General features: G+C 71.1%; 53 protein-coding genes and 2 riboswitches. Of the genes, 31 read left to right on the plus strand and 22 right to left on the minus strand.

Features of this window, described 5'->3' with window-relative positions; translation table 11 throughout:
* The first annotated feature begins 400 nt into the window (after positions 1–400).
* Complete coding sequence (locus tag AB0C19_RS26095) at positions 401–937, plus strand: hypothetical protein (RefSeq protein ID WP_357189483.1); 537 nt, start codon at positions 401–403, stop codon at positions 935–937.
* Here the strand turns inward: AB0C19_RS26095 and AB0C19_RS26100 are convergent, their stop codons facing one another.
* The gene (locus AB0C19_RS26100; protein ID WP_357189485.1) at positions 938–1,453 is read right to left on the minus strand and encodes a hypothetical protein; all 516 of its coding nucleotides are present in this window, start codon (positions 1,451–1,453) and stop codon (positions 938–940) included.
* 226 nt (positions 1,454–1,679) lie between these two features.
* Between AB0C19_RS26100 and AB0C19_RS26105 the strand changes: the two genes are divergently transcribed.
* A complete protein-coding gene (locus tag AB0C19_RS26105) occupies positions 1,680–2,063 on the plus strand; it encodes a hypothetical protein (RefSeq protein WP_357189487.1) in 384 nt (127 codons plus the stop codon).
* Between the two features lie 440 nt (positions 2,064–2,503).
* Here the strand turns inward: AB0C19_RS26105 and AB0C19_RS26110 are convergent, their stop codons facing one another.
* The 5 genes from AB0C19_RS26110 to AB0C19_RS26130 are packed head-to-tail and all read right to left on the minus strand — an operon-like array spanning position 2,504 to position 4,872.
* Entirely contained in the window at positions 2,504–2,761 is a 258-nt protein-coding gene (locus AB0C19_RS26110) for a hypothetical protein (protein ID WP_357189489.1), read from the minus strand.
* A 22-nt stretch (positions 2,762–2,783) separates the two neighbouring features.
* Complete coding sequence (locus AB0C19_RS26115) at positions 2,784–3,410, minus strand: hypothetical protein (RefSeq protein ID WP_357189491.1); 627 nt, start codon at positions 3,408–3,410, stop codon at positions 2,784–2,786.
* Between the two features lie 10 nt (positions 3,411–3,420).
* The gene (locus tag AB0C19_RS26120) at positions 3,421–4,146 is read right to left on the minus strand and encodes a hypothetical protein (protein WP_357189493.1); all 726 of its coding nucleotides are present in this window, start codon (positions 4,144–4,146) and stop codon (positions 3,421–3,423) included.
* Between the two features lie 19 nt (positions 4,147–4,165).
* The gene (locus tag AB0C19_RS26125) at positions 4,166–4,480 is read right to left on the minus strand and encodes a type VII secretion target (RefSeq protein ID WP_357189495.1); all 315 of its coding nucleotides are present in this window, start codon (positions 4,478–4,480) and stop codon (positions 4,166–4,168) included.
* A complete protein-coding gene (locus AB0C19_RS26130) occupies positions 4,480–4,872 on the minus strand; it encodes a YbaB/EbfC family nucleoid-associated protein (RefSeq protein ID WP_357189497.1) in 393 nt (130 codons plus the stop codon). The genes AB0C19_RS26125 and AB0C19_RS26130 overlap by 1 nt, the downstream gene beginning before the upstream one ends.
* Positions 4,873–5,240: 368 nt before the next feature.
* On the opposite strand from AB0C19_RS26130, the gene AB0C19_RS26135 reads away from it, so the two are divergent.
* Positions 5,241–6,164 carry a sigma-70 family RNA polymerase sigma factor gene (locus tag AB0C19_RS26135; protein ID WP_357189499.1) on the plus strand — a complete coding sequence of 308 codons (924 nt, stop codon included), beginning with the start codon at positions 5,241–5,243 and terminating at the stop codon, positions 6,162–6,164.
* A 60-nt stretch (positions 6,165–6,224) separates the two neighbouring features.
* Here the strand turns inward: AB0C19_RS26135 and AB0C19_RS26140 are convergent, their stop codons facing one another.
* Positions 6,225–6,584 (minus strand): ankyrin repeat domain-containing protein, encoded by a 360-nt coding sequence (locus tag AB0C19_RS26140; protein WP_357189501.1) that lies wholly within the window; start codon positions 6,582–6,584, stop codon positions 6,225–6,227.
* A 176-nt stretch (positions 6,585–6,760) separates the two neighbouring features.
* Here AB0C19_RS26140 and AB0C19_RS26145 point away from each other — a divergent pair, with 176 nt between their 5' ends.
* The gene (locus AB0C19_RS26145) at positions 6,761–7,660 is read left to right on the plus strand and encodes an ABC transporter substrate-binding protein (protein ID WP_357189502.1); all 900 of its coding nucleotides are present in this window, start codon (positions 6,761–6,763) and stop codon (positions 7,658–7,660) included.
* An 85-nt stretch (positions 7,661–7,745) separates the two neighbouring features.
* On the opposite strand, the gene AB0C19_RS26150 is transcribed toward AB0C19_RS26145, so the two are convergent.
* From AB0C19_RS26150 to AB0C19_RS26175, 6 genes are all read right to left on the minus strand, one after another.
* The gene (locus AB0C19_RS26150; RefSeq protein WP_357189504.1) at positions 7,746–8,426 is read right to left on the minus strand and encodes an ATP-binding cassette domain-containing protein; all 681 of its coding nucleotides are present in this window, start codon (positions 8,424–8,426) and stop codon (positions 7,746–7,748) included.
* The gene (locus AB0C19_RS26155; protein WP_357189506.1) at positions 8,423–9,427 is read right to left on the minus strand and encodes an ABC transporter ATP-binding protein; all 1,005 of its coding nucleotides are present in this window, start codon (positions 9,425–9,427) and stop codon (positions 8,423–8,425) included. Before AB0C19_RS26155 ends, AB0C19_RS26150 begins: the two co-directional genes overlap by 4 nt.
* Complete coding sequence (locus AB0C19_RS26160; protein WP_357189508.1) at positions 9,424–10,308, minus strand: ABC transporter permease; 885 nt, start codon at positions 10,306–10,308, stop codon at positions 9,424–9,426. Before AB0C19_RS26160 ends, AB0C19_RS26155 begins: the two co-directional genes overlap by 4 nt.
* Positions 10,301–11,320: an ABC transporter permease gene (locus AB0C19_RS26165; RefSeq protein WP_357189510.1), complete on the minus strand. Its 1,020-nt coding sequence runs from the start codon at positions 11,318–11,320 to the stop codon at positions 10,301–10,303. Before AB0C19_RS26165 ends, AB0C19_RS26160 begins: the two co-directional genes overlap by 8 nt.
* Complete coding sequence (locus AB0C19_RS26170) at positions 11,290–12,879, minus strand: ABC transporter substrate-binding protein (protein WP_357189654.1); 1,590 nt, start codon at positions 12,877–12,879, stop codon at positions 11,290–11,292. The genes AB0C19_RS26165 and AB0C19_RS26170 overlap by 31 nt, the downstream gene beginning before the upstream one ends.
* A 214-nt stretch (positions 12,880–13,093) precedes the next feature.
* Positions 13,094–14,527 (minus strand): prenyltransferase/squalene oxidase repeat-containing protein, encoded by a 1,434-nt coding sequence (locus AB0C19_RS26175; RefSeq protein WP_357189512.1) that lies wholly within the window; start codon positions 14,525–14,527, stop codon positions 13,094–13,096.
* Positions 14,528–14,631: 104 nt separating this feature from the next.
* Positions 14,632–14,754: riboswitch (cobalamin riboswitch) on the minus strand.
* A 52-nt stretch (positions 14,755–14,806) separates the two neighbouring features.
* Positions 14,807–14,936: riboswitch (cobalamin riboswitch) on the plus strand.
* Positions 14,937–15,028: 92 nt separating this feature from the next.
* Between AB0C19_RS26175 and AB0C19_RS26180 the strand changes: the two genes are divergently transcribed.
* From AB0C19_RS26180 to AB0C19_RS26205, 6 genes are read left to right on the plus strand one after another with little or no spacing between them, the layout of a single operon-like run.
* Positions 15,029–17,755, plus strand: a complete 2,727-nt coding sequence (locus tag AB0C19_RS26180) for a prenyltransferase/squalene oxidase repeat-containing protein (RefSeq protein ID WP_357189514.1) — start codon at positions 15,029–15,031, stop codon at positions 17,753–17,755.
* Positions 17,752–18,687, plus strand: coding sequence for an LPXTG cell wall anchor domain-containing protein (locus tag AB0C19_RS26185; protein ID WP_357189516.1), 936 nt, complete (start codon positions 17,752–17,754; stop codon positions 18,685–18,687). Before AB0C19_RS26180 ends, AB0C19_RS26185 begins: the two co-directional genes overlap by 4 nt.
* A 4-nt stretch (positions 18,688–18,691) precedes the next feature.
* On the plus strand, positions 18,692–19,873 hold the full coding sequence (locus tag AB0C19_RS26190) for a CbiQ family ECF transporter T component (RefSeq protein WP_357189518.1): 1,182 nt from the start codon (positions 18,692–18,694) through the stop codon (positions 19,871–19,873).
* Entirely contained in the window at positions 19,870–21,504 is a 1,635-nt protein-coding gene (locus tag AB0C19_RS26195; RefSeq protein ID WP_357189520.1) for an ATP-binding cassette domain-containing protein, read from the plus strand. Before AB0C19_RS26190 ends, AB0C19_RS26195 begins: the two co-directional genes overlap by 4 nt.
* Positions 21,501–22,313 carry an ECF transporter S component gene (locus tag AB0C19_RS26200; protein WP_357189522.1) on the plus strand — a complete coding sequence of 271 codons (813 nt, stop codon included), beginning with the start codon at positions 21,501–21,503 and terminating at the stop codon, positions 22,311–22,313. The genes AB0C19_RS26195 and AB0C19_RS26200 overlap by 4 nt, the downstream gene beginning before the upstream one ends.
* Before the next feature lie 17 nt (positions 22,314–22,330).
* A complete protein-coding gene (locus tag AB0C19_RS26205; protein WP_357189524.1) occupies positions 22,331–22,840 on the plus strand; it encodes a signal peptidase II in 510 nt (169 codons plus the stop codon).
* Here AB0C19_RS26205 and AB0C19_RS26210 read toward each other — a convergent pair.
* The 4 genes from AB0C19_RS26210 to AB0C19_RS26225 are packed head-to-tail and all read right to left on the minus strand — an operon-like array spanning position 22,829 to position 26,340.
* Positions 22,829–23,443, minus strand: a complete 615-nt coding sequence (locus AB0C19_RS26210) for an LUD domain-containing protein (RefSeq protein WP_357189526.1) — start codon at positions 23,441–23,443, stop codon at positions 22,829–22,831. The two genes, AB0C19_RS26205 and AB0C19_RS26210, sit on opposite strands and share 12 nt — an antisense overlap.
* Positions 23,440–24,885 carry a LutB/LldF family L-lactate oxidation iron-sulfur protein gene (locus AB0C19_RS26215; protein ID WP_357189528.1) on the minus strand — a complete coding sequence of 482 codons (1,446 nt, stop codon included), beginning with the start codon at positions 24,883–24,885 and terminating at the stop codon, positions 23,440–23,442. Before AB0C19_RS26215 ends, AB0C19_RS26210 begins: the two co-directional genes overlap by 4 nt.
* The gene (locus AB0C19_RS26220) at positions 24,882–25,592 is read right to left on the minus strand and encodes a (Fe-S)-binding protein (RefSeq protein WP_357189530.1); all 711 of its coding nucleotides are present in this window, start codon (positions 25,590–25,592) and stop codon (positions 24,882–24,884) included. Before AB0C19_RS26220 ends, AB0C19_RS26215 begins: the two co-directional genes overlap by 4 nt.
* Positions 25,593–25,620: 28 nt before the next feature.
* Complete coding sequence (locus AB0C19_RS26225) at positions 25,621–26,340, minus strand: GntR family transcriptional regulator (RefSeq protein WP_357189532.1); 720 nt, start codon at positions 26,338–26,340, stop codon at positions 25,621–25,623.
* Positions 26,341–26,452: 112 nt separating this feature from the next.
* Between AB0C19_RS26225 and AB0C19_RS26230 the strand changes: the two genes are divergently transcribed.
* The 6 genes from AB0C19_RS26230 to AB0C19_RS26255 all read left to right on the plus strand — a co-directional run bounded on the left by AB0C19_RS26230 (position 26,453) and on the right by AB0C19_RS26255 (position 32,093).
* Positions 26,453–27,292 carry a fumarylacetoacetate hydrolase family protein gene (locus tag AB0C19_RS26230; RefSeq protein ID WP_357189534.1) on the plus strand — a complete coding sequence of 280 codons (840 nt, stop codon included), beginning with the start codon at positions 26,453–26,455 and terminating at the stop codon, positions 27,290–27,292.
* 26 nt (positions 27,293–27,318) lie between these two features.
* Positions 27,319–28,080 (plus strand): SDR family oxidoreductase, encoded by a 762-nt coding sequence (locus AB0C19_RS26235; protein WP_357189536.1) that lies wholly within the window; start codon positions 27,319–27,321, stop codon positions 28,078–28,080.
* 12 nt (positions 28,081–28,092) lie between these two features.
* Entirely contained in the window at positions 28,093–29,004 is a 912-nt protein-coding gene (locus AB0C19_RS26240; RefSeq protein ID WP_357189538.1) for a hypothetical protein, read from the plus strand.
* 271 nt (positions 29,005–29,275) lie between these two features.
* Positions 29,276–30,274, plus strand: a complete 999-nt coding sequence (locus AB0C19_RS26245) for an RNA polymerase subunit sigma-70 (RefSeq protein ID WP_357189540.1) — start codon at positions 29,276–29,278, stop codon at positions 30,272–30,274.
* Between the two features lie 26 nt (positions 30,275–30,300).
* Positions 30,301–30,615, plus strand: a complete 315-nt coding sequence (locus tag AB0C19_RS26250) for a DUF6069 family protein (protein WP_357189542.1) — start codon at positions 30,301–30,303, stop codon at positions 30,613–30,615.
* Positions 30,616–30,767: 152 nt separating this feature from the next.
* Positions 30,768–32,093: a carbohydrate-binding domain-containing protein gene (locus AB0C19_RS26255; RefSeq protein WP_357189656.1), complete on the plus strand. Its 1,326-nt coding sequence runs from the start codon at positions 30,768–30,770 to the stop codon at positions 32,091–32,093.
* Positions 32,094–32,111: 18 nt separating this feature from the next.
* On the opposite strand, the gene AB0C19_RS26260 is transcribed toward AB0C19_RS26255, so the two are convergent.
* Complete coding sequence (locus AB0C19_RS26260; protein ID WP_357189544.1) at positions 32,112–32,885, minus strand: FCD domain-containing protein; 774 nt, start codon at positions 32,883–32,885, stop codon at positions 32,112–32,114.
* Positions 32,886–33,068: 183 nt separating this feature from the next.
* Here AB0C19_RS26260 and AB0C19_RS26265 point away from each other — a divergent pair, with 183 nt between their 5' ends.
* From AB0C19_RS26265 to AB0C19_RS26310, 10 genes are all read left to right on the plus strand, one after another.
* On the plus strand, positions 33,069–34,307 hold the full coding sequence (locus tag AB0C19_RS26265) for a sugar ABC transporter substrate-binding protein (protein ID WP_357189546.1): 1,239 nt from the start codon (positions 33,069–33,071) through the stop codon (positions 34,305–34,307).
* 75 nt (positions 34,308–34,382) lie between these two features.
* The gene (locus AB0C19_RS26270) at positions 34,383–35,336 is read left to right on the plus strand and encodes a sugar ABC transporter permease (protein ID WP_208646462.1); all 954 of its coding nucleotides are present in this window, start codon (positions 34,383–34,385) and stop codon (positions 35,334–35,336) included.
* Positions 35,333–36,148, plus strand: coding sequence for a carbohydrate ABC transporter permease (locus AB0C19_RS26275; protein WP_238683956.1), 816 nt, complete (start codon positions 35,333–35,335; stop codon positions 36,146–36,148). The genes AB0C19_RS26270 and AB0C19_RS26275 overlap by 4 nt, the downstream gene beginning before the upstream one ends.
* A gap of 7 nt (positions 36,149–36,155) precedes the next feature.
* Complete coding sequence (gene dgoD / locus AB0C19_RS26280) at positions 36,156–37,304, plus strand: galactonate dehydratase (protein WP_357189548.1); 1,149 nt, start codon at positions 36,156–36,158, stop codon at positions 37,302–37,304.
* A gap of 31 nt (positions 37,305–37,335) precedes the next feature.
* A complete protein-coding gene (manD, locus tag AB0C19_RS26285) occupies positions 37,336–38,565 on the plus strand; it encodes a D-mannonate dehydratase ManD (RefSeq protein WP_357189550.1) in 1,230 nt (409 codons plus the stop codon).
* Complete coding sequence (locus AB0C19_RS26290; protein ID WP_357189552.1) at positions 38,555–39,145, plus strand: gluconokinase; 591 nt, start codon at positions 38,555–38,557, stop codon at positions 39,143–39,145. The genes manD and AB0C19_RS26290 overlap by 11 nt, the downstream gene beginning before the upstream one ends.
* 55 nt (positions 39,146–39,200) lie before the next feature.
* Positions 39,201–40,907 (plus strand): ABC transporter ATP-binding protein, encoded by a 1,707-nt coding sequence (locus AB0C19_RS26295; RefSeq protein ID WP_357189554.1) that lies wholly within the window; start codon positions 39,201–39,203, stop codon positions 40,905–40,907.
* On the plus strand, positions 40,904–42,730 hold the full coding sequence (locus AB0C19_RS26300) for an ABC transporter ATP-binding protein (protein WP_357189556.1): 1,827 nt from the start codon (positions 40,904–40,906) through the stop codon (positions 42,728–42,730). The genes AB0C19_RS26295 and AB0C19_RS26300 overlap by 4 nt, the downstream gene beginning before the upstream one ends.
* 169 nt (positions 42,731–42,899) lie before the next feature.
* A complete protein-coding gene (locus tag AB0C19_RS26305; RefSeq protein ID WP_357189558.1) occupies positions 42,900–43,478 on the plus strand; it encodes a sigma-70 family RNA polymerase sigma factor in 579 nt (192 codons plus the stop codon).
* A gap of 107 nt (positions 43,479–43,585) precedes the next feature.
* Positions 43,586–44,047 carry a hypothetical protein gene (locus tag AB0C19_RS26310; protein WP_357189560.1) on the plus strand — a complete coding sequence of 154 codons (462 nt, stop codon included), beginning with the start codon at positions 43,586–43,588 and terminating at the stop codon, positions 44,045–44,047.
* An 84-nt stretch (positions 44,048–44,131) separates the two neighbouring features.
* On the opposite strand, the gene AB0C19_RS26315 is transcribed toward AB0C19_RS26310, so the two are convergent.
* Positions 44,132–44,980, minus strand: coding sequence for a hypothetical protein (locus tag AB0C19_RS26315; protein WP_357189562.1), 849 nt, complete (start codon positions 44,978–44,980; stop codon positions 44,132–44,134).
* A complete protein-coding gene (locus AB0C19_RS26320; protein WP_357189564.1) occupies positions 44,977–45,492 on the minus strand; it encodes a SigE family RNA polymerase sigma factor in 516 nt (171 codons plus the stop codon). Before AB0C19_RS26320 ends, AB0C19_RS26315 begins: the two co-directional genes overlap by 4 nt.
* Before the next feature lie 201 nt (positions 45,493–45,693).
* On the opposite strand from AB0C19_RS26320, the gene AB0C19_RS26325 reads away from it, so the two are divergent.
* Positions 45,694–46,245, plus strand: a complete 552-nt coding sequence (locus AB0C19_RS26325; protein ID WP_357189566.1) for a hypothetical protein — start codon at positions 45,694–45,696, stop codon at positions 46,243–46,245.
* A gap of 33 nt (positions 46,246–46,278) precedes the next feature.
* Here the strand turns inward: AB0C19_RS26325 and AB0C19_RS26330 are convergent, their stop codons facing one another.
* Positions 46,279–51,741 carry a carboxyl transferase domain-containing protein gene (locus AB0C19_RS26330; RefSeq protein WP_357189568.1) on the minus strand — a complete coding sequence of 1,821 codons (5,463 nt, stop codon included), beginning with the start codon at positions 51,739–51,741 and terminating at the stop codon, positions 46,279–46,281.
* Positions 51,742–52,090: 349 nt separating this feature from the next.
* Here AB0C19_RS26330 and AB0C19_RS26335 point away from each other — a divergent pair, with 349 nt between their 5' ends.
* From AB0C19_RS26335 to AB0C19_RS26350, 4 genes are all read left to right on the plus strand, one after another.
* Positions 52,091–52,816 carry a hypothetical protein gene (locus AB0C19_RS26335; protein WP_357189570.1) on the plus strand — a complete coding sequence of 242 codons (726 nt, stop codon included), beginning with the start codon at positions 52,091–52,093 and terminating at the stop codon, positions 52,814–52,816.
* Positions 52,813–53,346: a phosphodiester glycosidase family protein gene (locus tag AB0C19_RS26340; RefSeq protein ID WP_357189572.1), complete on the plus strand. Its 534-nt coding sequence runs from the start codon at positions 52,813–52,815 to the stop codon at positions 53,344–53,346. Before AB0C19_RS26335 ends, AB0C19_RS26340 begins: the two co-directional genes overlap by 4 nt.
* Before the next feature lie 126 nt (positions 53,347–53,472).
* Positions 53,473–54,570, plus strand: coding sequence for a winged helix DNA-binding domain-containing protein (locus AB0C19_RS26345; protein ID WP_357189574.1), 1,098 nt, complete (start codon positions 53,473–53,475; stop codon positions 54,568–54,570).
* 222 nt (positions 54,571–54,792) lie between these two features.
* Complete coding sequence (locus AB0C19_RS26350) at positions 54,793–55,515, plus strand: cellulose binding domain-containing protein (RefSeq protein WP_357189576.1); 723 nt, start codon at positions 54,793–54,795, stop codon at positions 55,513–55,515.
* A gap of 55 nt (positions 55,516–55,570) precedes the next feature.
* Here the strand turns inward: AB0C19_RS26350 and AB0C19_RS26355 are convergent, their stop codons facing one another.
* Positions 55,571–56,368 (minus strand): SAM-dependent methyltransferase, encoded by a 798-nt coding sequence (locus AB0C19_RS26355; RefSeq protein ID WP_357189578.1) that lies wholly within the window; start codon positions 56,366–56,368, stop codon positions 55,571–55,573.
* Positions 56,369–56,409: the final 41 nt, after the last annotated feature.

Consider the following 56,409-nt stretch of genomic DNA (forward strand, 5'->3'; position numbering starts at 1 on the left):
ACACCCCCCGGATCATCCGAACGACAGGGGCAGGAAGTCATACCGGGCCGGGCGACCGAGGGTCCCCGGCTGGGGACGATCAAAAAGGTAACGGGGGGGGGGGCTGCTCCGATGGCCGTACCTCGGGCCAGCGTCCGCGATCTGGCGAGGAACGACCTGCTGGACTATCCACCGCCGGTGGGCCGCGCAGCCCAATTGCGAGCCGGGGATTGGGGGAGCAGGTGGGGAGCATCAGGGTGCACTGAACGGCCTTCAACTGCACCAAACTGCACCCGACGGCCCGCAACTGCACCCACCCCTGCCTGCGGCTCCACGTTTTCGCAGGGCAGATTCGGTTAGGCGTCCTCTTTCCCGCGGGCCCGACTGTGCCGCTGATGAGGTGATACGCGACGATCATCCGATGCAGCGTTTCGACAGCGTCGGTGGTGACCTGGTGGCGGGCACCGCTGTCCGGGCGACGATCATCAGCCACCAGCCCTGGGGGGTCATGGCCCAGGTCCTCGGACATGAAACGGTGGGTGCGTCGGCCGACGCCGGCGTCATCGACAGCCCTTCGGGTGCACCTCGCGCACTGCCTGAGGAATACCCGTCGGTCGGAGTGCAGGTCGAGGCGGTCGTCCAAGAGATCCGCAGGTACCACCCGCCCGCCTGGATACGCCTTACGATGCGCGCCGCGGACCTGCGCGAGCTCAGCTGGCCGTGCGGATGCTGCGGCCAGCCCACGATCCTCAGTCCTGGCGGCGACGGCGTCACCGTCGACGTGCGCAGCAGCGACGGACCGGGCTGTGCTTCATTTGCCGCGCACCGCTCGTGTTTGGCCGACCGCCTCGACCCGGACTTCAACGGCGACCGCGCACGGGTTGTCGCTGTGGGACGCAACCCACCGCCGCTTGCCAGAGACGGCATCCAATCGGGTGCGGTTGGCGCGTTCGGGTGATTAGTCTGCGCGGTCCAGCGTGACGGCGCTGTGCACGGGGGTGCTCGCCCACAGTGCTTGCAATGTCGGGTGGTGCTGCACCGTCCACTCCGCTTTACCGATCGCATGGTTTCGCGCCGGGCCGGGTGGACTGAAGTTGAACCCGGTGTCCTGGACGTCGAGCTTGTCGAGGTCGGCGAGCGCGGGTGCGTCTGCGAATACCAGATCCAGGCTGACCTGCCACATTTCTGGTTGGTACCGGTCGGTCTCGGTCCAAGTTTCCTGCGCGTCGACGGCGAACTGTCGGGTGAAGCTCAGGCTGGGAAGCCGGTCGTGCCAGCTGTACCGGCCCCACTGAACAATGAAGCTATCGGCGTCGCTGTCCAGCCCTGGCTCCAGGCCGTCGACCGGCTGGGCAAGAAACTCGCGGAACGCCTTCCACGCGATCTCGACGTTGTCCACCCGGTCCGGAGTCAGGCCGTGTAGGCGTAGCAGCCCGACCAGATCTTCCGGCGCCTCGCGCCACGCGATACCCACGATCCAGCCCTTCCCACCCGGAACCCATACACCCGCCCGATCAGGTGGACATCCACCCGCGCGTTCAGGCCGCCGAATCTGTGCTGCCCGCGTCGATCACAATCCGCGAGGTTCACGTCGGACACGATAACTGCGCCGTTTGGCCGGCGGCCGCCTGTGAGCCATGGGACATCGTTGCCTGCCCCGCACCCAGGCAGCGCCGCCATTGGAGCGTTGGACCTGCATCTTGGCGTACGCCCGGATGTGGGGGCATCCGCTGTCGTATCCCTGTGGTGAAGTGCGTGCCACGGGTGTGCTGTACGACTACTTCCGGGCCAACGACGACGCTGCGGCTGTCGGGTTGATGAAGGATTTCGAGGGCGGACCGTTCGCTGCCATCCGCGGCGGCATCGCTGTGGATGCGGTTGATCTGAAGGGAATCGAGCCGACGGTGACCCTCGGGAAGCTTGTGAGCTTCGTTCGACAGGTGGACTGGGATGTGAGCCTGGTCGACCTTGAGTTGTTGTGGAGCGGGGACGACGAGATGCTGCCTGTGATCGAAAAGGTTGCCGCCCTTGCTCAGCGCGCCCGAGACGCGGGCGAGGACCTGTATTGCTGGTGCTGCCTGTGACTAACAAGGAGGCGGTGCCGGGCCCGGATAGGGGGAGCAGACTGGGAGCAACAGGGTGCCGTGAACAGCCTTGAACCGCGTCCAACGGCCCCGAACGGCGCTCAACTGCACCCACCCCTACCTGCGTCTCCACGTTCCCGCAGGTCCGAGTCGGTGCGGCGTCCTGTTTCCCACCGAAGAGGGCGCTGGTTCGATACCAGCATCGCCCACTCTCAGTTCGCGCAGGTCAGAGGCCGCTTCCCGATTTCGGGAGGTGGCCTTTCTGCGAGCCACTCGCGGCGCCGCACACGAGCAACGACAACCCGTACAGCGCAGCGCACTTCAAGACACTGGAGTACCGGCCCGGCTTCCCCGACCGCTTCGACAACATCGAACAGGCCCGAACCTTCTGCTGGTCGACACGGTGCAGGGTTCGAGGGGCCCGATCTACGCTTCAGTCGTCAGTCCGAGGTCCGGATCTGCTCCAGGTAGGTCAGAGGCTCCCGGCGGAACTCCATGAGCTCCCGCAGCGCGTCCTTCTCCGCCGTGGTGATCACGACGTCCTCCTCCGACAGGGCGCCGACGAGCGTCGGGATCGCCAGGGCCCAGGCCCCGGCGCCTCCGGAGGCCAAGACGATCGGCCGGTACTTCGGGCTGATCTTGGGTGCGAGCTGGTCGGTGATCCGGCGGCTGAGCCGGTAGAAATCGATGACTTCCATGGGTCTCCCGTGGGTGCGGTGGCTAGGCCGGCGGGTTGGTGGTCACGCCCTCGCCGCTGAGGGGGTGGCCGCCGGAGATGCTGCCGTCCTTGTCCAGGGTAACGAGGCAGGTGATGCCGTCGCGGGTGCCGGTGACGACCCAGCCGTCGCCGTGAGGACGTGGCTGAGGGCGGCTGTCGGGGTTGGCGGCGATGCTCTTGAACCAGCCCTCGACCTGTGCCTTGGTGGTGCCGGGTGGGAAGAGCGTCTTGCCGGGCTCGGTGGACGAGGGCTTGTGGTCGCCATCGCCCCTGCCGTCGCCGTCCCAGATCTTGTTCATCGCCCCGTCGCCCATCTCACCGAAGCGGCGCATGTCGTACCTGGCGTCGGCGAAGTCGGGGTCGTCCCAGGGGTTGGTCCTCTTGGGTACCTCGGGCTCGGATGTGTCGGCGTCCTTCGGGCGGCCCTCCTCGGCGCGCTTGATGCCGTGCTGCTGGGCTGCTCCCACGCGCTTGGGCATCATTGCGGGGTTGAACTTGGGACGCTTGGGGCCATCGCCGCCACCGCCGTGCGGTGGGGTGGGGCCTGAGGGGAGCTTGTGGAGACCCGCCACAGCGAACAGGACCACCAGGACGGCGGTGGTCCGCAGAGCCGCCATGAGTTGTCGCATCGAGGGCCGCCTAGACGTCGAGGAGTGCGCGAAGGGCGGACAGGCTGGCGATCAGGCCCATCAGCCAGCCGAAGATGCGGCCGGTCCAGCGGACGACGGCGACCGCGAGCTGGGAGGCGACAAGCGGTGTGGCGAAGCCGAGAGAGAACACCACCTCGGCCAGCCACACCACGACCTTGGCGATGCAGTCGGCGATGAAGGCGCGCACGACCTCCCGCACTATCTGCACCACGGTTCCCGCGCCACGGGTCGCGGCACCCATGCCGGCGGCCGTGCCCGCGAAGATCCCGGCGACGTCGATGTTGATGGTGAGGATGTCGCGGTAGGCGTCGGCCGCGGCGCCCTGCCATCCGTCGAGGTCGCCGACCAGCCGCGCCTTGAGGTCCTCGGCGATGGAGAACAGCTCACTGGCCATGTTGTCCCAGGTCATGGCGTGCGTCTCGATGGTCTCGGGATCACCGGCGAGCCAGTCGAGCGCCTGCTTCAGTGGCTCGACCTGCTCGATGGCCCACTCGATGCCCATCGACAGGAGCGTGCTGAACGGGTCGATGGCGATGGCCGCCCCGTCGAGAGCGGCGCCCAAGCCCGCGATTGAGCCGTCGATCCAGCTGCCGGAGTCGATGGCGTCCTTGATGCCCATGTAGTCGTTGGCAAGCGGCAGGCCGGTCCAGCCGTCGCGGTGCGCGGCGCTGGTCGAAGGGATGTCGGAGGTCGTGGCGACCAGTGGGTTGCTCATGAGAGGACGCCGGGCCGGCTCAGGTCGCGGAGTGGAAGGAGTTGAAGCCGTCGGTGGTCGACTCCTCGGCCCGCTCGTAGGCGTCGGCTGTTTTCTTGATTCCCGCGGCGAGCAGCGCGATGTTCTCGGCGAGCATCCCCACGCCCTTATCCTGGTCCCGGTGGCGTCCCTCCAGGACGGGCGGTAAGAACTGGCAGAGCTGCCCGTACGCCTCGTCGGCCTGGAAGATGGTGCCGCTCGCGGCCTTGACGGCGGCGAAGCGGTCGTGAATGGCCAACATGGCCGTGGCGTGTGCGCGCAGGGCCTCGATGTCGACCTCGAACCCACCGTGCATCAGTAACGCCCCTCTTCGTCCTCGGTGTCGCCGGTCCGGAATCCGGCCAGCAGGGCCCGGCCGGTCGCCGAGTCGGCGCCGACCGTCTCCCGCACGACCTCGGCGGCGGCCTCGGCGAGCTTGACCCGCGCGTTGCGATAGGCGCCCATGATCGCCTGCTGCGTCTGCTCAAGGCCCACGCGCTGCACCCGCGCGGAGAGCCGGACGTCGGCCATCGCCCCCGTGGAGTCGACGGTGACGTCGACGATCCCTTGGGCGTCGGCGGCCGTGACCCGCAGCGCGCGCAACCCGGCACTGGCGGCCTGCGTGTCGGCGGCCCGGCGCGAGGCATTGGCCTGCCATGCCTCAAGGCGTTCCCGCGCATCCTCGGCGTCCAACAGCGGATTACCCATCGCGCCTCCGTTTCGGTTGCCGAGCAGGGGATTCGGAGGCGTCAGTGTAGCCGCGGCCCGCCACCAAGATTGCCGAGCGAAGGTCCGCATCCAACGCCTCGTCCGACGCCAGCAGCACAGCAGTAAGTACAGCAACCCGGTCAGCCGAACCGAGCCGAGCAGCGCGCCAGCAGGCCGTGCGACCTCGCATCAAGCCCGATCCAACCGGCTCGCCGAGAGTCCACACCGAAGAGGTCACTGGTTCGATGCCAGCATCGCTCACTCTCAGTTTGCGCAAGTCAGAGGCCGCTTCCCGGGTTCGGCGGTGTCACGTTCGCCGTGCCTGAGGGTTCATCTCTGTGAGCCTTGGCGATGGGATGGTGTGACCGATGGACGAGAATGAGTGGTTGGCCGCGCGCTTCGAGCAGCACCGACCCCGGCTGCGGGCGGTGGCTTATCGAATGCTCGGTTCGCTGGCTGACGCGGACGACGCTGTTCAGGACGCCTGGCTACGGCTGAGCCGGTCCGACGCGGATCAGATCGACAACCTCGGCGGATGGTTGACCACTGTCGTCGCCCGGGAGTGCCTGCACATGCTGCGCTCCCGCCGACGGCGCCGGGAGGATCCGTTCGCCACGCACCTGCCCGACCTGGTTGTCATCCCGGACGGGGACCTCGACCCCGAGCAGGAGGCGTTGCTGGCCGACTCGGTGAGCTTGGCCCTGCTCGTCGTGCTCGACCAGCTCACTCCTGCTGAGCGGTTGGCGTTCGTGCTGCACGACATGTTCGACCTGCCCTTCGAGGAGATCGCCGGCATCGCGGGCCGCACCCCGGCCGCCGCGCGACAACTCGCCAGCCGGGCACGGCGCCGGGTGCACGGTGCCGAGATCCCTTCACCCGATCCGGATCTAGCGCGCCAGCGGCAGGTCGTCCGTGCCTTCTACGCGGCTGCGTGGACCGGTGACTTCGACGCCCTCGTGCAGGCTCTCGACCCCGACGTCGTCCTGCGCACCGACTTCGGCACCGCCAGGCCGGCGACCGTCGTCCGCGGCGCGGAGGCCGTGGCCAAGCAGGCCCGCGCCCCACGCGGTGGCCAACTGCGCCCCGCCCTGGTCAACGGCGCGATCGGAACGTTGATCACCCGCGACGGGCAGCCGTTCTCTGTCATGGCCTTCACTGTCGCGGGCGACAAGATCGTCAGGATCGACGTTGTCCGCGACCCCGACCGCGTCCACCGCCTCGCGTCCGCCCTCCTGAACTCCGCCCTCCTGAACTCCGCCCTCCTGAACCAGGCGGAGCGAACAATGGGGTGAATGCCGAGCCCCACTTCCACGGGCTGTGGGTCTGATGCCGCGTGACCGGACGGCGCGGCATCAGGCCAGGGACTCGAGATATTGCTGGGTTTCCCGCTTCTTGAAGTACTGCGCCCAGCCCGCCGGCTGCGCGTTGAACCCAGGTTCGCGGGCGGTGTGGTCGGCACCGTGCTCGACCAGCAGGCGCGCGATCGACAGCTCACCCGCTGCCGCCGCATGGTGCAAGGCGGTGGCGCCGGCGGCGGTGACACCGTTGACGCCGAAGCCAAGCTCGATGAGCAGCCGGACCGTTGACCAGTTGCGCGCCTCGGCCATCCGCGTAACCAGGTCTGCATGCCGATCGCGCAGCCCAGGGTCGGCGGACAGCATCGACCGCATCGTCGCTTCGTCGGCGGCCTCGGCGGCTTCCTCAAACTGCACTGTGTCCTCCTCGCGTGTTTGCACTCGTGCTTGTGAGCCCAGACGACGAGCCGATGTGACAGGGCGAGGTACCCGAACGCATCGTCGTGGACACGACTGGCCTAACGAGGACCGCCTGGCCTGTGGGGTCATCCATGAGTGGACGTGGCTCGGTCGCGCCTGGTAGGCAGGCGGACGTGCGAATCGTCTCCCTGCTGCCGGCGGCCACGGACATCGTGGCCATGCTCGGCCTGACCGGGCAACTGGTCGGGCGTACCCACGAGTGTGACTGGCCGCCGGGGGCTCTGGCCGACATCCCGGCGGTGACCGCGACGTCCCTGCCGGAGACCTTGACGAGCCGGGAGATCTCGGCGGCGATCGCCGGTGACCCGCACCGGGGATCGTCGTTGTACCAGCTCGACGTCGCCATGCTGGAGGGGTTGAAGCCGGATCTGATCCTGACCCAGGATCTGTGTGACGTGTGTGCGGTCTCCTACGAGCGGGTCAATGACGCGGTTGGTCTGATCGATCTCGACACCAGTGTGATGTCCCTGGAGGCGAGGACCATCGACGGGATCCTGGACACTGTCGATGCCGTGGCCGCGCTGACCGGCACCGAAGGTAGGGCGGCGGAGATCCGAGCCGACGCCGAGCGTCGCCTGGCAGCGTTGCCAGGGGCGGTGCCCGGCGCGCCGACGGTGCTGTTCGTCGAGTGGCTCGATCCGTTGATGCCTGGCGGGCACTGGGTTCCGGAGCAGATCACCTACGCGGGCGGGCGGTCGCTGCTGCTCGGGCCGGGTGCGCACAGCACCCCGCACCTGTGGTCGGTGGTAGCGGACCTGGCTCCCGAGGTGGTGGTGTTCGGGCCGTGCGGGTTCACGCCGGAGCGAACCGTCGACGAGCTGTCAGTGGCGACCGCGCAACCCGGTTGGGCGGACCTGCCCGCGGTCCGTCAGGGGCAGGTATGGGTGGTCGACGGGCCTGCCTACTTCAACCGCCCCGGCCCGAGGGTCGTCGACGGCGCGGAGATCCTCGCCGCCATCCTGGGCGGCCGTCCGGACCCCCGCGCTCGGCGGGTGCCAGTCGACGTCGGCTGACGCTGCCGCGCCCGAGTGGCGGAGGCGGACCTCCGAGGCCGATCGCCACTTGCCCCCCGGGATTCGCAACAGACCGCGCCGAGGGTCAGGCGCGTACCCCCGCTGTGGCGGCCAGGTCGACGATGCGGTCGCTCCAGCGGTCCAGCAGGGTCTGGTCGTGGGTGATGACCAGGACCCCGGCCTGCTGGGTCCGCTGGTAATCGCGGATGACGGCGGCGACGTGCGCCTGGGTCGAGGCGTCGAGCATCGCGGTGGCCTCGTCGCAGAGCAGGTAGTCGGGGCGGTGTACGAGGGCCCGCGCGAGGCAGGCGCGTTGCAGTTGCCCGTCGGATACCGCGTGGGGACGCCGGCTGCGTAGATCCGCTGTGAGGCCGACGAGGTCGGCGAGTTCGGCCACCCGTTCCCGGACCGCCGACTCGGGCGTCCGGGTGGCGCGCAGCGGTTCGGCGATCAGATCGGTGAGGCTCAGTCGAGGATCGGCGGCGGCGCGCGGGCTCTGGAAGAGGGCGGCGACGCGGGTCCGTAGGGCGACCGGAACGGCGTACCGGACGGCGTCCACAGCGGTGCCGTCGATGCTGACCCGGCCCTGATCGGGGCGGTGCAGCAGGGCCAGGATCCGGACCAGTGTCGACTTTCCGCAGCCGGACGGCCCACGCAGTCCGACCGTCTCTCCCCGGCCGATGCGCACTGTGACGCCGTCGAGGACGACCTGGCGGCCGTAGGAGACGCTCACCTCGTCGGCGAGCAGGTGGTGCGCGCTGGTCACGTGGTGGCTCCGGTGGGGATCGGGTGGTGGCAGGCCACAGTGCCGCCGCCGGTGACCGGTGTCGACTGTGGTCGGTCGGCGCAGGTGTCGGTGCGGCGTGGGCAGCGGGGCGCGAACGCGCACCCGGGGGGCAGCGCGGTGAGCATCGGCGGGTCGCCCGGCACCGGCCGGAAGGCCCGGTCCGGCAGGGCGTCGAGCAGCGCCGAGGCGTACGGGTGGGCCGGCGCGGTGAAGAGTTGGTCGGTGTCGCGGTGTTCCACGATGCGACTGGCGTACATCACGGCGACGGTGTCGGCGACCCGGCGTGCGGCGGCCAGGTCGTGCGTGATGAGCACGACGGCCGCGCCGTTCTCACAACGGCGGCGCAGCAGGTCGAGGGTGTGGTCCACAAGCGGCCGGTCCAGCCCGGTGGTGGGCTCGTCGGCGATGAGCAGCGACGGGTCGGGCGCCAGCGCGAGCGCGGTGACCAGACGCTGTGCCATGCCACCGGACAGCTCGTGGGGGTAGCGGTCCAGGTCCGCCGGGTCGAGCCCGACATCGACAGCGAGTTGGTCGGCGTCGGCGCGGTCGCGGCCGTGCGCCCGCAGCGTCTCGGCGAGCAGTCGCCGCCCGGTGCGGACCGGGTTCAGGGCGGTGGCCGGACTCTGCGGGACCAACCCGACCCGGCGTCCGCGTACCCTCCGGGCCAGCTCGCGTTGGCCGCAGGTGACCAGGTCGACCGGGTCGGCGCCGGGGTGGTGCAGCACGGCGTGACCGGTGGTCGTGGCGTTGCCCGGCAGGAGGCCGAGCAGGGCGTGGGCCAGGACGGATTTGCCGCAGCCGGACTCGCCCACGATGGCCAGCAGTTCGCCGGGCCGGACGGTGAGGCTGAGATCGCTGACGGCGCGCACGCGCGCGTCGCGGAGCCGGAACTCGACGCCGAGGCCGTCCACGGCGAGTAGCGGCTGGCTCGAGGCGGCACGGGGCGACGCCGGGGCGGAAACGGATTCGGTGGTGGTCACAGGTGCAGCTCCGCTCGGACCCGGGGATCGAGACGGTCGCGCCAGCGGCCGGCGAGGACCGCGATGGCGAGGGTGACGACGACGATCACCGCGCCCGGTGCCAGGCTGGCCCACCAGGCGCCGGTCAACAGCGACCCCTGACCGTCGTTGATCATGTTGCCCAGTGAGGCGAGGTGTGGCGGCAGGCCGAGGCCGAGGAACGACAGGGCGGTCTCGTGCCACACCGCGTGCGGGATCATCAGTGTGGTCGCCAGGGCCAGCCGGGGCAGGACGTGCGGCAGCAGGTGCCGGGTGAGGACCCGGAGCCGGCCGGCTCCGCCGCTGATGGCGGCGTCGATGAACGGTCGGGTCCGAAGGCTCAACAACTCGGATCGGACGATGCGGGCGGTGGAGAGCCAGTGGGTGAGCCCCACCGAGGCGATCACGGCACCGAGGCTGGGACGCAGCATGGCGACGATGAAGATGCCCAGCAGCAGGTGTGGCATCGCGGCGATGGTGTCCACGATCCGCATCAGGATCCGGTCCACCCGGCCGCCGAGCGTGCCGGCGATCCCGCCCACCACGCCCCCGAGGACTGTGGCGACGAGCGCGGCGACCGCGCCGACGAGCAGCGAGACCCGCAGCCCGTAGACCGCGCGGTGGGCCACGTCGCGGCCCAGGTCGTCGGTGCCGGCGAGGTGGGTCCAGGACGGCGCCAACCGGGTCTGGTCCAGTGCGACAGCGCTCTGGTCCAGCGGCCAGACCAGCGGAGCGAGCAGGGAGCCGGCGATGGCCACCAGGAGGACCAGGCCGGCCACCATGACACCAGCCCGGCCGGGGCGCAGCCGCAGCCGCGACCGGGTCACCCGCAGCAGCGACGGTCGGGCAGCGAGGTCAGCCATCGAGTCGTACCCTCGGGTCGGCGGCGGCGTAGGCGAGGTCGGTAGCGAGGTTCGCGGCCAGCACCACCGCCGTGGTGACCAGCGTGATCGCCGCCAGCAGTGGGAAGTCGCTGCCCAGCGCGGCGGCGACAGTGACGGCGCCGAGGCCCGGCAGCGAGAAGACCGTCTCGACCAGCACCGCCCCGCCGACCAGCTCGGGCAGGTGGGTGCCGACCAGGGTGAGGAACGGCAGCAGCGCGGTCCGCAGTGCGTGCCCGAACAGCACAGTCCGACCGGGCAACCCGCGTGCCCGCGCCGCGAGCACGTGGTCGTCGCGCATGCTCTCCGCCACCGCGTCCCGAACGAACAGCACGAACCACGGGGCCTGGGACACGGCCAACACCGCGACCGGCAGGATCAGGTGGTGCGCCACATCGGACCAGGACGTGCTGGTCGCTGTGACGTCGGTGAGCCCGCCCGCCGGCAACCAGCCCAGGGCCAGCGCGAACACGGCGATCGCGGCCAGGCCCAGCCAGAAGACCGGCATCGACTGCACCGCGTACGCGGCCGCCCGTAACGCGCGGTCGAACAACCCACCCCGCCGGTACGCCGCCAGCGCGCCCAGCAGCAGGCTCGCGACCAGGACCAGGGCGAGGGACACACCGATCAGGAGCAGCGTCCAGCCGGCCCGGGCGGCGAGCACCGAGGCGACCGGCTCGTGGCGGCTGGTCGACCACCCCAGGTCGCCCTGGACCAGGTTGCTGATCCACCGCAGGTACTGCACCGGCAGGGGGTCGTCGACGCCCCAGTTCGCGCGCAGCTGGGCCAGGTTCTCCTCACTGGCGGTGAAGGCCGCCGCGCCCGCGTACTGCTTCGCGGGGTCGACAGGCGAGGCGGCACCGAGGGCGAACATCCCGACGCTGGTCGCGGCGAGCACCGGCACGGCGACGAGGAGCCGACGCCGGACCACCGCACCGGCCCCGGCCAGTCGACCGGAACGGGTCACGACCGCGTCCAGGTCTCGATGTTCCACCAGAGGCTGTTCGCCACCCCGTGCTCGTGCGCCTCGACCCGCGGCGCCACGCCCCGAACCGAGGACTTCAGCACGTAGGTGTGCCGCAGGTAGGTGAGGAACAGCCACGGCACGTCGGCGGCCAGCTGCTTCTGGAACTGCGCGTACGCGGCAGTGCGGAGGGCGGGGTCGATCTGGTCGCGGCCCTCCTGCAGGGCCCGGTCGGTCACCTCGGAGCGGTACGAGCCGGGGTTGAAGTAGCCCTGCCCCGCGAACGTCGAGCCGAACAACTTGTACGAGACGAAGTCCGGGTCGTACGGGGTGCCGTAGCCCATCAGCAGGGCGTCGGACTTCATCCGGGGGTCGATGGCGTCCCAGGTCAGCCCCGCCGGGGTGACAGCGATGCCGACCTTCTTCGCGTCGGCGGTGACGGCGAGGGCCAGGTCCTTGCGCAGCGTGTCGCTCGCCGGGTACATCAGCGTGAACCGGGCCGGTCGGCCGTCCTTGACGCGTACCCCGCCGGGGCCGGGAGTCCAGCCGGCCGCATCGAGCAGCGCTCCCGCCGCCGTCGGGTCGGCGGTGGGCTTGCCGATGATCGACGGGTCGGCGAACTCGGAGGTCGGCGGGATCGGCCCGAACGCCGGTTCGCCGGCGCCGCCGAGGAGCCCGGTCACCATCGCGGCCCGGTCGACGGCCAGGTTGAGCGCCCGGCGGATCGCCGGGTCGGCGAGGACCGCGTTGCCCGTCGGCAGCATCACGCCGCGGTAGTCGGCGGTCGGCACCCGCTGCACGCTGTACGTGGCGTCGGCGTCGAAACCGGAGGCCAGCTTCGGCGGCAACTCGGCGGCGTCGAACTCGCCGGCGCGCATCCGCTGGGCGCGGACGTTGTCGTCGGCGACGAACGCGACCACCACCCGGTTGTTCTTCGGCCGGCCACCGAAGTAGCGCTCGTTGGCGGTGAGCACCAGGCGGTCACCCGGCGTCCAGGAGTCGACCCGGTACGGCCCGGTCCCGATCGGCTTGCGGTTGAACCCGGCGGTGTTGATGTCCTGCCCGCTGAGCAGCTTCGCCGGCACGATGCCGAGGGTGAGCCGCTGTAGGAACGGCGCGTACGGGTAGCGCAGCCGGAACACCACAGTTGCCGCGTCGGGCGCGGTCACCGACTCGACCATGTCCAGGTCGGAGCGGAGCGTCGAGTCGACGGTCGGATCCAGCACGGCCTGGTACGTGAAGACGACGTCCTGGGCGGTCAGCGCGCTTCCGTCGTGGAACTGCACGCCGTCGCGGAGCTTCGCGGTCACTGTGCGGCCGTCGGGTGACAGCTCCGGCAACGCCGTGGCCAGACCGGCGACGAGGCGGTTGTCGGCGTCCCGGCTGACGAGGCCGTCGAAGATCAGCGAGGCGCCGTCGACGCCGTAGTTGAGCACCGGGTTCAACGCGTCCGGCTCGTCGGAGGTGGCGACGACAAGCGTCGCGCCGCCGGCTGAGCCGTCGGGGTTGGCAGGGGCCGAGCACCCGGCGAGGACGAGCATCCCCGCCGCCGCGGTCGACGCCACGAGGCGTCGGAAGGTCGGACGCATCCGGGTCACAGAGGGCTCCTGTGGTGTGGGGAGGATCGTTTGTCGGGTGGGCGCGGCGCCGCAACCGTTGATCATCACGGTGACACAGTTGCAAGTCTTTGGCAATTACCAGAGACATGCAGCATGTCGCTGATCAACAACCGACCATCAGTCGGGCGGGTGGCCAGCGGCGGCGGGTGAGCCGCCGCCGGCCACGTCAGCGCCCGGACGACAATCAGACCCCGTAGCGCAGGTAGATGGTGTCGCCCACTGTCACTGTCGTGCCACGGGTCGCGGTGGCCGGGGTCCCCCCGTCCCTGGACACCTTCCAGGTGGAGGAGCCGCTGTTGGCCAGGCCGTTGATCGAGGTGATGGTGCCGGTGCCGCTGGTCGGGTTGAGGGCGGTGACGCAGCCGCTGGGGGCGGCTGCGCTGATGGCGGCGTCCAGCACGGTGCCGAGGGTGGTGGTGGCGGCGGTCGGCGTCAGCGTGACCGCGCACGGCTTGATGCTGCCGCTGCCATTGTCAATGATCACGGCGAGCCGGGTGGCGGTGCCGGCGGTGAATCCGCTCGCCGCGACCCAGGTGGGCGCGCCGGCGGTGACCGGGGTCGGGGGAGCGGCGGTGTAGCCCGCGCCGGCCAGGGCCCGCACCGCGTCGATGGAGGCGTACGCCGACGGCGTGGTGTTTGTGGTCAGGTACTTGAAACCGCCGCCGGTCAGCTGCTGGGCCCGCAGGAAGTCGATAGGGGTCTTGCCGGCGGTGGTGGTGAAATCGGAGCCCTGGCTGGGAATGCCGCAGGCGTTGAGCCCGGAGACGGCCCACGCGTTGGAGTCGGTGTTGACACCGAACATCGAGGTGAAGGCGCCCGAGGCGTTGACGAGCTTGCCCTTGAGGAAGTTCTTCGCCTGCACGACGTCGGTGTCGGTGTTGGGGACACCGGCGACGCAGAGGGCGGCCATCGCGGCGCCGGTCATGTCGATGTCGCTGGCGGCGGCGAGTTGGCTGGGGTTGCCCTCGGCCTGGGTGAAGGTCCAGCCGCCGTCGTTGTGCTGGTTGTTGCGGATCCGGGTGACCGACAGGTTGAGGAGCGCCTGCGGTACGCGGGCGGCACCGGCCTGGGTCTTCGCGCCGGCCAGGGCGAGGGTGGCGAATACGGTGCCGTTGACGTTGGCCGGCGGGCCGTAGTAGCCGGCCGAGCCGGTCTGCCAGTAGGCGATGGTGTCGGCGATCAGGTTGCGGGCGGGGGAGACGCGAGCGGGGTCGATGCCGGCGGCATAGGCGTTCAGGACACCGCGCTCGTAGTCGGTGACGACAGGGGAGGTGCTCGGCCAGGACGCGGCGGAGAGTTGGTTGCGGTACACGGTGCGGGCGTTCTTTGTCGTGTCGCCGGAGGGGTAGACGTCCACCGCCGCGACACCGGCGGGGGCGAACGCGCTGAATACCCACTCGTTCGACAGCCCGCCGCTGGCGTAGCTGCCGTCGGCTGCCTGGAGGGTGCGCAGGTAGGCGACGCCGTTGGTCTTGGCGGTGGCGATCTGCGCCGCCGTCGAGGTCGCGGCGGCCGGTGCGGCACCGGTCGCGACAGCGACGACAGTGGCGATCAACGCGGCGGCGGGAACCGTCGCGAGACGTCTCCGGCGACTGCCGGAGGAAAGGCGCGAGGACATCGGGTCTCCTTGGGGGTACGGGGCACGACTGCCTCGACCCGGGGCCCAACGGGAGAGCCGGCGGAGCGGGGCGGGCCGGCCGCAGGACGCGTGGGACGGATACCGCAGGTGCTGCGTCACCACGTGGGTAGTCGGGCTCGGGACGGCCAACCGTCCTCACCGTTGCGCGTCAGCCCCGGATTTCCACCGGGTTCCCCCACGCGATGACGCGGTCACCGTATGGGAGGAAGTCCCTACCGCGCGCTGTTAGGTACATGACACGTTCTCGCGTTGACGGGGTGGTTGCTGCTGTGGTCCGATGACCGCGATCCAGCAGTCAGGGGAAGCCGGTCAAAGTCCGGCGCTGGCCCGCAGCCGTAGGTCCCAATCGGGACGAGTCGGATTACCTGGCTGGATAGAGCACCGCAGCGCCGTCGAGGTACACGGCGCGGAGCCAGATTTCCGGGACTTGTCCTCGGGGTCCGCGTCCGCGCCTGCGCCGCTACCCCTGAGAGAGTCGCCATGTCCCCACTGGTCAGTCGAACGTCGCGGACTCCCGCGCCGTGGTTGGCGCTCGTCGCCGCGGTGCTGCTCGGCGCGTTGGCGCTCGTGGTGCCGACCCGTGCGGCGCTCGCCGATCCGCTGGAGGCGTGCACCCCCACCCAGGGCGCGATCGTGGTGGTCGACTTCGGGGCGTGGGGTGGGCCGCTGCTGCGGGGCTGCGACGCCGCCCCGACCACCGGTCTGGACCTGCTGCACGAGGCGGGCTTCACCACGACCGGCACCGCCCATGACGGGCCCGGGTTCATCTGCCGGATCGGCTCACCCGCCTTCGACGCCGGCGCCGAACGCCCGACGCCGGCCGACGAGGCGTGCCAGTTGACCCCGCCAGCGACGGCCTACTGGTCCTACTGGATCGCCCCGGCCGGGCAGGACCACTGGACCTACAGTCCACTCGGGGCGATGGCGCAGCGACCGGGGCCGGGCGAGGTCGAGGCGTGGGTCTTCGGCGGCACCGACATCGGCGGCTCCACCGGGGCGCCGAGCTTCACCCCCGCGTCGGTGCGCGCGAGCGGCCCGACCCCGAGCGCGACAGCGACCCCGACAGCGACCCCGACGGGGACACCCGAACCGGCGCGGCCGACGGAAGCCCAGGTCAAGGCCGTCGCGAGCTACCTGGTGGGGCAGTTGACCGATGGCGACCACGTCGACAACTGGGGTGTCGACTACCACCGGACCATCGCCGTCGCCACAGCGCTGGCCGGGACCGGCGGTCAGGCTCAGACCCTGACGAAGGTCGTCGACTACCTCCGGACGCACGTCGACGCCGCGATCTTCCCCAACGGTGACACCGCCGCGCCGCACGCCGGTAACGTCGCCGACCTCGCGCTCCTCGCCACGATCATCGGCGGCGACCCCCGTGCGTTCGGCGGCCGGGATCTGATCGCCACGCTCACCGACCACGTCTGCGCCGCGACCGACATCGCCGCTGGCTGTGCCGCTGCCGGTGACTTCGCCGGATCCGCCGGCCCGATGAGCCACGCGAGCGCGCTGCTCGCGCTCAAGCGGGCCGGCGTCACCCCGCCCGCCGCGACCGTCTCCCGGCTGACAGCGCAGCAGTGTGCGACCGGCGCCTTCGCCGGCGGATGGCTCAGCCCGACCGATGCCTGTGATCCGGACCTCGCCGCCACGGCCCTGGCCGTCCTGGCGCTGCACACACTCGGCGGGCACGACGCGGCGCTGAATTCGGCAAAGGCGTTCCTGTCCGGCGCGCAGGAGCCCGACGGCGGCTACCAGCCGTACGCCGGCGCGGGGGTCACCGACACCTACTCCACCGGGTACGCCGCGCAGGCCCTCGCCGTGCTGGGCCTCGCCGACCGGGCCGCTACCGCCACCGGCCTGCTGGTCGGCCGGATCACCACCGGCGGTGGGCTCAGCCCCGACCCGAGCAACCCGGACGCCGACCTGGCCGCCACGACCGGTGCCGCGCTCGCGCTGGCCGGCAAGAACCTGGCCAGCCTGGGTGCGCCGCCACCGCCGGCCGGGCCGCGACCCGACCTGGTCAAGGGGGTGTCCTACCTCGTCGCGTCGACCAACCTGATCGACGGCAGGTACTACGAGTCGTTCCCCGGCTTCCCCGACTTCGGGTTGAGCATCGACGGCGCCTACGCCCTGGCCGCCACCGGCGGGGACGACGCCAAGCTGCGGGCGATCGTCGAGTTCCTGCGCGGCGGCGGCGCGGTCGGCGACAGCGGATTCACAGTCGACACGTGGCTCGGCATCGGTACCGACTACGCCGCTGGCGGCGCGATCGGCAAGGTGGCCCTCCTCGCCCAGGTCACCGGGTACGACCCGCGTGCCTTCGGCGGACACGACCTGATCGCCGCGCTCGGTGACGTCACCTGCGCCAAGCTCGACATGCAGGCCGGCTGCGCCGGGGCCGGCAACTACCGGTACGCCACATCGGTGTTCGGGCAGTCGCTCGGCATCATCGCGCAGCGCCGCGCCGGACAGGGCGAGGCCGCCGCCAAGCCGATCGCCTTCCTGAAGGGCCTCCAGCGCGCCGACGGATCGTTCCCCAGCCTCATCCCGGCGGCGGACGCCGACCGGGACGTCGACAGCACCGCGATGGCAGCGATGGCTCTCGCGTCGTCAACCGACGACCCGGCCGCGGTCAGCGCCGTCGACAAGGCGTTGAGCTGGATCGCGTCGACACAGAAGGCACACGGCGGTTTCCCCGGCGCGGCCGGCGACTCCACCAACTCCACAGCGCTCGCGATCCAGGGCCTCACCCTGCGCGGCGACACCTACGCCCGACAGGCCGACAAGGCACTGTCGTTCCTGGCCGGTCAGCAGAACGACGACGGCGGGTTCACCGTCGCCGCCGGGGGGCAGGCCGGCTCGGACGTACGCGCGTCCACCCAGGTCGTCGGCGGCGCGACAGGCATCTCGTTCGCCACCCTGACCCGGGACGTGCACGAACTGCCGGGCCCGGACCCGTCCGCCACCCCGACCCCGACGCCCACGCCCACCGCGAGCCCGTCGTCGGCGTCGCCGTCTCCGTCCGTGGCTCCCAGCGTGACCCCCTCGTCGCCCGGCACCGGCGGGCACTCGTCGGGCAACCTGCCCCGTACTGGCTGGTCGATCGTCACGATCACCCTGCTGGCGCTGGTGCTCGTCGTCGCGGGCATCCTGCTGCGGGTCTCCGCACGCCGTCGCGCTGTCGCCGACCAGGGCGGCCTGTCGTGACGGCCCGCAGGTGGCGCCGCTCGACAGTGGCGCTGACGATCGTCGGCGCGCTGGCGGTGACGCCCACGCCGGCGCTGGCCGACCCGCTGCCGATCGGGCAGTGCACCACCTCGTCCGGGGTGATCCTCGCTGTCGACTTCAGCCGCTGGGGTGGGCCGCTCCTGCGGTCCTGCGGCACCACCCCGACCACCGGTTACCAACTGCTCAACCAGGGCGGCTGGCGCACCACCGGAACACAGCACGACGGGCCGGCGTTCATCTGCCGGATCGGCTACGCGGGCCACCAGGGCGGCACCCAGTACCCCACCCCGGCGGACGAGGGGTGTGCCCTCACCCCGCCGGCCAGCGCGTACTGGTCGTACTGGCACGCCGACCCGGGGCAGAACAGCTGGGTCTACAGCCAACTCGGCGCGATGAGCTACAAACCCAAGCCCGGCAGCGTCGACCTGTGGATCTTCGGGGCGACCGACATCGGGGGGACCGAGGGGCGGCCCCGGTTCAGCCCGGACAGCGTCCGAGCCCGCAACAGCAAGCCGACCGGCGCCACCACCTCCCCTCCGGCCCCCGCCGCGCCCACCCCGGCTCAGCCAGGTGGCGAAAACGCACCGGGCGCTGGCAACCCGCCGGCGCCGGGCAACCCCGCAGGCGGCAACCCTCCACCCGCCCTCCCGCCGGCGGGAGCGCCAGCGTCGGTCCCGGTCAGTGGCGCGCCGACGCCGTCGTCCACAGTGGCGACATCCGCGGGTCCGGTGGTGCCGTCCGGATCGCCGAGCGCCACCACCGACGGACCCCACATCCTCGACGCGGCACCCACCGCGACTGCTGCCCGCCAGGACACCGGTTCGGCGCTGCCGGCACTGATCACGGTCGGGCTGCTGGCGCTGCTCGCCCTCGCCGGCGGTGTCGTCGGCTGGCGACGCCGCCGCACCTGACCCGATGCGCCCGATCCGTACCAGCCTTGTCCATCGCCTCGCGGTAGCCCGGCTGCCGCGCTCCCTGCACCCGGTGGCCTGGTGGCTGTGGGCGCTCGCGCTGGCCACCGCCGCGAGCCGCACCAGCAACCCCCTCCTCCTGCTGCTCATCTTCGCGGTGCTCGGATTCGTGGTCAGCGCCCGCCGCACTGACGCGCCCTGGGCACGGGCGTTCCGCTACTACCTCTACCTCGCGCTGATCATCATCGCGATCCGGGTGGTGTTCCGGACGGTCTTCGCCTCCGGCATCACCCCCGACGACCACATCCTGTTCCGGCTCCCGCAGCTGCCCACGCCCGAGTGGTACGCGGGAATCCAGATCGGCGGTCCGGTCTCCCTGGAGGCGACACTGTCCGCCGCCGTCGACGGGCTCCGGCTGGCCTGCCTGCTGTGCTGCATCGGCGCCGCCAACAGCCTCGCCAACCCCAAACGTGCCCTGCGGGTCCTCCCCGGCGCGCTGTACGAACTCGGTGTCGCCGTCACCGTCTCGCTGAGCGTCGCACCGCAACTCGTGGAGAGCGTCCAACGGGTCGCCCGTGCCCGCCGGCTGCGTGCCGGACGGGCCAGGGGCCTCGGTGCCGTGCGGGCCATCGTGATGCCGGTCCTGCACGACGCGTTGGACCGGTCGCTGCGGCTGGCCGCCGCCATGGACTCCCGCGGTTACGGCCGGGTCGGCACCGCCACGCCTGGCTCGCGGCGGCTCACCGGTGTCCTCATGCTCACCGGCATGGCCGGCCTGTGCGTCGGCGTGTACGGCCTGCTCGACCCGCGCGTGCCCCGCCCGGTCGGGCTCGGCGGCCTCGGCGGTGGTGTGCTGCTCTGCGTCGCCGGGATGGCGCTCGGTGGGCGTCGGGTCTCCCGCAGCCGCTACCGGCCCGACCCGTGGCAGTGGCCGGAGTGGACGGTCGCCGGCTGCGGCGTCGTCACGGCCGTCGTGCTCGGTGCCGGCACCGGCTACGACCCCGCCGCGCTCAACCCGAGCCTCTACCCGCTGCACTGGCCCACCCTGCCCGCGCTACCGGCCGCCGCGATCCTCGTCGCCGCCATCGCGGCGATCGCCGCACCGACACCGCCACGCCCGCACCGACCGCAGCCCGCCGCCGCCGCGCGAGGCCGCGCCGCCGACACCGCAGGAGCACCGTCATGATCCGCTTCGAGCGCGTCAGCATCACGTACGACGGCGCGCCCCGCCCCACAGTCCGCGACGTCGACCTCGACATCGACGAGGGGGAGCTGTGCCTTGTCGTCGGCCACACCGGCGCGGGGAAGTCGACACTGCTCGCCGCGATCAACGGGCTCGTCCCGCACTTCAGCGGTGGCACCCTCCAGGGCAGCGTGCGCGTCGCCGGCCGGGACACCGCCCACCATCCACCCCGGGAGTTCGCCGACCTGGTCGGCGTTGTCGGGCAGGACCCGGTAGCCGGGTTCGTCACCGACACCGTCGAGGAGGAGCTGGCGTACGGGATGGAGCAGCTCGCGCTCGACCCGGCGGTGATGCGGACCCGGGTGGAGGAGACCCTCGACCTGCTCGGCCTCGTCGACCTGCGCCACCGTGGCCTGCACGAACTCTCCGGCGGTCAGCAGCAACGGGTGGCGATCGGCGCGGCGCTGACCGCCCACCCACGGGTGCTCGTCCTCGACGAACCCACCTCCGCGCTCGACCCGACCGGGGCCGACGACGTCCTCGCCACCATCACCCGGTTGGTCCACGACCTCGGTGTCACGGTCGTGCTGGCCGAGCACCGCCTGGAACGGGTCCTGCCGTACGCCGACCGGCTCATCCACGTCGCCCGCGACGGCAGTGTCCGCCACGGTGACCCGGCCACGCTCGTCGCCGGCACCACAGTCGCGCCGCCGGTCGTCGCACTCGGGCGCCTGGCCGGCTGGTCACCGCTGCCGCTGTCGGTACGCGACGCCCGCCGGCACGCCACCACACTGCGCGACCGGCTACCCGCCACGCCACCGCAGCCACACCGCCACTCCCACGCCGACGCCCGGAACGCGCTCACCGCCACCGGTGTGATCGTCCGGCACGGGTCGGTCGTCGCCGTCCGTGGAGTCGACCTGACCCTGGTACGCGGTGAGATCACCGCGCTGATGGGGCGCAACGGTTCCGGCAAGTCGTCACTGCTCTGGGCTTTGCAGGGCTCGGGTCGCCGGGACGGTGGCGCCGTCGTCGTGCCCGACCCGACACACGGCGACCTCGACCCGGGTCGGGTGGGTGCCAGCGAGGCCCGCCGACTCGTCGGCCTCGTTCCGCAGACCGCGACCGACCTGCTGTACCTCGACACCGTCGACGCCGAACTCGACCAGGCCGACCGCGACGGCGCCGAACCGGGCAGCGCGCGACGGCTCCTCGACGGCATCGCGGCCGGCATCGACGGCGACAGCCACCCCCGGGATCTGTCCGCCGGGCAGCAACTCGCCCTGGTCCTGGCCATCCAACTCGCCGTCACCCCCGGGGTGTTGCTCCTCGACGAGCCCACCCGTGGACTGGACTACCAGGCCAAGGCCGCGCTGACCCGCACTCTCGACGACCTCGCCGCGCAGGGCCGCGCCGTCGTGGTGGCCACCCACGACGTCGAGTTCGCCACCGCCACCGCCGACCGGGTGGTGGTGATGGCCGACGGTGAGATCGTCGCCGCCGGATCCGTCCCGGCGGTCCTCACCGCGTCGCCGACGTTCGCCCCGCAGGTCGCGAAGATCCTCGCACCGCTGCCGTACCTGACTGTCGGGCAGGTCGCCGCCGCCCTCGACGCTCCGGCGGTGCCCGCATGACGACACTGAACGTCGCGGTCCGGGTGCCCGCCCGCGCCGTGCTCGCGATCACCATGGCGTCGTTCCTCGGTTTCGTGGCGTTCCTGTGGCCGTTCGTCGTCGCGCCGGGAACCTTCGGCTCCACCCAGACCCCTCCGCTGATGTTCGGGGTGCTGCTGCTCCTCGTCCTCGCCGTCATCTTCGCCGAGATCGCCGACGGCAGGATCGACGCCAAGGCGCTCGCCATGCTGGGCGTGCTGTCAGCGATCAACGCGGCCCTGCGACCACTCGGCGCCGGCACGGCGGGCATCGAGACGGTCTTCTTCGTCCTCGTGCTCGCCGGTCGGGTCTTCGGGCCCGGCTTCGGCTTCGCGCTGGGCTGCACCTCGCTGTTCGCCTCCGCCCTGCTCACCGGGGGAGTGGGACCGTGGATGCCGTACCAGATGTTCGGCTGCGCCTGGGTCGGCATGTTCGCCGGCCTGCTGCCCCGGGCCCGGGGACGGGCCGAGATCGTCCTGCTCGCCGCCTACGCGGCGGTGAGCGGATACTTCTTCGGCTTCATGCTGAACCTGTCCTTCTGGCCGTTCTCGCTCGACCCGACCAGTTCGATCGCCTACCAGCCCGGCCTGCCGGCCCTGGAGCAACTCCACAGGTACCTGACCTTCTTCACAGTCACCTCGCTGGGCTGGGACACCGGGCGGGCGGTCACCACAGCAGTCCTCGTCACACTCGCCGGGCCGGCGGTGCTCGGCGCATTTCGGCGTGCGGCCAGGCGGGCTCGTTTCCGGGCTGCCCCGACGTTCACCATCGGTGGTGACGGTCACCGCTGACCGGCTAGGGTTCGCTGATGTTCCGCGCCGTCGTTTTGATCGCTGCTGTGGTGCTCGCCGCGGATCAGCTCACCAAGTACTGGGCCGAGTCCGCGCTCTCCGGCGGGCAGACCATCACCATCCTCGGTGACCTGCTGCAACTGCGACTCCTGTACAACCCGGGCGCCGCCTTCTCGATCGGCTCCGCGTACACCTGGATCTTCGCGGTGTTCGCGGCGGCGGCGGTGGTCGCGGTGACTGTCGTCGCGTGGCGGGTCACGTCGCGCGCCTGGGCGGTGGCGTTGGGCCTGGTGCTCGGCGGCGCGACCACGCACCTGCTGGACCGCCTCTTCCGGGAGCCGGGGTTCGCTCGCGGGCACGTGGTGGACTTCATCGACTACGCCGGGTTCTTCGTCGGCAACGTCGCCGACATCGCCCTGGTGGTCGGCGTGGGCATCGTCATGCTGCTCAACGTGCGCGGCATTCCGCTGCGCGTGACGGCGGGCGAGAGCCGCAGCGACGAGCAGGTGCCGTCGTCAGGCTCCTGAGCCGCCCGCTGGGCCGATCAGGACGACCTCCAGCCGGCGTGGGCCGTGCACTCCCTCGACACGGTTGAGCTCGATGTCACTGGTCGCGGACGGGCCGGAGATCAAGGTCAGCGGGGCGCGCGGGTCCAGTCGGGTCAGCGCCTCCGGCAGCAGACCGACGACCTGGTCGGTGCGCACGACGCAGATGTGCCGGTCGGGCACCAGGGTGAGCGCGCGCCGCCCCTGCGCCGGGCCGGCGTCCAGGATGATGGTGCCGGTGTCGGCGACCACGACGGCGCAGCCGGTCAGGACCGCGTCCAGGTCGTCGAGCGCGGCCGGTGACAGCGGCGGCGCGTCGCGGTGCAGCTCTCCGGCGTAGCCGGCCAGCCAGTCGGCGGGGACGTCGGTGGGGACGGCGAGCCGGTCGACCCCACCGAGCAGTCGGGGTAGGGCGTCGATGCCACTGTGGACGACGGCCCGGTAGTCCTCCAGGCGATCGACCAGGGTCCCGATCACGTCGGAGCGGTCGTCGGCCCGGCGGTACCCGCGGGGCACCTGCACCGGCGGCGGGCTGTCGGCCAGCGCCGTCCGGAGCCGCGCCAGGATCTCGTCACGTGCGCTCACTGCTTACCCCACCATTCCCGGAAGGTCTGCGGCGCGGGCAGCGGCAGGTCGCGCGACCGGGTCCACGCCGAGGCGGGCCAGGGCAGTCGCCGCAGCGTCCGAGCGCCGGTGCGCCGCTCACGGTACGCCCCGAGCGGCCCCGCGCCGGCCCGGGCCAGGCGCAGGGCGGCAGCCCAACGTCGGGGGCTGCGCATCACCCAGGACAGGACGCGCATGGTGGCCCGTTCGACGGGTGGGTGCGGTGCCTGCTGGCGGAGGTGAACCAGGATCTCCGGAATGTTGATCTTCACGGGACAGACGTCGTAGCAGGCGCCGCAGAGGGTCGACGCGTACGGCAGCGAGGCGTTGTCAGCCACGCCGGTCAGCTGCGGCGACAGGATCGCCCCGATCGGCCCCGGGTACACCGAGCCGTACGCGTGCCCGCCGGCCCGCTCGTACACCGGGCAGACGTTCAGGCACGCGGAGCAGCGGATGCACGACAACGCGGGCCGCCCGACCGGGTCGGCGAGCACCGCGGACCGGCCATTGTCGACGAGCACGATGTGCACGTCCTGCGGGCCGTCGCCGGGGGTGACGCCGGTCCACATCGAGGTGTACGGGTTCATCCGCTCGCCGGTCGAGGATCGCGGCAGCAGTTGCAGGAAGACCTCCAGGTCGCTGAAGGTCGGCAGCAGCTTCTCGACGCCGACGACGCTGATCAGCGTCTCGGGGAGGGTGAGGCACATGCGGCCGTTGCCCTCGGACTCCACCACCACGAGCGTGCCGGTGTCGGCGACGGCGAAGTTGGCGCCGGAGACGGCGACCCGGGCCGAGAGGAAACGCCGTCGCAGGTGGGCGCGGGCCGCCTCGGCCAGCGCGGCCGGTTCGTCGCTCAGGTCGGCCGGCGCGTCGGCCATGCGACGCTGGAAGATCTCCCGGATCTGGGCCCGGTTGTAGTGGATGGCCGGCACCAGGATGTGCGAGGGGGTGTCGTCGCCGAGCTGCACGATCAGTTCCGCCAGGTCGGTCTCGTACGCGGCGATCCCGGCGGCCTCCAGCGCCTCGTTGAGTTCGATCTCCTGGGTCGCCATCGACTTGACCTTCACGACCTCGTCGGCCCCGGTGGCCCGGGTCAAGGCGACGACGATCCGGCACGCCTCGGCAGCGTCGCGGGCCCAGTGCACTGTGGCGCCGGCAGCGGTGGCGGACGCCTCGAACTGCTCGAGCAGCTCCGGCAGGCGACGTTGGACGTCCGCCTTGATCGCCGAGCCGGCGTCGCGCAGGGCCTCCCAGTCCGGTACCTCGTCGACGACCCGTGCTCGCTTGGCCCGGATGGTGCGGGTGGCCCGGTGCAGGTTGGCCCGGAGTTGCGTGTCGGCGACGGCCGGCTTGGCGGCGGTGGGAAACGGCAGCGGCGTGCGGATCCGCCCGCCCCCGGTGGCGGGTGCGACCGGTGGGTTCATGAGGTGGCTCCCGTCTCGGCGAGAATCTCGGCGTAGTGCACGGCCCGTACGCCCGAGCGGTGGCGGTCGAGGCCGCCGCCGATGTGCGCCAGGCAGGAGTTGTCGGCCGCGGCGAGCACCAGCGCGCCGGTGTCGCGGACCCGGGCGCACTTGTCGGTGAGCATCGCGGTGGAGACGTCCGGGTTCTTCAGGGCGAAGGTGCCGCCGAAACCACAGCACTCCTCGGCGTCGCCCAGCTCGACCAGCTTGATCCCGCGCACCTCGCGCAGCAGGGTCAGCGGCCGGTCGCCGAGGCGCAACATGCGCAGGCCGTGGCAGGTCGGGTGGTAGGTGACCGTCTCCGGGAACTCGGCGCCGACGTCGGTGACGCCGAGAACGTCGACGAGCAGCTCGGACAGCTCGTACGTGCGGGCGGCCACCGAGGTGGCGGGCGGGTGCAGACGCGGGTACTGATCGCGGATCATCGCGGTGCACGACCCGGACGGCGCGACGATGGCGTCGTAGGAGTCGAAGATGTCGACGTAGTTGCGCACCATGGGCATGGCCTCGGCCCGGTAACCCGTGTTGGCGTGCATCTGCCCGCAGCAGGTCTGGTCGGTGGGGAAGTCGACGGTGTGGCCGAGCCGCCGCAGGATGCGGGTGACAGCGATGCCGGTGGCCGGGAACGCGAGGTCGTTGACGCAGGTGATGAAGAGGGCGATCCGCATGGCGGCTCCTCGGAGGTGTGGGGGTGGGTCACGCCGAGTCGCGCGGTGTTCCGGGGGTGGGGAGCTGGTCGAAGGCGGGCAGGTGACGCTCCCGGGCGGCGCTGAGGTGGGCGCGCATCGCCTCGGTGGCGGCTGCCGCGTCGCCGGCGACGATGGCGGCGGCGATGCGCTGGTGCTCGGTGTTGGTGTCCGGCGCGCCGGCGACCGGGAAGTACAGCCGGTGCAGGTGCAGGTGTGAGTGCAGCCGCGTGATGGTGTCCCGCAGCAGGGGGCTGCCGGAGACCTCGGCGATCAGGTCGTGGAACTTCGCGTCCAGCGCGGTGAAGGCGGCGTGTCGGCGATAGCCGTCGCCGGCCTCCACGTCGATGCTCGCCGCCGCCTCGACGCTGATCCGTTGGCGGGCTTCGGCGGAGGCGTGCGTGGCGGCCCGCCCGGCGGTGGCGCCCTCCAGCAGGTGGCGGACGTCGAACAGGTCGTCGAACTCGGCACGGCTCAGCAGCGGCGTGGTGGTGTAGCCGGAGAGCGGGCGTTTACGGACCAGACCGTCGGCCTCCAGCCGGGCGAGGGCCTCGCGGACCGGGGTGGGGGAGACGTCCAGTTCCCGTGCCAGCGCGTCGATGTTGACCCGCTCGCCGGGGGGAAGGATGTGGTCCATGACCAGCGTCTTTATCGACTCGTAGACGTCCTCGGTGAGGGTGAGTCGTCGGGCGGGACGGAGTCGACCCTCGCGAGGGTCCTGCTGGGTCATCTCGTCTCCTCAGCCACCCCTTGACTGTGCCGTTGTGAGCGAGTACACACTAGCAAGGCAACATCCTATAGGAAATAGGGGCTTTGCGCCCTATGCACTGGAGGTCGGGTTCGTGAGATTCATGCGCGTCGGGCCGGTGGGGCGGGAGCGTCCCGTGCTGTACGTCGACGGGCGGCACTTCGACCTCTCGTCGCTCACCCCCGACATCGACGGCGAGTTCCTCGCCGGCGACGGCGTCCGGCGGGTTCGCGAGGCCACCGACCTGCCCGAGATCGACATCACCGGTCAGCGGGTCGGCGCACCGATCGCCAGACCCGGGGTGGTGCTCTGCGTGGGGCAGAACTACGCCGCGCACGCCGCCGAGTCGGGGGCCGAGCCACCGACCGACCCGATCATCTTCTACAAGGCGCCCAACACCGTCGTCGGCCCCTACGACGAGGTCCTGATCCCGCGCGGATCGACGAAGACCGACTGGGAGGTGGAGTTGGCGGTGGTGATCGGCCGGACGGCCCGCTACCTCGCCTCACCGGCCGACGCCCTCGGGCACGTCGCCGGGTACGTGCTGTCCAACGACGTCTCCGAGCGGGACTTCCAACTCGCGGTCTCCGGCGGCCAGTGGTCGAAGGGCAAGTCCTGCGAGACGTTCCAACCGCTCGGCCCCTGGCTGGTCACCGCCGACGAGATCGCCGACCCGCAGGCGCTGCGGTTGCGGTCCTGGGTCAACGGCGAGCCCCGCCAGGACTCCAGCACCAAGGACATGATCTTCGACGTGGCGTACTTGGTCTGGCACCTGTCCCAGTACACAGTCCTGGACGCGGGCGACGTCATCAACACGGGCACCCCGCAGGGAGTGGCACTTTCCGGCCGCTTCCCGTACCTGTCCGTCGGCGATGTGATGGAGGTCGAGATCGACGGCCTCGGTCGGCAGCGCAACACGCTCCGGGACGCCTGATGCGGTGTGACGGTCTCGTGGCGGTGGTGACCGGAGGTGGATCGGGGATCGGTCTCGCCTGCGTACGGGCGTTCACCGCCGCCGGCGCCCGGGTGGGTGTCCTGGACCTGGAGCTGTCCGGCCTGCCGGAGGATCCCGGCGTACTCGGCGTCCGAGCGGACGTGGCAGACCGGTCCTCCCTCAGCGCGGCCGTCGCCTCGGTCGCGGCAGCGTTCGGCGGCATCGACATCCTGGTGAACAACGCCGCCATCTCGGCAGTGGGCACTGTGGAGGAGGACGACGACGAGCAGTGGAGCCGGGTACTCGACGTCAACGTCTCCGGCGTGGCCCGAACCAGCGCCGTCGCCCTGCCGTACCTGCGCCGTTCGTCGTCCGCGGCGGTCGTCAACATCTCCTCGATCGCGGCGACCGTCGGCCTGCCCCGACGCGCCCTGTACTCGGCGTCGAAGGGTGCCGTGCACGCCCTCACCCTCGCCATGGCCGCCGACCTGGTGACGGAGGGCGTCCGGGTCAACTGTGTCGCCCCCGGCACCGTCGACACGCCGTGGGTGGCTCGCCTTCTCGCCGGCGCGGCCGACCCGACGGCCGAGAAACGGCAGTTGGCCGCCCGCCAGCCGACCGGCCGACTGGTGACAGCCGACGAGGTGGCCGCCGCCGTCGTCTACCTCGCCTCGCCCGTGACCAGGTCGGTGACCGGTACCTCGTTGGCCGTCGACGGCGGCATGTCCGGCCTGCGCCTGCCCGCCCCGGTGCCGCCCGCGGCCGGTACTGCCGAACCGGGCGCGTGACATGATTGCGGCATGGGGAAACAGCAGGACGTCGGCGCGGCCGACCGACACAGCCAGTCCGGCACCACCGCCCACCGTCCGATCGGTGGCAGCGCTGACGCTCGGCTCGCCCTCGCCCAAGACCCCACAACGCCACAAATGACCCTTATCGACCTGGCGTCCGACCCATCGGAGCTGGTCCGCAAAGCGGTCGCCTCACGGGCCGACGCACCAGCGCAGGCCCTGCGACCGCTCACCCGTGACCATGATCGTCAGGTCCGGGAGGCCGTCGCGCGGAACCCCTCCACCTCGATCGCCAACCTCATGCGCCTGGTCAAGGACGCCGACCGGTGGGTCCGCTGGGCAGTCGCCGGCAACCCGGCCTGTGACGAGTCGATCCGCCAGGTCATGTCGCAGACCTCGGACAAGGAGCTTCGCGGTCTCCTCGCGGAGAGTCGTGAGCTGGAGCCCGAGCTGGCCGCCAAGCTGATCAACGACGTGTCACCCGAGGTACGGGAACGACTCGCCACGCACACCCACGACCCCGACGTGATCACCGCCCTGCTGGCCGATCGCACCGCACGCGTACGCAAGGGGGCTGCCCGCAACCCGCGGACCAGCGCCGAGCAGCGCAGCGCGCTCGCCGCGGACCCGGTGGTCGACGTCCGTGCCGCGCTGGTGCGGGCCGTCGAGCTGAGCGAGGCGGACCTGGCCCGCCTGGTCGACGACCGCGCGGTGCAGGTCCGACTGGCGATGGCGACGTCCGAGTTCGTTCCGTCGCACATCCGGCAGGCGCTCGCTCGTGACGCCGACGAGATGGTGGCCAGCGCGGCACGGGACTACCGCCCCGGCGCCGGCAACGCCTCCGCCGTGCGAGCGCCCCGCATCGCGCACCGGCCCTCCGCCACCGGTGCGGGTCGATCGGGTGGCGGCACGGCCCAGTAGGACCACGCTCGCGCCTCACCGGTCCGCCGGGAGGCGGATGCGCCCGCGAGCGTGATGACTCACCGGCATAAAGATGCCTGTGAGTCATCACGCTGGTCGGGGCGTCCGCCCTATGACGACGACCGTACGGGTTGGTGAGGCCAGCTGCCGCCGGTGGCCGTCGGATCAGTACGGCCGCCACTCACCAACTCGATCAGACCCGAGTGATGAGTTGTCGCGTCCGCGCCCGTCATACCTAGGACAGGACATGACGAGGCGGAAGGATGACGTGATGAGTGCGAACACGCGGCTGGAGGAGCTGGGCGTGAGCGGTCTGAGCGAGGTCGACGAGCCGGCGTTCTCGGGGCTGGCGCAGCGGCACCGGCGGGAACTGCACGTGCACTGCTACCGGATGCTCGGGTCGTTCGAGGACGCCGAGGACACAGTGCAGGAGACGTTCCTGCGTGCCTGGCGGCGGCGGGAGACGTTCGAGGGGCGGTCGACGTTCCGGGCCTGGCTGTACCGGATCGCCACCAACGCCTGCCTCGACCTGCTCGCCAAGCGCCGCCCGGAGCCGGCGACCGGCGGCGAGGTGCTGTGGTTGCAGCCCTACCCGGACCGGCTGCTCGACGAGCTGCCAGCGGGCGACGCGGACGAGCCGGAGACCGTCGCCGTCGCGCGGGAGACGATCGAGCTGGCGTACCTGGTCGCGGTCCAGCATCTCGCGCCGCGTCCGCGGGCCGTGCTGATCCTGCGGGACGTGCTCGGCTGGCCGGCGAAGGACGTCGCGGAGCTAATCGGGGACTCGGTCAACTCGGTCAACAGTGCCCTGCAGCGGGCGCGTGCCGGCATGCGGGAGCACCTGCCCGCCGAGCGGCAGGACTGGACCGGGGGCGAGGAGGACGCCGGCACGCGCGAGCTGGTGCGCCGCTTCACCGACGCCAGCGTGGCCACTGACGTCGACGTGCTCGCTGGCCTGCTGCGGGACGACGTCCGCTGCTCGATGCCACCCACCCCGGGCCTGTACGTCGGCCGCGACGCTGTGGTGAACAACTGGGTCGAGGACGGCTTCGATGGCATGACGGGCCTGCACGCGGTCCCCACCTCGGTGAACCGCCAGCCCGCCGTCGCCTTCTACCACTGGCGCAAGCAGGAGGGCGCGTACCTGCCGCTGACCATCGACGTCCTGCGCGTCACCGGCGGCAGAATCACCGAGATATTCACCTTCCACGACGACCAGTTCCCGCGGCTCGGGCTGCCGGAGCGCCTGCCGGCGGACGGCACGGAGTAGTCCCATGTGGACACTCACGCTGCGCCGTGGCGCGCGTCACCGGCCCGGCAGCGGGCCGACCCAGCCACACCCACCGATTCCGCGGGCTCGCCGGCACCGGCTTGACTGCCACGCTCGTGGCGGTGGTGAGCACCACCCTCGCCGCCGCGCTGGCCCGAGCCGCTGGCATCGACTTCGAGATCCCCGATGGTGGCGAGACGATTCCGTTGTCCGGGTTCGCGGTGGTGACCGGCTTCTTCTCGGTAGTGGGTGTCGTCATCGCCCTCCTCGGGCTGCACCTCGTCGCCGCGGCGGTGATGATCCCGGTCCTGGCACGGAGCCTCAGTGCCCGGACCGACTGACGCAGTACAACTCAAGTACGCAGGATGGCTGTTAAGTATTCACATGTGTCGTCCCGATTCGTCCTAGGCTACGAATGCCCAGCTTCTGGGCGTACGTCGACAAGGGAGGATCAGCGGTGCGAATCAGGAGATCAGGGTCCACGATCGTGGCGATGGCCGTGGCGACAGTGGTCGTCATCGCGGGGGGAGCGTTCGCCGGCAGCACGGCCAGCGCCGCCGAGGCATCCCCGTTCACCGTCGTGGACGGTGCGATCCGTACGGCGACCGGCACCCCGGTGCCCGCGTCCGGCACGCACGCCTCGCTCTGGGGCAACTCCAGCTATGCCAGCACCAGCATCAGCGGCTCCGGGCGAGTGGTGATCGGGGCGGTCGGTGACAACTGCCAGGGCTGGCCGACCGTCCGGGTGACGGTCGACGGCGTCGACGTCGGCCAGACCACGATCGTCAGCGCGACCAGTTACGGCACCTACCCGGTCGGCGCGGCGGTCGGCGCCGGCCAGCACACGGTGCGGATCCAGCTCGTCAACGACTTCCGGGCCGACTCCTGCGACCGCAACGTCCACATCGCGTCCGCGCGGATGGAGACCGAGGGCACCACCGACCCGAAGTTCAGCTTCGCCGTCCTGCCGGACACCCAGCAGGAGGTGCTGGGCAGCTCGGACCCTCGGTTCCTCAACCGCACGAACTGGTTGGTGCAGAACCGGTCCGCGCTTGACCTGCGCTTCGTGACCTCCTCCGGTGACGTGGTCAACTGGGACACCCCGGACCACGCGCAGTACGTCATCGCCCGTAACGCGATGCGGCCGATCGAGAACGCCGCCATCCCGTACGCGCTGGCTCTCGGCAACCACGACACCCAGGCGACCGGCGTCGGCGGCTCCGCCCGCGACCCCGCCCGCACCCGCGAACTCGTCCGCGACACCAGCGTGTTCAACCAGTACTTCACAGTCAGCCAGTACCGCGCGGTCCGGGGGCAGTTCGAGGCCGGCAAGGTCGACAACTCGTACTCGACCTTCGCGGCCGGTGGCGTGCAGTGGATGGTGCTGACCCTGGAACTCTGGCCCCGGGTCGCGGCCGTGAACTGGGCCAGGAGCGTCGTCGCCGCCAACCCTCGGCACAACGTCATCGTGGTCACCCACGACTACATCGACGGTAACGGCGCCATCGAGCAGAGTGCCGGGTACGGCGCGACGAGCCCGCAGTACCTCTTCGACAACCTGGTCAAGCAGTACGCCAACATCCGGTTCGTCTTCTCCGGTCACACGGGCATCGCCGCCAACCGGGTCGACACCGGGGTCAACGGAAACAAGATCTACTCGTTCCTCCAGACGTTCCACTCCAACAGCACCAACCCGGTACGCCTGGTCGAGGTCGACACCGCCGCCAACTCGCTGCGGACCTGGATCTACGCGCCGTACACGAACCGGTCGTTCACCGAGTACGACAGGTCGTTCACGGGTATCGGCGTGGTCCGCTGAGGCGATCGAGGGGCCCGGTCAGCGTCTGATCGCCCCGCGGTCGGGCTCGCCGGTCTGCTCCCACAGCGACTTCATCTCGTCGAAGGCCTGTTCCATCAGCTGCACCATCGCCTGCCGGGCACGCTCCCCGTCGCGCCGCTGGATCGCCTGGGCGACGTCGGCGTGCATCTGGAGAGCCTGCTCATGCGGGTGGTGCGGCATGAGGTGGTGCTTGTGCCGGCCGGTGAGCACCTCCGCGACCAGCTCCTGGAGCCGGACGAACATCTCGTTGCCGGAGGCGAGCAGGACGCGCCGGTGAAACTCGATGTCGAGGTGCAGGAAGCGCTCCTCGTCGCCGGCTTCGCCGGCGGCCCACATCTTCGCCGCCAGCCCGACGAGATCGCTCGCCTCGTCACGGCCGATCCGGCTGGCGGCCAGGTAGGCGGCGTGGGGCTCGACGGCGGTGCGCAGCTCGGTGATGGAGCGGAGCTGGGCCATCCGGCCGGCCGAGGCGAGACGCCAACGGATCACCTGCGGGTCGAAGACGTTCCACGCGCTCGCCGGTCGGATCATCACACCTACCCGTCGGCGTGCCTCGATGAATCCGATCGAGGCCAGCACCCGTAGCACCTCACGGACGACCGAGCGGGACACCGCGTACCTGTCGACCAGCTCGTCGATGTTGAGGACCGATCCGGGTGCCAGCTCACCGCCGCAGATGGCGGTGCCGAGGTGTTCGAGGACGCGCGCGTGCAGCCCGGACTCGGCGGGGAGGGCCGGAGCGGCTGCAACCTCTGGTGAGGACGGTTCCACTCAAAGATCATATCATTTGCATCTACCTCTTGAGGTAATCCGCTTAATCGGCCTAGCATCCGGATGTTAAGCGGATGTAACGCCGAGGTAGCGGCTCTCTCGGGGGCGGCGGCCACGACAGAAGGAGAGACAAGCGTGCGACGTCGATCGATAATCGGCATTTCTCTGGCTGTGGTCGCCGCCATGAGCCTGACCGCCTGCGGCGGCGACGACGGCGGCGAGGGCTCGAAGACCGTCCGCGTGACACTTGTCAACCACGTGTGGACAGAGAACATCAAGAAGGTCCTGCCGGAGTTCGAGAAGCAGTCCGGCCTCAAGGTCGAGGTCACCCAGCTCGGTGAGGACCAGCTCTCCGACCAGTACAACGTCAAGCTGAACGCCGGGTCCGACGACCTCGACGTGATGATGTACCGGCCCCTTCAGGAGGGGAAGCTGTTCGGCAAGAACAAGTACCTCGCCGACCTGAGCGAGAAGGTCAAGTCCGACAGCGCCTTCGAGTTCGGTGACTTCCAGGCCGGGCCGATGCAGGCGACGACCTACGAGGACAAGGTCGTCGGGCTGCCGATCATCACCGAGCAGGAGGTCCTCTACTACCGCAAGGACCTGCTGGCGAAATCCGGCTTCACCGCGCCGCCCAAGACCCTCGACGAGCTCAAGGCGCAGGCCGCGAAGATCGAGGCCGACAACCCGGGCGTCGCCGGCTTCGTCGCTCGTACCGGCAAGGCCGCCGCTGTCACACAGTTCTCCAGCTTCCTCTTCAGCTTCGGCGGCGACTTCGTGGACGCCAGCGGGAAGGCCACTGTGAACACCGAGCAGGCCAAGCAGGCGTACGCCTACTACGGCGGGCTGCTCAGGGACCACGGCCCGGAGAACATCAGCACCGACATGAGCTGGTCGGAGGCGATGGCGATCTTCACGCAGGGCAAGGCCGCCTTCTACACCGAGGCCAACTCGCTCTACAAGAACGCCACCGACCCGACCAAGTCCAAGGTCGTCGACTCCGTCGGCTTCGCCGCCTTCCCGGCCGGCCCGGCCGGATCGAAGCCGTACAACATCCCGTCCTGGGCGCTCGGCGTGAACGACAGCTCGGAGAACAAGGACAACGCCTGGAAGTTCATCCAGTGGGCCGCCGGCAAGGAGCAGGCGCTGGCGCAGCAGACGGCCGGCGTACCCGGTGCCCGCACCTCTGTCTGGGCGAACCCGGCGGGTACCGCCTCCTACCCGAAGGACCTCGCCGAGGCCAACACGGTCAGCACCGCCAACGGGGTCGGGCACGACCGTCCGCTGGTGGTGAAGGTGGCCCAGGCGCGGGAGATCGTCGGCCAGCCGATCGTCGACGCGATCACCGGCAAGGACGCCGCCAGCTCGGCGGACACGGCGAACGCGGCGTTCCAGAAGTTCCTCGACGACGAGGCGAAGTAGCACACGCGCAGGGCGGCGGGGCCCACCGGCTCCGCCGCCTCGCCGGGACCTGACCCCTCCAACCCGGAGTTCTCAATGTCAGCCGTTCTCACCCCCCGTACCGATTCGCCCGAGGCCCCCGCGGCGTCAGTGGATACGACGTCGGCCTGGTCGCGTTGGGCCAACGAACACCGCAAGTGGCTCTTCGCGGCACCCGCCATGGCGTTCGTCGCCGTTCTCATCATCTTTCCGGTGGCGTGGACCGGGTACCTGAGCCTGACCGACGCCGAGGGTTCGGTACGCGCTGAGTCCGAGTTCATCGGCTTCCAGAACTATCTCGACGTGCTCACCGACACCGACCGGTTCTGGCCGGCGGTCTGGCGCACCGTCCTCTTCACCGGCGTCGTGCTGTTCTTCGAGGTCATTCTCGGCATGGCGATCGCCCTGCTGCTGTGGCGGCCCTTCCGCGGTGAGAAGTGGGTCCGCGTCGCGATCCTCCTGCCGCTGGTGGCCACTCCGGTGGCGGTCGGCATGATGTGGCGCCTGATCTTCGACCCCAACATCGGGATGGCGAACCAACTGCTCGGCTGGATCGGAATCGGCCCTCAACCCTGGCTGGCCGGGCAGCACTCGGCCCTGCCGACGACGATGTTCATCGACATCTGGCAGTGGACGCCGATGGTCGTGCTGATCCTGCTCGCCGGACTCACCTCGCTCTCCGACGAGCCGCAGGAGGCGGCCCGGATCGACGGCGCCAGCAGTTGGCAGCGGTTCCGGCACGTCACCCTCCCGCTGCTGATGCCCACCGTGATCGTCGCCATCCTGCTGCGCGGCATCGACGCCCTTAAGACGTTCGACATCCTCTACGCCACCAAGGGGCGCGGCGGCGGTTCCTTCCACGAGGTCGAGACCCTCAACGTGTACGCGTACGGCCTCAGCTTCGACTACAACGACTACGGCGTCTCGTCGACAGTCCTCATCATCTTCTTCCTGATCATCATCGGGGTGATGTGGGCCCTCACCTATCGCAAGAAGGGGCTGGGCCGATGAAGCCGAGCAAGCCGTACCGGGTGTTCCGCAACTCGGCTCTCGTCGTCGTGGTGTTCGCGCTGATGGCGCCCCTGCTCTGGATGATCGCGGCGTCCTTCAAGACCAACGTGGACATCTACGACACGGCCAAGGCGTTCGTCTTCTCACCCAGCCTGAAGAACTACGAGACGGTTCTCCAGCAGGCGAACTACCTCGAGTTCATCGGCAACAGCCTCTGGGTGGCGTTCGCGGCCACCACGCTGTCGCTCCTGCTCGGGGTGCCCGCGGCGTACTCGATGAGCCGGTTCAGCATGAAGAAGTCGGCGCTCGTCGTGCTCATGGCCCGGGTCATCCCCGGAGTCTCGCTCCTGGTGCCCTGGTACTACGTCTTCTCGAACCTGAAGATGGTCGGCGGCTTCACGGTGCTGATCCTGAGCCACATGTTCGTGTCGCTCCCGCTGATCGTCTACATCATGATGGGCTACTTCGACGGCCTGCCGACCGAGTTGGAAGAGGCAGCGCTGGTCGACGGGCTGACCCACATCGGCGCGTTCCGGCGGATCACCCTCCCGCTGTCGGTGCCCGGCGTCGCGACCGCCGGCATCCTCTCCTTCATCTTCTCCTGGAACAACTTCATGTTCGCCCTGGTGCTCTCCGGCTCCGACACCAAGACGCTCCCGGTCGCGATCTTCGACTTCGTCGGCTACGCCAGCATCGACTGGGGCGGCCTGATGGCCGCCGCGACAGTGGTCACCCTGCCGATCATGCTGATCGCCCTGTTCGTGCAGAAATACGTCGTCTCCGGCCTCACCGCCGGTGCGACGAAGGGCTGATCGGGACATGACGACGATCGCGAAGGTGGAGACGTTCCTGGTCGCGCCCCGCTGGCTGTTCGTCCGGATCGAGACGGAGTCCGGCATCGTCGGCTGGGGCGAGGCGACCTGCGAGGGCCGCTCCGAGACCGTGCGCACTGCCGTCCACCAACTCAGCGAGCTGCTCACCGGACGGGACGCCCTGCGCATCGAGGATCACTGGCAGGTGCTGACCAAGGGCTCCTTCTATCGGGGCGGCCCGATCCTGGCCAGTGCGGTGTCCGGTCTGGACCAGGCCCTCTGGGACATCGCCGGAAAGCACTACGGCGCCCCCGTGCACCAGCTCCTCGGTGGCCCGGTCCGAGACCGGATCCGGGTCTACGGCTGGATCGGTGGTGACGAGCCTGCCGAGATCCGCGACCAGATCAGCGCCCGGATCGAGGCGGGCCTGACCGCTGTGAAGATGAACGCGTCCGGGCGGATGGGCGCGCTCGCCTCGGTCGCCGACCTCGACGCTGTGGTGCAGCGGGTGGCCGTCGCCCGCGAGGTCCTCGGCGACGACCGCGACGTCGCCGTCGACTTCCACGGTCGGTTCACCCTCGCCAACGTCCGGAGGGTCGCTCCGCTGCTGGAGCCGTACCGGCCGTTCTTCCTGGAAGAACCGGTGGTGCCGGAGAACTCGCACCTGATCGGTGAGGTCGTCCGCTGCACCACCACCCCCGTCTCGACGGGGGAGCGGCTCTACAGCCGGCAGGAGTTCCTGCCCGTGTTGCAGGCCGGCATCGCCGTGGCCCAGCCGGACCTCGCGCACGCCGGCGGCATCACCGAGGTTCGCAAGATCGCCACGTTGGCCGAGGTGTACGACGTGCAGCTCGCCCCGCACTGCCCGCTCGGGCCGATCGCCCTCGCCGCCTGTCTCCAGGTCGGCTTCGCCACACCCAACTTCCTGATCCAGGAGCAGAGCATCGGCATCCACTACAACCAGGGCGCCGAGGTGCTCGACTACTGCCTCGACCAGACCCCGCTGACCTTCGTCGACGGGTACGTGCGGCGGTTGACAGCGCCCGGCCTCGGCATCGAGATCGACGAACACGCCGTGCGGACCGCTGACAAGCGCGGGCACGCCTGGCGCAGCCCGACCTGGCGGCACCCCGACGGCTCCTACGCGGAGTGGTGAGACCCCGACCGGCGAGAACGAAAGGCACCCCGTGAAGATCGTCGCAGCAGACATCATCGTGACCAGCCCCGACCGGAACTTCGTCACCCTCAAGATCACAACTGATGAGGGCATCACCGGTCTGGGCGACGCCACGCTCAACGGCCGCGAGCTCTCCGTCGCCTCGTACCTGCGTGACCACGTCGCCCCGCTGCTGATGGGCCGGGACCCGCACCGGATCGAGGACACCTGGCAGTTCCTGTACCGCTCGGCGTACTGGCGCCGGGGCCCGGTCACCATGGCGGCCATCGCCGCGGTGGACGTCGCGCTGTGGGACATCTTGGCCAAGGCCGCCGGCATGCCGCTGTACCAACTCCTGGGCGGCGCGTCGCGCACCGGCATCATGGCGTACGGGCACGCGTCGGGGCGGGACATCCCCGAGCTGTTCGACTCGATCCGTCGCCACCTCGACGAGGGCTTCAAGTCGATCCGGGTACAGACCGCGGTGCCCGGGATCAACGCGGTCTACGGCGTGGCCGCGCAGCCCAGCGCCACCGGCCAGCGCTACGACTACGAGCCCGCGCAGCGCACCCCGCTGCCCGCCGAGGAGGACTGGGACACCCGCGCGTACCTGCGCCACCTGCCGTCGGTCTTCGAGGCGGTGCGCGGCGAGTTCGGCCCGGAGTTGCCGCTGCTGCACGACGGTCACCACCGGATGACCCCGATCCAGGCCGCCAAGCTCGGCAAGGCCCTCGAACCGTACGACCTGTTCTGGCTGGAGGACTGCACCCCGGCCGAGAACCAGGAGGCGCTGCGGCTGGTCCGCCAGCACACCACCACCCCGCTGGCCATCGGTGAGGTCTTCAACACGGTCTGGGACTACCAGACCCTGATCCGCGAACAGCTGATCGACTACGTCCGTTCCGCTGTCACCCACACCGGCGGCATCACGGCGATGCGCAAGCTGCTCGACTTCGCCGCCCAGTACCAGATCAAGTCCGGCATCCACGGCCCCACCGACATCTCCCCGGTGGGCATGGCCGCGGCGCTGCACCTGGACCTGGCCATCCACAACTTCGGGATCCAGGAGTACATGAAGCACACCCCGCTGGCCAACGAGGTGTTCCGGCAGTCGTTCACCTTCACCGACGGCTACCTGCACCCGGGCGACCAACCGGGGCTCGGGGTGGAGCTCGACGAGGAGGCGGCGGCGCGATTCCCGTACGAGCCGGCGTACCTGCCGTTCAACCGGCTCAAGGACGGCACGGTCCATGACTGGTGAGCGGCGCGGCGCCCGGCCCACCCGGCACGTAGTGGTGATGGGCGTCTCCGGGGCGGGCAAAACCACAGTGGCGCGCGGGATCGGCGTGGCGACGGGGCTGACGTTCGCCGAGGCCGACGAGTTCCACTCCCCGCAGAACGTGGCGCGGATGCGCTCCGGGGTGCCGCTGGACGACACCACCCGGTGGCCGTGGCTGCGGGACATCGCCGGGTGGATCGCCGATCGCGGCGCGGAGGGCCGCTCGACGGTGCTGGCCTGCTCGGCGTTGAAGCGGTCGTACCGGGACGTGCTCCGCCAGGGCCCGTTCCGGGTGGACTTCCTGCACCTGGACGGCCCGGTGGAGGTCATCCGAGCCCGATTGGCCCGGCGCGAAGGCCACTACATGCCGGCCAGCCTGCTGGAGTCGCAGCTCGCCACGCTGGAACCGGCCGAGCCGGACGAGGCGGTGCTCGTACTCGATGTCTCACTGCCCCCGGAGGCCCTGGTCGCGGCGGCCATGAAGGGTCTCGGTCTGCCCGCCTCGGTGCCGGTCGGGGAGCACCGGGACCGCGCGTCCAATCCCACTTCGGGGGCATGTTAGGTTAGCCTGCCCTAATCGTAGTGGAGTCCGTCGCCGTGCCCTCATCGATCCGAGCATGACAGTCGCCGAGACCACCGGTGGTGTGGTGCTCCGTCGCGCGCTGCGTCGACAGCGCGCCCGGGTGGCCGCCGGCATCGCGCTGCTCTGCACCCACCAGGCCACCGAAGCCCTCGTCCCGGTGGCCATCGGCGTGGTCATCGACCGTGCGGTGGCCACCGGGGACGTCCGCGCCCTGCTGCTCTCGCTGGCCGGCCTGGCCGCCCTGTTCACAGTGCTCGCCTTCGCCTACCGGGCCGGCGCACGACTGGCGTTCGCCGCCGTCGAACACGAGGCGCACGCCACCCGGGTCGAGATCGTCCGCAGCGCCCTCGACCCGCGCGGACGCCGCTCGGGCATGCGCGACGGCGAGCTGCTGTCAGTGACGGCCTCCGACGCCGAGTTGTCAGCGCTCGTCGTGCGGGTCGCGGGACTCACCGCCGCGGCACTCACCGCCATCGTGGTCGCGGCCGTCGCGCTGCTCGTCGTCGACGTCCCTCTCGGCCTCGGGGTGCTCATCGGCGTACCCCTGCTGGTCGTCGCCCTCCAACGGATGGCGCCGCTGCTCACCCGGCGCAGCACGTCGCAGCAGGAGGCGCTCGCCGCCACTACCGCCCTCGCCGTCGACCTCGTCAGCGGCCTGCGCGTGCTGCGCGGCATCGGCGCACAGGACCACGCCGCCCGCCGGTACGCGGGATCCAGCCGCCACGCGCTCGACGTCACCCTGCGCGCCGCCACCACAAAGGGTCTGCACCTCGGGCTCACCACCACTGTCAACGGCCTCTTCCTCGCCACGGTCGCCGGATTCGCCGGTTGGCTCGCGCTTCAGGGCCGGCTCACCATCGGTGAACTCGTCGCCGTGGTCGGGCTGGCGCAGTTCATCGCCGAGCCGGTGCAGACCCTCGGGTACTGCGTCCAACTGTTCGCCATGGCCCGAGCCTCCGCCGGGCGGGTCGCCCGGGTCCTCGGCGCCGCGCCGGTCGTCCAGCCGGGTGACGCCGGGCCGCCCGCCCCGAGCCCGTCCCGGCTCGCCCTCGACGGGGTCTCGTACGCGGGCCTCGACGACGTCAGCCTGCGCGTCCGCGCCGGTGAGATCCTGGGCGTGCTCGCCTACGACCCGAGCGAGGGCGAGGCGCTGGTCGCTCTGCTGGCCGGCCGGGTGCCCCGCGCGGACCACCGGGGCACGGTCCGCATCGACGGCGTGTCCGCCGACGAGCTGCACATCGACGCCGCGCGCGCAGTGGTCCTTGTCGAACAGCATGACGTGGCGCTGTTCGAGGGGACGTTGCGCGCCAACCTCAGCGCCGGCGCCTTCGTCGACGACGAGGTGCTGCGTGCCGCCGTACGGGCTGCCGCCGCCGAGGACGTGCTCGCCGCGCACCCGCACGGGTTCGACCGCCTGCTCACCGAACGCGGGTCGAACCTCTCCGGTGGGCAGCGACAGCGGATCGGGCTGGCGAGGGCGCTCGTCGCCGATCCGCCGGTGCTCGTGCTGCACAACCCCACCACGGCTGTCGACGCGGTGACCGAGGGGTTGCTCGCCACCAGGCTGGCCGAGGCTCGCGGGGCGGGACCCCGCGGCACGGTGCTGATCACCACCAGCCCGGCACTGCTGCGGATCACCGACCGGGTCGCGGTGATCGACCGGGGACGGGTCGTCGCCGAGGGTCCGCACGAGCGGTTGCTCGCCAGTGACGCCCGCTACCGGGAGGAAACCCTGCGATGACGTCCGAGCCGATCACCCGGCACCTGCTGCCGACGGCCACCGGCCGGCAGACCTGGGCTGCCCTCCGCACCGAGCTGGCGCTCCTGCCGGGGCTCAGCGCCGTCGCCGGCACGTTGCTGATCGCCGCCGCCGCGACCGGGCTGGTCGCCCCCTGGGTCCTCGGGCGCCTCGTCGACGACGTCATCGCCGGGACCGACACACCTCGGGTGGTGGCCTGGGCCGCCGTGATCGCGGGCGCCGCCGTGCTCGCGGGGCTCCTCACCGCGGTCGGAGCGGCGGTCGCCGCGCGTCTCGGCGAGACGGTGCTGGCCCGACTCCGGGAGCGGGTCCTCGACCGGGCCCTGCACCTGCCCTCGGCCACTCTGGAGCGGGCCGGGACCGGGGACCTGGTGGCCCGTGCCGGCGACGACGTGGCAGTGGTGACGAATGTGATCGCCACCAGCGGCCCCGCCTTCCTCGGCGCGCTGCTGTCCGTCGTGCTGACCGGGGCGGGGCTCTTCGCTCTCGACTGGCGGCTCGGCATCGCCGGGTTGGTCGCGGCCCCGGCGTACGCGGTGGCGCTGCGCTGGTACCTGAAGCGGTCGGTGCCGTACTACGCCCGCGAGCGGGTGGCGACGGGCGAGCGCGCCCAGGCGACGGCCGAGGCGCTGCGGGGCGCGGCGACAGTGCGCGCCTACCGGATGGAGGACGCCCACGTCGTGCGGATCGCGGAGCGCTCCGGCGTCGCCCGCGACCTGTCGCTGGAGATCTTCGGTCTCTACACCCGCTTCGGGCTGCGCATCAACCGCTCCGAGTTCGTCGGGCTCGCCGCCGTGTTGCTCGCCGGCTTCCTGCTGGTCCGCGGTGACCTGGCCACCGTCGGCGCCGCCACCACTGCCGCGCTCTACTTCCACCGACTCTTCAACCCCATCGGCCTGCTGCTGTTCGAGTCGGACTCGGTGTTGCAGGCCGGGGCCAGCCTGGCCCGACTCGTCGGGGTCACCACCCTGCCGGACACCGCTACCCCCGCCGGCACCGAGCCCGACCGCCACGATCGGGGTGTACCGGCGGCACTGGAGGTGACCGTCGGGCGACACCGCTACGACGACGGGCCGGTGGTGCTGCGGGACATCGCCCTGCGTCTCGCCCCCGGGGAGCGCGTCGCCCTGGTCGGCGCGAGCGGTGCGGGCAAGAGCACCCTCGCCGGCATCATCGCCGGCATCATCGCGCCCACCGACGGTGCGGTGACCCTGCGCGGCGTGCCGCTGGCCCAACTCGGCGAGCACCGCCTCCGTCGGGAGGTCGCCCTGATCAGCCAGGAGGTGCACGTCTTCGCCGGCCCGCTCGCCGACGACCTGCGCCTCGCCGACCCCGACGCCACCGACGCCGAGATCGCCACCGCCCTCGACCTCGTCGGCGCCACCGAGTGGGTGCGGACCCTGCCGGACGGCCTCGCCACAGCGGTGGGGGAGGGTGGGCGGCAGCTCACCTCGGCCCAGGCCCAGCAGCTCGCACTGGCCCGCCTCATCCTCGCCGATCCGGCCGTCGCGGTCCTCGACGAGGCCACCGCCGAGGCGGGCAGCGCTGGCGCACGCGACCTCGACCGCGCCGCCGTGGCGGCCACCGAGGGACGTACCACTCTGATCGTCGCCCACCGACTCAGCCAGGCGGCCACCGCGGACCGCATCGTCGTCCTCGACCAGGGGCGCGTCGCCGAGCACGGCACGCACGCCGAACTGCTCGGGGCCGGGGGCGGGTACAGCAAGCTGTGGCGCTCGTGGAGCATGCCCGACCCCGTGGTCCCGCGGGAACGCGAGAGCGCGGACCAGCCCGTCCCGAGCTGAGCGGCAGCGGTTCCCATTACCTCGGACATCCGCGAGATCAGTCGAACCTGGGAACCTCGGGAACTTTTCCGGACCGGCCGGCGACCACCAGAGTGCGCGGCCGACCGGCGGCGTTCCGACGACGGATCTCGGCATGAAGGAGCGCCCGTGGCACACAGGACGGTGGTCTGTGCGGAACGGCGTCGCTGACGACGACCAGGTGACCCGGTGGGCGCGGGAGGCGGGCCAGGGTGATCGGCAGGCCGCCACGGCGTTCATCCGGGCACTACAGGACCAGGTCTGGCGGTTCCTGTCGCACCTGGCCGGGCCGGGAGAGGCCGACGACCTGACCCAGGAGACGTTCCTACGGGCAATTCGCAACCTGCCCGGCTTCGCCGGCCGCTCGTCGGCCCGTACCTGGGTCTTCACCATCGCCCGGCGCGTTGCAGTGGATCACGTCCGGACGGCGGTGGCCCGGCCGAGGCTGGCGTCGGTGCCGGACTGGCAGGCGGCGGCCGAGGCCGCCGGTGCGATCACCGCCGGTGCCGACGAGGGCGTGACCCTGCACCAGTTGATCGCCGGACTGACCCCGGAGCGCCGCGAGGCGTTCGTCGCCACCCAGGTGCTCGGCCTGTCCTACGCCGAGGCGGCGGACGTCTGCCAGTGCCCCGTCGGCACGATCCGTTCCCGGGTCGCCCGGGCGCGCGAGGATCTCGTCGCCGCCTGGCAGGCCGACACCCACCCGAGCCACGGGCGACGAACCGGCTGAGGGCACGTCCACCTTCCCGTCGGCCCGGACGCCGCGACGCGGGCCGCCGACGCCCCGCTCGGTCAACGGGATGGACGGGACGCACCGGGCTTCCTAAGATCACGCCGGTGAACACCGAACCTCTCCACGTCGCCGGCGTAGCTGGCCCGATCGTCATCGCCACCAAGGCGTTCTTTGGCCACCCTGCCGTCACCGTCGGCGGAGTGCCGGCCCCCAGGACGGGCAGACACTTCGCGTTGCCGACGGTGGACGGTGGTGTCGTCCAGGCCACGGTACGCAACGTCCTCGCCGACCCTTACCCGACCGTGGAGGTCAACGGTGTCAAGCACCGGACCGGGCCCTCCATGCCGATCTTCCTGCGCATCCTGGTCATGCTGCCGATCCTGCTGTTCACCGTCGGCGGCATCCTGGGCGCGCTGGTCGGGGCGTTGGGCGTCTGGGCGAACCTGACAGTCGCCCACACCCGGATGACAACCGCCGTCAAGGCGCTCGCCATGGTCGGCATCGGTGTCGGCACTGTCATCGTCTGGCTCGCCGTCGCCGTCGCGCTGAACGCAGCGCTCAGCTAAGAGCGCGCCAACGAGAACCAGTGGAACTGACGGCTCAGCGCTGGGCGTAGCGGGTTCCCGTTCATCGGTACGTGCGACGCCTGTTCAGGCTGGTCCCTGGTCGATCACCGCGAATCCGACGACGTCGCTGTCGCCCTCCTGGACGTGTACCCCGTTGAGCGAGTTGAAGGCGACGGCACCGGACGTGCTCTCGATCCGGTAGGTGCGTCGGCCCTCGCTGTCTCGCTGCTCGGTCTGGACGAAGCGGAAGAGTTGCCCCTCCGCCTCGGGGGCGCAGACGGCGACCACGAGGGTCGGCGGCCCGCCGGCGTTGCGGCGTACCCCCACGCACGAGTTGTCAGCGAAGGCGGTCCTGATCTGGTGACGGGCACCGACCGGGACAGGGACGAAGACGCTGCGCTCGGTCAACCGCACGTTGCCGACGACCTTGCCGTCAGTCCCGACGACGAGGTACGCCGGCGGCCCCGACTCCATCGAGAGGGCGACCTCGCGCGTACCCGAGAAGACGCCGCCGCCCGACGGCGACACACCCTCCCCGGACGGTGACCCCGGTGAGCTCGACGTGCTGTCCGGGGACGCCGTCCGCGAGCGGGTCGATGGGCCGGGTGGTGTCGAGGGTGACGTCGTCGCCGGTGTGGGCGGTGTCGCCGGTGTGGGGATGACGCTGACCGACGGTGTCGGTGTGGGCCCGATGACCGGTGGGTCGCGGTCCGGATCGGGACCAATCCCGGTGATCGCCGCGATGCCCCCGGCGGCGACTGCCACGACCGCGGCGAAGGACAGCATCACCTTCGTCGTGGTGCGACGCCGGGCCCGGCCCACGATCACGTTGGCCGAGGGCGCGTTGAACGAAAGGTGGCCGGTCTCGGCGTACGACCGCAGCATGAAACCGGTGACGTCGTCTCGACCGGGATCCGGCTCCGCGGGTGTCACGACGTGACCGCCTCTCCGTTCGACGTTTCGCTCAGATGTTCCGCCAGTTTCGCGCGGCCGCGGTGCAGCCACGACAACACCGTGCCCTGGGGTACGCCGAGGCTGGCGGCTATCTCTGCGGTCGGCAGGTCGGCGATGTAGTGCAGCACGATCACCCGGCGCTGCCGCTCCGGCAGCGTACGCAGGGCGGCGACGAGCGCCACGTGGTCCGGCTGGACCCCCGGCACGGGCGGGACGAGGGGCTGACGGCGTAACGCGCGGGCTGCGACGGTGAGACGGCGAAGCCGGTTGGTGGCGAGGTTCCAGGCCACCCGGCGCACCCACGCCACGGGATCGTCGTACGAGGAAATGTCGCGCCACTTCTGCCAGGCCCGCAGGAACGCCTCCTGGCTCACGTCCTCAGCCTCGGTCCGGTCACCCAGATATGCGTGTATCTGCGCGCTGACCCGGCCGTACCAGGTCTGGAAGAACCGGTCGAAGGCGGCACGCTCATCCGGCTGGTCGCCCGGCACGGCACCTCCTACGCTCGCGGATCACCCAACACAGACACACGCCGGGCCGGCCGCTGATTGCACCTGGCCCGCGTGCAATCGACAGGACCGCCGCGGTGTGTCCTGGATAGAGCTTTCCCACCCACCACCCTGGAGGAACTCGTGTTCCGTACCGGCCTCGTCACGACCGTCACCGCACTCACGCTCAGCACACAGGCATGCGTGGCTCCCGCGGAGGACGTCGTCGCCACACCTGCCGCGACCACGACGGCGTCCCCGTCGGCGCCGTCGACGCCGTCGAGCTCACCGGGGTCACCGTCCGGGGAGGGTGTGTCGCCGTCGGGCGGCGGCGTCTTCTCGGGTACGCGCGAGGTCGCCCTCTCGATGGAGTCGGGGCCGCCGGCGTACCTCGTCGTCGGGACTGACGGCAAGGTCGTCGGCAACGTGCGGTTGACCGAGCGCAGCGTCTTCGTCCCTGTCCCGGTCGGTGCCCGTCACCAGATCAGGACCGCCTTCGCTGACAACTCGTGCGTGGGGGTACGCCGCAACGCCGGCGGGCCGCCGACCCTCGTGGTCGCCGTCTGCGCCCCCAAAGCGGAGGGGCAACTCTTCCGCTTCGTCCAGACCGAGCAGCGAGACAGCGAGGGCCGACGCACCTACCGGATCGAGAGCACGTCCGGTGCCGTCGCCTTCAACTCGCTCAACGGGGTACACGTCCAGGAGGGCGACAGCGACGTCGTCGGATTCGCGGTGATCGACCAGGGACCAGCCTGAACAGGCGGGCCCCTGGTCAGCGCCACCCTGGCGTCATCCCAGGCGGGCCTCGATGGTCTCGATGATGCGCGGACGCAGCTCGGCGGCGCGGATGACGGCGTCCACCGACCCGACCTCGACGGCGCGGTGGATGTTGTGCACCCTGTCGAACTCCGCGGCCACCTCGCTGAGTTTCTCAGCGCGCACCGACGAACGCAGCTCGTCGAGCTCCGCTGTCAGCGCGGCGCGTTCGGTGCCGGCCGAGGCGGCGGTGCGGGCCTCCAGGTCCCGCACCCGCGAGTCGGCAGCCGTACGAGCGTTGACGTCGGCGGAGAACACCACGGCGGCGGCGGGTGCGCCACCCAGCACCGAGGCGAACGAGCCCTCCAGCGCCAGCACCGTCATGTTCGGGTTCAGCGCCTTCGAGAACACCACGAACGCACCGCCGTGGTAGCGCGAGATCACGCAGAAGACGATGGGCCCCCGGAAGTTGACGATCGCCCGGCCGATCTCGGCGCCGTACTCGAGTTGCAGCTTGCGCATCGACTCCGGTGAGCCGTCGAAGCCGGACAGGTTGGCCAGCACGACGAGCGGCCGGTTGCCGCTGGCCGCGTTGATCGCCCGCGCGGCCTTCTTCGACGAGCGAGGGAACAGCGTGCCCGCCGTGTAGGTGTCCGGCCCGTCGGTGGGCGGGAAGCCGTGCCGGGGCACCGACCGGGACTCGATGCCGAGCAGGCAGACCGGGATGCCACCGAGGTGGACGTCCTGCACGACGGCGGTGTCCGCGTCCGCCATGCCGGCCCAGCGCTCCAGCACCGGGTGGTCCTGGTCGGAGAGGGCCCGCATCACCGTTCGGATGTCGAACGGCTTCTTGCGGTCGGGGTTGGACTCGACGGAGAAGATCTCTCCGACGGTGGCGAAGGTGCTGCCCGCCACGTCGTGCGGGAAGCCGGAGATGTCGCGGTCGGTCGGGTCGGTGGTGACCGCGCGCCGGGGCGCGTCCTCGCCGGGCGCGACGTACGTGTGGTCGTAGTGCGCCATCACCACGTCCCGTGCGGCCGTCAGGTTCGGCGCCCAGTACTGCGCCTGCCCGTTCGGCCCCATCACCCGGTCGTAGCCGCCGATGCCGAAGTTGTCCTCAGCGGACACTCCACCGGAGAAGTCGAGCGACTGCTTGCCGGTGAGCACCATAGCCGAGTCGGGCGTCATCACCAGGATGCCCTTGGTGTGCATGAGCATCGTCGCCTCGGCGTTCCAGTACGGCTGCGCACCGACGTTGATGCCGGCGACCACGATGTTGATCTCACCGCCGGCCTGCGTGAACTCGACGATCCGCTTGAGCGCCGCGGCCACCCAGTCCATGTTCTCAGTACCGGAGGTCATCGAGATCCGGGCCCCGGCGGACAGCGCCCACCACTCCAGCGGCACCTGCATCCGCTCGGCCAGGTCCAGTGCGGCGATCACGCGCCGGCACTCCGGCTCCGACAGGGCGCCCAGCGACTTCGTCGGGTCGCCGAGCAGCACCACCCGGGTGACACCCTGGGGGTAGCGCTCGGTCGGCGTCGTGACGACGCCGGCGACGATGGCGGCGCTGTTGCGCCCCTTCGGCCGGTCCACCGGCACCAACGCGTGGCCGGCGTCGAGGTCGTGCTCGACGAAGTCGCCGAGCCGGCCGGTCAGCTCGTACGGGTACACGGTGTTGCGGCTGCTGGCCCGCAGCACCTTGAGCCGGTACTCGTCGAGCGGCTCGATCGGCTCGACCGGCGGCTCCCCGACGGCCAGTTCGGCGCCGCCCGCGGCGTCGAACGAGATCCGTACGGCGATCTTGGTCAGCTCGCCGGTCCGGCGGTCGCGCTGGCGCGCGATGAACAGGATCTCCTCCAGGCCGGCGCCCGCTGTCGTCGGGCGGACCCGCCCGGCGATCATCTCCATTTCCTCGCGGGTCAGCTCGCTCGGCGGCCACACGTAGACCACGATGCGGTTGGTGTTGAAGCGCGTCTTCGACGGCCGCCGCGACTGGGCGCGGCGGATCGAGTCGAGGCAGGCGGCGATGGCGTCCTCGGTCGTCGGCAGCGCGACCAGACGGCCGTCCTGCTCGCGAAGCTCGGTCAGGTCACGCACCTGCGCGAACGCGACAAGGCGCTCGTCGGCGCGGTTCTCCCGGGCCACGCACTGGAAGAGGTAGACCTCCTCGTCCGACGACGGCAGCCGGGTCAGATCGAACTTGTGCAGCCGCTCCAGCTGCATCCTCTGCGCGATGTACGGGTGCAGCCCACGGATCAGCCGGTCCTCGGTCAACTGGGCGCCCGACGGGCGGAAGGTGAAGTGGTGGTGCATCACCGCCCCGCCACGACCCGCGACGGTGGTGGTGACCCGACGGACCTGGGGCGGCAGCGGGTGCGCGGCGATGACCTCGGCCAGCACGGCCGCCATCGCGTCGAAGTCCTCCGGCTGGTTCTCCCAGCCGAGGTAGATGTCGGCGTCCACGGCGTCCTCGCCGGTGGCCAGCTCGGCCAACCCACGCAGGGCGCTGCCCAGCGCGTCGAAGCTGACCGCGGCGGAGACCACGCTGGAGTCGGCGCGCTCGGCGACCACGAACGTGCAGCCGGCCACCTCGCGGGTACGCACGCTGGTGAGCGACCGGTTGCCGTAGTACCGCCGGGTCAGCACCTCCAACATGACCGCGTTGTCGAGGTGGTCGCGGACGAGCCGCTGGCCGAGCAGCCGGACCAGCGGCTCGGTGCTGCGCACCATCTCGGCGATGCGCTCGGCGCGGTCCGGCGCGTCCGGCTGCGCGTCGAGGTGCCGCAGGTGCCCACGGACCTCGGCGTAGACGCGGGCGCGGTTGCGGCGCAGCAGCGGCTGGGCGAACCAGGCGAACACCACGCCGCGGGCGAGGTCCGCGACCACTGGGAAACGGACCTGCGTCGCGGCGATCAGCCGCTCCAGCGCGAGGCCGGCCGGCTCGCGCAGCGTCTCGTCCGGCGGAGTCTCCCGCAGCCACGCGCGCAGCAGCGCCGCGATGACCTGCGCGTCCGCGGAGGCGCGCTGCTGGGCGAGGAAGATCCGGAAGACGGCGGCTTCGAGGGCGGGGGTGCGGTCCAGGTCGGTGACGCCGTACCGGCCGAGAGCCTTGCCGAGCCTGGTCTGGAAGGCGTCCGGCAGCCCGGCCCGCTCGACGTCGAGGCTCTGCAGGTAGGTGTGGAAGTACTCCCGGGCGCTGTGCACGTGCGCGGCGCCGCCGTCCTCGCCCGTCGGCCGGTTGCGGCTCAGCTCGGCGAGATCGGCGAACACCTCGATGAGGTCGAGTTCGGCGGCCAGGGGCCGCTGACCGGCTTCGGTGGCCGTCCGCCGCGCGGTGAGGTAGTCGTCGAGCACCCGGCGGTCGTCGTGCGGGTCGACGTCGAAGCCGAGCAGCAGACCCCGCAGGTCCTCCTGGCCGCGCCTGCTGCGCTCGTACGCCGGGATGTCCGCGTCGGCGGTGGGCAGGTCCAGTTCGACGGTCTCGGTGCTCGGGTCGTCGGTGGTCTCCTCGGCGTCGTCCGCGAGCGGCTCGAGGCGCAGCAGCGGCGCACCTGCCTCCACCTGGCTGCCCACCGACACGGCGCACTCCTTGAGCCGCGCCTTGAACGGCGCCCGCAGCACCGTCTCCATCTTCATCGCTTCGAGCACCAGCACCGGCGCGCCCGCCTCGACCTCCGCGCCGACCTCCAGCGGCGTGGCGACGACAAGCGCGGGCATCGGGGAGCGCAGGACACCACCCTCGTCCCGGCTGACCCGGTGCGTCACGCCGTCCACCTCGACCAGGTGGGTCGGCCCGTACGTGCCGGTGAGCAGGCGGTAGCGGATGCCGTTGACGACGATCTGACCGGTGTGCCTGTCGAAGCGGTCGAGTTCGACGTCGGCGGTGCGCACGACGGGCCCGGTCTCGATGCCGACCCGGAACCTGTGCGCGCCGACCCGCGCCACCCGGGTGCGGTAGCCGACGCCACGCAGCTTGAGGTCCAACGGCCGGCCGCTGGCGTGCTGTACCTGCGGGCGCCCACCGGCCGCTGTCGACAGCAGCCGCTGCCGTTCGACGCGCTCCTCTTCCTCGTACGCCTCGATGGCGGCGGCGGCCAGGGCGACAGCGGAGTGGCGGTGGGTGACGAGGCGGCCCTCGCCGCGGACGCGGTCGATCCAGCCGGTGTCCGCGCTGGCGTCGATCACCTCGGGCTGGTCGAGCAGGTCGAGCACGAAGCTCTTGTTCGTCGCCCCGCCTTCGATGATCACCGTGGTGTTCGCCATCGCCCGGCGCAGCTTGCCGAGCGCCTCGTCGCGGTCACGGCCGTACGCGATGATCTTCGCGATCATCGAGTCGAAGTCGGCCGGGATGGTGTCACCCTCGCTGACGCCGGTGTCCACCCGGATGCCGGGGCCACTGGGCAGGTCCAGCCGGGCGATGCGGCCGGGGGACGGCGCGAAGTCGCGGTCGGGGTCCTCGGCGTTGAGCCGCGCCTCGATGGCGTGCCCGCGCTCGGCCGGCGGCGCACCTTCGAGTCGCCCGCCGGCAGCGACGTGCAGCTGCGCCTTTACCAGGTCGAACCCTGTGGTCAGCTCGGTGATCGGGTGCTCGACCTGGAGGCGGGTGTTGACCTCCAGGAACGCGAACAGCCGGTCCCCGGGGTGGTAGAGGAACTCGACCGTCGCCGCGCCGCGGTAACCGACAGCCACGGCCAGCCGCTCGGCCGACGTCTTCAGTTCGGCGGCCTGCGCCGGGTCGAGCACCGGCGACGCCGACTCCTCGATGACCTTCTGGTTGCGCCGTTGCACCGAGCAGTCGCGGACGCCGAGCGCCCACGCGGTGCCCTGTCCGTCGGCGATCACCTGGACCTCGACGTGCCGGGCACCGGTGACCAGGCGCTCCAGGAACACGATGCCGCTGCCGAACGCCCGTGCCGCCTCCTGGCTGGTGCGCTCGTACGCGTCGACCAGCTCGGCCTCGTTCCTGATCACGCGGATGCCGCGACCGCCGCCGCCGGCGGTCGCCTTCAGCATCAGCGGGTAGCCGACCTCGGCTGCCGAGGCCTGGGCGGCGGCGAGGGTCTCGACGGCGCCGCGGCTCCACGGCGCGACCGGCACACCGACCTTCTCGGCGATCAGCTTCGAGCCGATCTTGTCGCCGAGTTGGCGCATGGCGTCAGCGCTCGGCCCGACGAAGGTGACGCCGATCTTCTCGCACAGCTCGGCGAACGCCGGGTCCTCGGCGACGAAGCCCCAGCCGACCCACGCGGCGTCGGCACCGGTCTCGGTCAGGGCGCGCTCCAGCACCGCCAGGTTGAGGTACGGGCGGGCGGACGCCGGGCCGAGGTCGTAGGCGATGTCCGCTTCGCGGACGAATGTGGCGTTGCGGTCGACATCGGTGTAGAGAGCCACGGTTTCGAGCTGGATGCCGGTCTCCGCGGCCAGCTCGCGGACCGCGTGGATGAGCCGCATGGCGGCTTCACCACGGTTGACGATGGCGACACGGTTGAACACCCGAAGAACCCCTTAGCTAGACCTCGACCTGCGTGCCGGGAGACGACGGCCTCCCAGCAGTGATCACCTTTCCGCGTGGCGGCGGCCAGCGCTATGGCGCAACCACCGAACCCACCGTCCCTCAGTTGTAGGAAGTGCACAAAACTTTTTGGCACCCCAGGGGACACGCCGGCCTGCTCCGGCCACTCCGGCAGTTGATCAAGACGGTGCGGGCGGTTCACGTCCGCAGCCTCCCGTGTTCACCCCCGAGTGATCGGCTGACCAGGAAGATCATCGCCGGTCCGGTCAACCGCCGGCCCGGCTCGGCCATCCCGGCCCAGGCCAGGAACGCACCAGGAAAGGAGCGGCAATGAGGTCACCGCACCTCGTACGCCCACGTCTGGCGCTGCTGCTCGCGGCGGGACTCACCGCGCTCGTCACGCCGACCGGCGTCGCCCACGCCGCGACCGCCACGGTACCCGCGACGGGCACCCCGATCACCATCACCTCGACCGCGCAACTCGCCCCCGGCGTCACGTACGGCTCGTTCGAGGTGTCCACGCCCCGGGGCGTCACCGTCGGTTATCTGCTCACCGCCGACCTGAAGAAGAACAAGGTCTCCCTGGACCTGCTGCACCCCGCCGCTGTCGCGCAGCGCCAGGTCGTCTCCGCCATGACGAACGACCAGGGCGCCATCGCCGGCGTCAACGGGGACTTCTTCAACAACAGTGAGACCCACACCGGCGTCACGCCCACCTACTCGTCGTCCGGCCCGGAGATCGCCGACGGCGAGGAGCTGAAGTTCGCGGTGCCGACCGCGCAGCGTTTCGGCCCCGGCCTGGCCCCCGGCACCTCGACCCGGGACGTGTTCGGCGTCGGCGTGAACGGCAAGGCACGCGTCGACACGGTGAGCCTGGACGGCGAGGTGCGCAGCAGGAAGGGCACTATCGCGCTGGGCGGCCTCAACCAGTACGCGCTCCGGTCGACGGCGTCGGCCTGTTCACCGCCGACTGGGGGACCGCCTCCCGGGTCCGGTCCACCTGCGGCACCGACACGAGCCGCAGCGACCCGTGCAGCACCCACACCTACGAGGTGACAGTACGCGACGGCGTGGTGACAGCGGTCGGCCCGACGCCCGGTGCGGGCGCGATCCCGGCCGACACCCAGGTGCTGGTCGGGCGCGAGGGCGGCGCGGACGCACTCGACGACCTCGCCGTCGGTGACCGGGTGCAGGTGCGCGAGAAGCTCGAGTCCGCCGGCAAGCCGAAGCTGACCTTCGCGGTCGGTGGCGCGCCGATCCTGCGCGACGGCGCGCCGTTGGCCGGTCTGGACACCAAGACCGCCGCGGTACGCAGCGCGGCCGGCGTCAGCCCCGACGGTCGGACCGTGTACCTGGTCGCCCTGGCCGGCCGTGCCCCGGCCAGCGCCGGGTTCACGATCGCCGAGCTGGCCGACCTGATGCGCTCGGTCGGCGCGGACGCCGCCGTGAACCTCGACGGCGGCGGGTCGAGCACTGTCGCCGTCCGCGAGCCGGGCCAGGCCGCGGCCACCGCCCGCAACAGCCCGTCCGACGGTACGGAGCGTCTGGTCGCCAACGGCATCGGCATCTTCGTGGGTAAGCACTGATCGGTTCACCCGCTCGCATTCGCCCCGCCCGGTGCCACCGGACGGGGCGAATGCGCGTACCCGAGACGGTCGGGCACCCAGACTGTCGGCCCCGGGTCAGATAATGACGCCGGCCGAAAGGACCCCATGACCATTCTCGACAGCCGGGCGCTCAACCGCGCGACGCTCGCCCGGCAACTGCTGCTCGACCGCGCCGACCTGCCGCCGCTCGACGCCGTCGCCCACCTCGGCGGCCTCCAGGCCCAGGAGCCGCAGGAGCCGTTCATCGGGCTGTGGTCGCGGCTGCGTTCGTTCGACCCGACGGTGCTCTCGACCCTGCTGACCCAGCGACACGTGGTTCGTACCCACCTCATGCGCCGCACCGTCCACCTGCTCGTCGCCGACGACGTCGTGGCCTGGCGCCCCCGTCACGACGCCATGCTGCGCCAACGCGTGCTCGGGGTCTACCGCGGCGAGCTCGACGGAGTGGACCTCGACGAACTCGCCGCTGCCGCGCGGGCGGTGGTGGCCGACGGTGAGCCCCGCTCGATGCCCGAGATCGGGCGGGCGCTCGGCGAGCGCTGGCCGACGCCGGGGCTGCGGGTGCTGGGCGAGATCGCTGTCGCGCTGCTCCCGATGACACAGGTGCCGCCGCGCGGTGTGTGGCGGGCGAAGGGAGGCGCGCGCTACGTCCTGCTCTCCGCGTGGCTCGACCGGGAGATCGCCCCGCCGACCGCGGCGGACACCGATCCCGTCGGCCAACTGCTCGTCCGCCGCTATCTGGCCGCGTTCGGTCCGGCGGCCACTGCCGACCTGCGGGCCTGGTGCGGCCTCGCCGGACTGCCGGCCGTGGTGAACGCCATGCGGGACGAGTTGGTGACCTTCCGCGACGAGCGTGGCCGGAAGCTGATCGACCTCCCCGACGCGCCGCGCCCCGACCCGGAGACACCCGCCCCGGTGCGGTTCCTGCCGGCGTTCGACAACGCGATTCTCGGCTACGACGACCGCAGCCGGATCATCGACGACGCCCACCGTGGCCTCTCGGTGGCCGGCGAGCGCGTGGTGCTCGTCGACGGCCGGGTCGCGGCGACCTGGACCGTCGAGTCGGAAACGGTGACCGTCAACCCACTGCGCGGCTTCTCCCGAGCTGACCGGGTCGCCGTCACCGAGCAGGGGCAGGCCCTGGCGGCCTTCCTCTCCGACAACGAGAGCGACCGGGTGCGGGTCGGTTCGTCTCCCCACTGAAGGGCCGACAGGTTCGGGATCGCCTTGCATCGATGTTCGTCGACTGCGATGCTGTGGTCGGTCGTGCTCGGGAGCCAGCGCGCACCACATTTTCTCCGGTCCACGGGGCGCACGCGGTGGCCACGTCACCCGTGCCGGGCGGCCCTCGTCGGTGACCGGAAACCCGAGCGCGGCACCGTCCACCCCTCGGTCATCGGTGCCCGGTCCCCACCGGAGGTACCGATGCTTCGCATGTTCCTTGCCGTTACGACAGTGACGCTCGCCGTCTGGGGCGGGGCGAGCGGCACCACAGAGTCGACGCCCCCGCCCACACCACTGCCCTCGCCCACGATCGCCTGCCCGCCGGCCCTGCCGATCAGCGCCAGCGTCACCGGGGTCACCACCACGAGCCTGACCGTCTCGTACTTCATCTTCTTCCGCCCACCCTGCGGCTACGACCCGCCAATGACCGTCAGCCTCTTCACCAGTCGGGAAGACGCCCAACAGTGGCGGGCGGCGGTCGCCGAAAGTGTCTCCGGGCCGGAGCGCAACGGTGCGGTGACCATCGACGGGCTCACGCCCGACACGGAGTACTGGTACCGGTTCACCGACGTCGACGGAAGACGCGATCCCTATGTGATCGCCTCGGCCCGGACCGCCTCGCTGGCCTCGTGCCGTGCCACGGCCACGATCGATGCCCGCTGGGGCAGCGGCTTCGTCGCGACGGTAACGGTCCGCAACACCGGGACGCTTCCGCTGGACCAGTGGCGCGTCTCCTGGACGTGGTCCGGTGACGAGCAGGTCCAGACGGCCTGGGGTGGGGTGGCCGAGACGGTCGGCTCCGACGTCACAGTTCGCAACGCCTCCTACAACGGGACGCTGGCGCTGGACGGGGCTACCACGTTCGGTGTGCTCGCGACGACCAGCGCGGTGCCGGACGGCCTGACCCTGACGTGCGCGCGGTGAACGACGTCCGCCCCGCTCCGGCGCGATGGCGGGAGCGGGGCGGACGTCGTTTCGGTCAGGGCTTGCGGGCCACAGCGCCGTAGGCGTCGATCCCGACGGCGTCGGAGTCCTCCGGTCGCCACAGCGGGATCGGCACCAGGCCCGGCTCCACCATCGTCAGCCCGTCGAAGCAGCTCGCAAGCTCCTCCGGGCTGCGCAGGATGTACGGAACTCCGCCGCTCTGCGCCAGCCGGTCGGCACCCGAGACCACCGCTGGGCTGGTGTTGGTGCCGTCCCAGAGCACCAGGTGCGAGCCGGACGGCATCACGTCCATAGTGCGTCCGACGATCGAGCGCACTACGTCCAGGTCGGGCTCGTAGCCCATCACGCCCATGTACATCACGGCGATCGGCTGGTCGAAGTCGAGCGTCTGCGCCGCCTCGGCGAGGATCTTCTCCGGGTCGTGGTAGTCGGCCGGGACGTAGGTGGTGACACCCTCCGACGTCGTGCTGGCCAGCAGTGCCCGCGCGTGCACCAGCACCATCGGGTCGTTGTCCACGTAGACGATCCGCGAGTCGGGCGCGACGCCCTGGGCGACCGCGTGCGTGTTCTGCATGGTGGGCAGGCCGGTGCCGATGTCCAGGAACTGCCGGATGCCCGCCTCGGCAGCGAGGTAACGCACGGCCCGCACCAGGAACACGCGCGACTGCTGCGCCATCAGGACGATCTCCGGGTAGACCTCGGCGACAGCGTCGCCGGCCGCCCGGTCGGACTGGAAGTTGTCCTTGCCGCCCATCCAGTAGTTCCAGATCCGTGCCGCGTGTGGCACGTCGGGCTGAAGCTTCGCGGCGAGTTCGGGGTCCGGGCCGGCCATGCCTGGCTCCTATCGAGGGGTCGTCAGCTGGAGGTCACCAC

Source organism: Micromonospora sp. NPDC048842, assembly GCF_040649935.1.
Lineage (GTDB): Bacteria > Actinomycetota > Actinomycetes > Mycobacteriales > Micromonosporaceae > Micromonospora > Micromonospora hortensis.

Bases quoted from the DNA above. Each gene is read 5' to 3' on its own strand.
- AB0C19_RS26095 (WP_357189483.1), top strand. From the start codon at position 401: ATGCAGCGTTTCGACAGCGTCGGTGGTGACCTGGTGGCGGGCACCGCT.
- AB0C19_RS26110 (WP_357189489.1), bottom strand. From the start codon at position 2,761: ATGGAAGTCATCGATTTCTACCGGCTCAGCCGCCGGATCACCGACCAG.
- AB0C19_RS26115 (WP_357189491.1), bottom strand. From the start codon at position 3,410: ATGCGACAACTCATGGCGGCTCTGCGGACCACCGCCGTCCTGGTGGTC.
- AB0C19_RS26120 (WP_357189493.1), bottom strand. From the start codon at position 4,146: ATGAGCAACCCACTGGTCGCCACGACCTCCGACATCCCTTCGACCAGC.
- AB0C19_RS26125 (WP_357189495.1), bottom strand. From the start codon at position 4,480: ATGCACGGTGGGTTCGAGGTCGACATCGAGGCCCTGCGCGCACACGCC.
- AB0C19_RS26130 (WP_357189497.1), bottom strand. From the start codon at position 4,872: ATGGGTAATCCGCTGTTGGACGCCGAGGATGCGCGGGAACGCCTTGAG.
- AB0C19_RS26135 (WP_357189499.1), top strand. From the start codon at position 5,241: ATGGACGAGAATGAGTGGTTGGCCGCGCGCTTCGAGCAGCACCGACCC.
- AB0C19_RS26160 (WP_357189508.1), bottom strand. From the start codon at position 10,308: ATGGCTGACCTCGCTGCCCGACCGTCGCTGCTGCGGGTGACCCGGTCG.
- AB0C19_RS26170 (WP_357189654.1), bottom strand. From the start codon at position 12,879: ATGCGTCCGACCTTCCGACGCCTCGTGGCGTCGACCGCGGCGGCGGGG.
- AB0C19_RS26175 (WP_357189512.1), bottom strand. From the start codon at position 14,527: ATGTCCTCGCGCCTTTCCTCCGGCAGTCGCCGGAGACGTCTCGCGACG.
- AB0C19_RS26180 (WP_357189514.1), top strand. From the start codon at position 15,029: ATGTCCCCACTGGTCAGTCGAACGTCGCGGACTCCCGCGCCGTGGTTG.
- AB0C19_RS26190 (WP_357189518.1), top strand. From the start codon at position 18,692: ATGCGCCCGATCCGTACCAGCCTTGTCCATCGCCTCGCGGTAGCCCGG.
- AB0C19_RS26195 (WP_357189520.1), top strand. From the start codon at position 19,870: ATGATCCGCTTCGAGCGCGTCAGCATCACGTACGACGGCGCGCCCCGC.
- AB0C19_RS26200 (WP_357189522.1), top strand. From the start codon at position 21,501: ATGACGACACTGAACGTCGCGGTCCGGGTGCCCGCCCGCGCCGTGCTC.
- AB0C19_RS26205 (WP_357189524.1), top strand. From the start codon at position 22,331: ATGTTCCGCGCCGTCGTTTTGATCGCTGCTGTGGTGCTCGCCGCGGAT.
- AB0C19_RS26215 (WP_357189528.1), bottom strand. From the start codon at position 24,885: ATGAACCCACCGGTCGCACCCGCCACCGGGGGCGGGCGGATCCGCACG.
- AB0C19_RS26220 (WP_357189530.1), bottom strand. From the start codon at position 25,592: ATGCGGATCGCCCTCTTCATCACCTGCGTCAACGACCTCGCGTTCCCG.
- AB0C19_RS26225 (WP_357189532.1), bottom strand. From the start codon at position 26,340: ATGACCCAGCAGGACCCTCGCGAGGGTCGACTCCGTCCCGCCCGACGA.
- AB0C19_RS26240 (WP_357189538.1), top strand. From the start codon at position 28,093: ATGGGGAAACAGCAGGACGTCGGCGCGGCCGACCGACACAGCCAGTCC.
- AB0C19_RS26245 (WP_357189540.1), top strand. From the start codon at position 29,276: ATGAGTGCGAACACGCGGCTGGAGGAGCTGGGCGTGAGCGGTCTGAGC.
- AB0C19_RS26255 (WP_357189656.1), top strand. From the start codon at position 30,768: ATGGCCGTGGCGACAGTGGTCGTCATCGCGGGGGGAGCGTTCGCCGGC.
- AB0C19_RS26265 (WP_357189546.1), top strand. From the start codon at position 33,069: ATGAGCCTGACCGCCTGCGGCGGCGACGACGGCGGCGAGGGCTCGAAG.
- AB0C19_RS26270 (WP_208646462.1), top strand. From the start codon at position 34,383: ATGTCAGCCGTTCTCACCCCCCGTACCGATTCGCCCGAGGCCCCCGCG.
- AB0C19_RS26275 (WP_238683956.1), top strand. From the start codon at position 35,333: ATGAAGCCGAGCAAGCCGTACCGGGTGTTCCGCAACTCGGCTCTCGTC.
- dgoD (WP_357189548.1), top strand. From the start codon at position 36,156: ATGACGACGATCGCGAAGGTGGAGACGTTCCTGGTCGCGCCCCGCTGG.
- AB0C19_RS26290 (WP_357189552.1), top strand. From the start codon at position 38,555: ATGACTGGTGAGCGGCGCGGCGCCCGGCCCACCCGGCACGTAGTGGTG.
- AB0C19_RS26295 (WP_357189554.1), top strand. From the start codon at position 39,201: ATGACAGTCGCCGAGACCACCGGTGGTGTGGTGCTCCGTCGCGCGCTG.
- AB0C19_RS26300 (WP_357189556.1), top strand. From the start codon at position 40,904: ATGACGTCCGAGCCGATCACCCGGCACCTGCTGCCGACGGCCACCGGC.
- AB0C19_RS26335 (WP_357189570.1), top strand. From the start codon at position 52,091: ATGAGGTCACCGCACCTCGTACGCCCACGTCTGGCGCTGCTGCTCGCG.
- AB0C19_RS26345 (WP_357189574.1), top strand. From the start codon at position 53,473: ATGACCATTCTCGACAGCCGGGCGCTCAACCGCGCGACGCTCGCCCGG.
- AB0C19_RS26350 (WP_357189576.1), top strand. From the start codon at position 54,793: ATGCTTCGCATGTTCCTTGCCGTTACGACAGTGACGCTCGCCGTCTGG.
- AB0C19_RS26355 (WP_357189578.1), bottom strand. From the start codon at position 56,368: ATGGCCGGCCCGGACCCCGAACTCGCCGCGAAGCTTCAGCCCGACGTG.